This is a genomic window from Vibrio sp. 10N.286.48.F5, from assembly GCF_041469785.1.
In the GTDB taxonomy this organism is placed as follows: Bacteria; Pseudomonadota; Gammaproteobacteria; order Enterobacterales; family Vibrionaceae; genus Vibrio; species Vibrio crassostreae_C.
The window spans coordinates 1-57,671 of sequence record NZ_JBFRLG010000006.1; the positions used below are offsets into that span (position 1 = coordinate 1).

At 44.4% G+C, this 57,671-nt stretch carries 52 protein-coding genes and 2 pseudogenes; 23 read left to right on the forward strand and 31 right to left on the reverse strand.

Features of this window, described 5'->3' with window-relative positions:
• The first annotated feature begins 110 nt into the window (after window positions 1–110).
• Entirely contained in the window at window positions 111–344 is a 234-nt protein-coding gene (locus AB4185_RS05950; RefSeq protein WP_010428389.1) for a phosphonate metabolism protein, read from the forward strand.
• Window positions 345–452: 108 nt separating this feature from the next.
• Here AB4185_RS05950 and AB4185_RS05955 read toward each other — a convergent pair whose 3' ends face one another.
• Window positions 453–1,787: an MATE family efflux transporter gene (locus tag AB4185_RS05955; protein ID WP_017069196.1), complete on the reverse strand. Its 1,335-nt coding sequence runs from the start codon at window positions 1,785–1,787 to the stop codon at window positions 453–455.
• 262 nt (window positions 1,788–2,049) lie between these two features.
• Window positions 2,050–3,024 carry an AraC family transcriptional regulator gene (locus AB4185_RS05960; protein WP_017060555.1) on the reverse strand — a complete coding sequence of 325 codons (975 nt, stop codon included), beginning with the start codon at window positions 3,022–3,024 and terminating at the stop codon, window positions 2,050–2,052.
• 92 nt (window positions 3,025–3,116) lie between these two features.
• Here AB4185_RS05960 and AB4185_RS05965 point away from each other — a divergent pair, with 92 nt between their 5' ends.
• Both AB4185_RS05965 and AB4185_RS05970 read left to right on the forward strand, forming a co-directional pair.
• Window positions 3,117–4,472 (forward strand): serine hydrolase, encoded by a 1,356-nt coding sequence (locus AB4185_RS05965; RefSeq protein WP_017060556.1) that lies wholly within the window; start codon window positions 3,117–3,119, stop codon window positions 4,470–4,472.
• Window positions 4,473–4,538: 66 nt separating this feature from the next.
• Complete coding sequence (locus tag AB4185_RS05970) at window positions 4,539–5,330, forward strand: hypothetical protein (protein WP_017060557.1); 792 nt, start codon at window positions 4,539–4,541, stop codon at window positions 5,328–5,330.
• Between the two features lie 103 nt (window positions 5,331–5,433).
• Here AB4185_RS05970 and ppsA read toward each other — a convergent pair whose 3' ends face one another.
• A complete protein-coding gene (gene ppsA / locus AB4185_RS05975; RefSeq protein WP_050645846.1) occupies window positions 5,434–7,806 on the reverse strand; it encodes a phosphoenolpyruvate synthase in 2,373 nt (790 codons plus the stop codon).
• A 178-nt stretch (window positions 7,807–7,984) separates the two neighbouring features.
• Between ppsA and AB4185_RS05980 the strand changes: the two genes are divergently transcribed.
• Window positions 7,985–8,818: a pyruvate, water dikinase regulatory protein gene (locus tag AB4185_RS05980; RefSeq protein ID WP_017060559.1), complete on the forward strand. Its 834-nt coding sequence runs from the start codon at window positions 7,985–7,987 to the stop codon at window positions 8,816–8,818.
• Between the two features lie 140 nt (window positions 8,819–8,958).
• Here AB4185_RS05980 and grxB read toward each other — a convergent pair whose 3' ends face one another.
• The 3 genes from grxB to AB4185_RS05995 all read right to left on the reverse strand — a co-directional run bounded on the left by grxB (window position 8,959) and on the right by AB4185_RS05995 (window position 11,242).
• Entirely contained in the window at window positions 8,959–9,591 is a 633-nt protein-coding gene (gene grxB / locus AB4185_RS05985; protein WP_372135113.1) for a glutaredoxin 2, read from the reverse strand.
• Window positions 9,592–9,938: 347 nt separating this feature from the next.
• Window positions 9,939–10,097 carry a hypothetical protein gene (locus AB4185_RS05990; protein ID WP_004733064.1) on the reverse strand — a complete coding sequence of 53 codons (159 nt, stop codon included), beginning with the start codon at window positions 10,095–10,097 and terminating at the stop codon, window positions 9,939–9,941.
• 164 nt (window positions 10,098–10,261) lie between these two features.
• Window positions 10,262–11,242, reverse strand: coding sequence for a Gfo/Idh/MocA family protein (locus tag AB4185_RS05995; protein WP_017060561.1), 981 nt, complete (start codon window positions 11,240–11,242; stop codon window positions 10,262–10,264).
• 219 nt (window positions 11,243–11,461) lie between these two features.
• Here AB4185_RS05995 and AB4185_RS06000 point away from each other — a divergent pair, with 219 nt between their 5' ends.
• Both AB4185_RS06000 and AB4185_RS06005 read left to right on the forward strand, forming a co-directional pair.
• Window positions 11,462–11,944 carry a GNAT family N-acetyltransferase gene (locus AB4185_RS06000; protein ID WP_017064907.1) on the forward strand — a complete coding sequence of 161 codons (483 nt, stop codon included), beginning with the start codon at window positions 11,462–11,464 and terminating at the stop codon, window positions 11,942–11,944.
• A 2-nt stretch (window positions 11,945–11,946) separates the two neighbouring features.
• On the forward strand, window positions 11,947–12,720 hold the full coding sequence (locus AB4185_RS06005; RefSeq protein WP_017067270.1) for a murein L,D-transpeptidase family protein: 774 nt from the start codon (window positions 11,947–11,949) through the stop codon (window positions 12,718–12,720).
• Window positions 12,721–12,825: 105 nt separating this feature from the next.
• Here the strand turns inward: AB4185_RS06005 and AB4185_RS06010 are convergent, their stop codons facing one another.
• From AB4185_RS06010 to AB4185_RS06040, 7 genes are all read right to left on the reverse strand, one after another.
• Window positions 12,826–13,563, reverse strand: a complete 738-nt coding sequence (locus tag AB4185_RS06010) for a sulfite exporter TauE/SafE family protein (protein WP_372135115.1) — start codon at window positions 13,561–13,563, stop codon at window positions 12,826–12,828.
• Between the two features lie 160 nt (window positions 13,564–13,723).
• Window positions 13,724–14,443, reverse strand: coding sequence for a glycerophosphodiester phosphodiesterase family protein (locus AB4185_RS06015; protein WP_372135117.1), 720 nt, complete (start codon window positions 14,441–14,443; stop codon window positions 13,724–13,726).
• A gap of 56 nt (window positions 14,444–14,499) precedes the next feature.
• The gene (locus AB4185_RS06020) at window positions 14,500–15,810 is read right to left on the reverse strand and encodes a sn-glycerol-3-phosphate import ATP-binding protein UgpC (protein WP_372135119.1); all 1,311 of its coding nucleotides are present in this window, start codon (window positions 15,808–15,810) and stop codon (window positions 14,500–14,502) included.
• Window positions 15,800–16,642 carry a sn-glycerol-3-phosphate ABC transporter permease UgpE gene (gene ugpE, locus AB4185_RS06025; RefSeq protein ID WP_017071585.1) on the reverse strand — a complete coding sequence of 281 codons (843 nt, stop codon included), beginning with the start codon at window positions 16,640–16,642 and terminating at the stop codon, window positions 15,800–15,802. The genes AB4185_RS06020 and ugpE overlap by 11 nt, the downstream gene beginning before the upstream one ends.
• A gap of 38 nt (window positions 16,643–16,680) precedes the next feature.
• Window positions 16,681–17,562: an ABC transporter permease subunit gene (locus AB4185_RS06030; RefSeq protein WP_102321062.1), complete on the reverse strand. Its 882-nt coding sequence runs from the start codon at window positions 17,560–17,562 to the stop codon at window positions 16,681–16,683.
• Between the two features lie 242 nt (window positions 17,563–17,804).
• Window positions 17,805–19,097, reverse strand: coding sequence for an extracellular solute-binding protein (locus AB4185_RS06035; RefSeq protein ID WP_048612845.1), 1,293 nt, complete (start codon window positions 19,095–19,097; stop codon window positions 17,805–17,807).
• 305 nt (window positions 19,098–19,402) lie between these two features.
• A complete protein-coding gene (locus AB4185_RS06040) occupies window positions 19,403–20,005 on the reverse strand; it encodes a 2OG-Fe(II) oxygenase (protein WP_017071587.1) in 603 nt (200 codons plus the stop codon).
• A gap of 202 nt (window positions 20,006–20,207) precedes the next feature.
• Between AB4185_RS06040 and AB4185_RS06045 the strand changes: the two genes are divergently transcribed.
• Window positions 20,208–20,996 (forward strand): MBL fold metallo-hydrolase, encoded by a 789-nt coding sequence (locus AB4185_RS06045; RefSeq protein WP_372103369.1) that lies wholly within the window; start codon window positions 20,208–20,210, stop codon window positions 20,994–20,996.
• A gap of 146 nt (window positions 20,997–21,142) precedes the next feature.
• Here AB4185_RS06045 and AB4185_RS06050 read toward each other — a convergent pair whose 3' ends face one another.
• Together AB4185_RS06050 and rimK are read right to left on the reverse strand one after the other, a co-directional pair.
• Window positions 21,143–21,571 (reverse strand): RimK/LysX family protein, encoded by a 429-nt coding sequence (locus AB4185_RS06050; protein WP_004740039.1) that lies wholly within the window; start codon window positions 21,569–21,571, stop codon window positions 21,143–21,145.
• A gap of 32 nt (window positions 21,572–21,603) precedes the next feature.
• On the reverse strand, window positions 21,604–22,509 hold the full coding sequence (gene rimK / locus AB4185_RS06055) for a 30S ribosomal protein S6--L-glutamate ligase (RefSeq protein ID WP_372135121.1): 906 nt from the start codon (window positions 22,507–22,509) through the stop codon (window positions 21,604–21,606).
• Window positions 22,510–23,111: 602 nt separating this feature from the next.
• Between rimK and AB4185_RS06060 the strand changes: the two genes are divergently transcribed.
• Together AB4185_RS06060 and AB4185_RS06065 are read left to right on the forward strand one after the other, a co-directional pair.
• Window positions 23,112–24,896 (forward strand): SgrR family transcriptional regulator, encoded by a 1,785-nt coding sequence (locus AB4185_RS06060; protein WP_372135123.1) that lies wholly within the window; start codon window positions 23,112–23,114, stop codon window positions 24,894–24,896.
• A 187-nt stretch (window positions 24,897–25,083) separates the two neighbouring features.
• Entirely contained in the window at window positions 25,084–26,145 is a 1,062-nt protein-coding gene (locus AB4185_RS06065) for an MBL fold metallo-hydrolase (RefSeq protein WP_372135125.1), read from the forward strand.
• A 111-nt stretch (window positions 26,146–26,256) separates the two neighbouring features.
• On the opposite strand, the gene AB4185_RS06070 is transcribed toward AB4185_RS06065, so the two are convergent.
• Complete coding sequence (locus AB4185_RS06070) at window positions 26,257–26,682, reverse strand: MarR family winged helix-turn-helix transcriptional regulator (protein ID WP_372135127.1); 426 nt, start codon at window positions 26,680–26,682, stop codon at window positions 26,257–26,259.
• A gap of 97 nt (window positions 26,683–26,779) precedes the next feature.
• Between AB4185_RS06070 and AB4185_RS06075 the strand changes: the two genes are divergently transcribed.
• The 4 genes from AB4185_RS06075 to AB4185_RS06090 all read left to right on the forward strand — a co-directional run bounded on the left by AB4185_RS06075 (window position 26,780) and on the right by AB4185_RS06090 (window position 30,129).
• Window positions 26,780–27,271, forward strand: a complete 492-nt coding sequence (locus tag AB4185_RS06075; RefSeq protein ID WP_017069211.1) for a DUF2798 domain-containing protein — start codon at window positions 26,780–26,782, stop codon at window positions 27,269–27,271.
• 34 nt (window positions 27,272–27,305) lie between these two features.
• Window positions 27,306–27,611, forward strand: a complete 306-nt coding sequence (locus AB4185_RS06080) for a DUF3861 domain-containing protein (RefSeq protein ID WP_229648250.1) — start codon at window positions 27,306–27,308, stop codon at window positions 27,609–27,611.
• 205 nt (window positions 27,612–27,816) lie between these two features.
• Window positions 27,817–28,581, forward strand: coding sequence for a hydratase (locus AB4185_RS06085; protein ID WP_017060576.1), 765 nt, complete (start codon window positions 27,817–27,819; stop codon window positions 28,579–28,581).
• Window positions 28,582–28,770: 189 nt separating this feature from the next.
• Window positions 28,771–30,129: a Na+/H+ antiporter NhaC family protein gene (locus AB4185_RS06090; RefSeq protein ID WP_372135129.1), complete on the forward strand. Its 1,359-nt coding sequence runs from the start codon at window positions 28,771–28,773 to the stop codon at window positions 30,127–30,129.
• A gap of 201 nt (window positions 30,130–30,330) precedes the next feature.
• On the opposite strand, the gene AB4185_RS06095 is transcribed toward AB4185_RS06090, so the two are convergent.
• The 3 genes from AB4185_RS06095 to AB4185_RS06105 form a co-directional block, all read right to left on the reverse strand.
• Window positions 30,331–31,491: a multidrug effflux MFS transporter gene (locus AB4185_RS06095; RefSeq protein WP_102428768.1), complete on the reverse strand. Its 1,161-nt coding sequence runs from the start codon at window positions 31,489–31,491 to the stop codon at window positions 30,331–30,333.
• Between the two features lie 310 nt (window positions 31,492–31,801).
• Complete coding sequence (locus tag AB4185_RS06100; protein WP_017064884.1) at window positions 31,802–32,182, reverse strand: hypothetical protein; 381 nt, start codon at window positions 32,180–32,182, stop codon at window positions 31,802–31,804.
• A gap of 155 nt (window positions 32,183–32,337) precedes the next feature.
• Window positions 32,338–34,050 carry a pseudouridine synthase gene (locus AB4185_RS06105; protein WP_372135131.1) on the reverse strand — a complete coding sequence of 571 codons (1,713 nt, stop codon included), beginning with the start codon at window positions 34,048–34,050 and terminating at the stop codon, window positions 32,338–32,340.
• 291 nt (window positions 34,051–34,341) lie between these two features.
• On the opposite strand from AB4185_RS06105, the gene AB4185_RS06110 reads away from it, so the two are divergent.
• Window positions 34,342–34,794 (forward strand): NUDIX pyrophosphatase, encoded by a 453-nt coding sequence (locus AB4185_RS06110; RefSeq protein ID WP_372135133.1) that lies wholly within the window; start codon window positions 34,342–34,344, stop codon window positions 34,792–34,794.
• Between the two features lie 17 nt (window positions 34,795–34,811).
• On the opposite strand, the gene AB4185_RS06115 is transcribed toward AB4185_RS06110, so the two are convergent.
• From AB4185_RS06115 to AB4185_RS06155, 9 genes and pseudogenes are all read right to left on the reverse strand, one after another.
• Window positions 34,812–35,249: a bifunctional diaminohydroxyphosphoribosylaminopyrimidine deaminase/5-amino-6-(5-phosphoribosylamino)uracil reductase RibD gene (locus AB4185_RS06115; protein WP_372135135.1), complete on the reverse strand. Its 438-nt coding sequence runs from the start codon at window positions 35,247–35,249 to the stop codon at window positions 34,812–34,814.
• Between the two features lie 155 nt (window positions 35,250–35,404).
• Window positions 35,405–35,959 carry a nucleotidyltransferase family protein gene (locus AB4185_RS06120; protein WP_108207690.1) on the reverse strand — a complete coding sequence of 185 codons (555 nt, stop codon included), beginning with the start codon at window positions 35,957–35,959 and terminating at the stop codon, window positions 35,405–35,407.
• Window positions 35,959–36,246 (reverse strand): putative quinol monooxygenase, encoded by a 288-nt coding sequence (locus tag AB4185_RS06125; protein WP_017060584.1) that lies wholly within the window; start codon window positions 36,244–36,246, stop codon window positions 35,959–35,961. Before AB4185_RS06125 ends, AB4185_RS06120 begins: the two co-directional genes overlap by 1 nt.
• A gap of 983 nt (window positions 36,247–37,229) precedes the next feature.
• On the reverse strand, window positions 37,230–38,087 hold the full coding sequence (locus AB4185_RS06130; protein ID WP_017083226.1) for a hypothetical protein: 858 nt from the start codon (window positions 38,085–38,087) through the stop codon (window positions 37,230–37,232).
• Window positions 38,087–38,941, reverse strand: coding sequence for an ABC transporter ATP-binding protein (locus AB4185_RS06135; RefSeq protein ID WP_102331994.1), 855 nt, complete (start codon window positions 38,939–38,941; stop codon window positions 38,087–38,089). The genes AB4185_RS06130 and AB4185_RS06135 overlap by 1 nt, the downstream gene beginning before the upstream one ends.
• Window positions 38,938–39,309 carry a GntR family transcriptional regulator gene (locus AB4185_RS06140; RefSeq protein ID WP_102331995.1) on the reverse strand — a complete coding sequence of 124 codons (372 nt, stop codon included), beginning with the start codon at window positions 39,307–39,309 and terminating at the stop codon, window positions 38,938–38,940. Before AB4185_RS06140 ends, AB4185_RS06135 begins: the two co-directional genes overlap by 4 nt.
• Before the next feature lie 223 nt (window positions 39,310–39,532).
• Window positions 39,533–41,278: an EAL domain-containing protein gene (locus AB4185_RS06145; protein WP_017066680.1), complete on the reverse strand. Its 1,746-nt coding sequence runs from the start codon at window positions 41,276–41,278 to the stop codon at window positions 39,533–39,535.
• Window positions 41,279–42,127: 849 nt separating this feature from the next.
• Window positions 42,128–42,607 (reverse strand): type II secretion system protein, encoded by a 480-nt coding sequence (locus AB4185_RS06150; RefSeq protein ID WP_102331996.1) that lies wholly within the window; start codon window positions 42,605–42,607, stop codon window positions 42,128–42,130.
• Window positions 42,608–42,857: 250 nt separating this feature from the next.
• A pseudogene (locus AB4185_RS06155) lies at window positions 42,858–44,246 on the reverse strand (putative bifunctional diguanylate cyclase/phosphodiesterase); the annotation flags it as partial.
• A 182-nt stretch (window positions 44,247–44,428) separates the two neighbouring features.
• Here AB4185_RS06155 and AB4185_RS06160 point away from each other — a divergent pair.
• Window positions 44,429–45,118 (forward strand): response regulator transcription factor, encoded by a 690-nt coding sequence (locus tag AB4185_RS06160; protein ID WP_017060591.1) that lies wholly within the window; start codon window positions 44,429–44,431, stop codon window positions 45,116–45,118.
• Complete coding sequence (locus AB4185_RS06165; RefSeq protein ID WP_102331998.1) at window positions 45,111–46,460, forward strand: sensor histidine kinase KdpD; 1,350 nt, start codon at window positions 45,111–45,113, stop codon at window positions 46,458–46,460. Before AB4185_RS06160 ends, AB4185_RS06165 begins: the two co-directional genes overlap by 8 nt.
• Window positions 46,461–46,626: 166 nt before the next feature.
• Here the strand turns inward: AB4185_RS06165 and AB4185_RS06170 are convergent, their stop codons facing one another.
• Window positions 46,627–47,163 (reverse strand): GNAT family N-acetyltransferase, encoded by a 537-nt coding sequence (locus AB4185_RS06170; RefSeq protein WP_102331999.1) that lies wholly within the window; start codon window positions 47,161–47,163, stop codon window positions 46,627–46,629.
• A gap of 227 nt (window positions 47,164–47,390) precedes the next feature.
• Between AB4185_RS06170 and AB4185_RS06175 the strand changes: the two genes are divergently transcribed.
• Window positions 47,391–48,656 (forward strand): HD-GYP domain-containing protein, encoded by a 1,266-nt coding sequence (locus tag AB4185_RS06175; RefSeq protein WP_372135137.1) that lies wholly within the window; start codon window positions 47,391–47,393, stop codon window positions 48,654–48,656.
• A 134-nt stretch (window positions 48,657–48,790) separates the two neighbouring features.
• On the opposite strand, the pseudogene AB4185_RS06180 reads toward AB4185_RS06175, so the two are convergent.
• A pseudogene (locus tag AB4185_RS06180) lies at window positions 48,791–49,114 on the reverse strand (PTS sugar transporter subunit IIA); the annotation flags it as partial.
• 187 nt (window positions 49,115–49,301) lie between these two features.
• Between AB4185_RS06180 and AB4185_RS06185 the strand changes: the two are divergent.
• From AB4185_RS06185 to AB4185_RS06200, 4 genes are all read left to right on the forward strand, one after another.
• Window positions 49,302–49,922 carry a hypothetical protein gene (locus tag AB4185_RS06185; RefSeq protein WP_017060596.1) on the forward strand — a complete coding sequence of 207 codons (621 nt, stop codon included), beginning with the start codon at window positions 49,302–49,304 and terminating at the stop codon, window positions 49,920–49,922.
• Window positions 49,923–50,367: 445 nt separating this feature from the next.
• Complete coding sequence (locus AB4185_RS06190; RefSeq protein WP_102320600.1) at window positions 50,368–51,576, forward strand: NupC/NupG family nucleoside CNT transporter; 1,209 nt, start codon at window positions 50,368–50,370, stop codon at window positions 51,574–51,576.
• Between the two features lie 321 nt (window positions 51,577–51,897).
• Entirely contained in the window at window positions 51,898–52,167 is a 270-nt protein-coding gene (locus AB4185_RS06195) for a hypothetical protein (protein ID WP_372125956.1), read from the forward strand.
• Window positions 52,168–52,212: 45 nt separating this feature from the next.
• A complete protein-coding gene (locus tag AB4185_RS06200; protein WP_372135139.1) occupies window positions 52,213–52,830 on the forward strand; it encodes a class I SAM-dependent methyltransferase in 618 nt (205 codons plus the stop codon).
• A gap of 144 nt (window positions 52,831–52,974) precedes the next feature.
• Here the strand turns inward: AB4185_RS06200 and AB4185_RS06205 are convergent, their stop codons facing one another.
• Window positions 52,975–54,117 carry a DUF3541 domain-containing protein gene (locus AB4185_RS06205; protein WP_372135141.1) on the reverse strand — a complete coding sequence of 381 codons (1,143 nt, stop codon included), beginning with the start codon at window positions 54,115–54,117 and terminating at the stop codon, window positions 52,975–52,977.
• 283 nt (window positions 54,118–54,400) lie between these two features.
• Between AB4185_RS06205 and AB4185_RS06210 the strand changes: the two genes are divergently transcribed.
• Window positions 54,401–55,756 (forward strand): diguanylate cyclase, encoded by a 1,356-nt coding sequence (locus AB4185_RS06210; RefSeq protein WP_017066497.1) that lies wholly within the window; start codon window positions 54,401–54,403, stop codon window positions 55,754–55,756.
• 163 nt (window positions 55,757–55,919) lie between these two features.
• A complete protein-coding gene (locus AB4185_RS06215; RefSeq protein WP_372107142.1) occupies window positions 55,920–57,569 on the forward strand; it encodes a DEAD/DEAH box helicase in 1,650 nt (549 codons plus the stop codon).
• The last annotated feature ends 102 nt before the right edge of the window (window positions 57,570–57,671 follow it).

Below are 57,671 nucleotides of genomic sequence, written 5' to 3' on the forward strand. Positions count from 1 at the left end.
TTTTACTTTAATTGGTATAACTTCCTTTTAAAATGGTCCCGAATGAAACTGAAGTACTGCAGTTTTAGGCTGGTGAAGTACTTTGATACAATGGAATGATTAACTCATTTATGTTGATGCAGGGCCTGAACTGCTTGATTGTTTTCGTTGGCAACCGCTGCTTAAGGCGTACCGCCATACTCGATTGCGTTTGGCAACTGCGTCCTCGGTTTGATGCTCCTAGCTATGCCGAGCGATTAGAAAGCTTTGAATGGTGGCATTGGGATGATGAAACACTAGCAGAAATATTGCCACCATTCCAAAAAGATTGCGGTGAGTTTTTGGCTTACTTTGAGCAAGTCTAACCCCAATATATTTTAAGTCTGAAACTAAAAAAGCAGCCTAAGTGGCTGCTTTTTCGTTTAATAACTTTATAGCGGTTTAGCTGGCAAGCCGTTTAGTTCGCTAACTGATTAATTAGAAAGCTTAGCCTCGACTTGCCCAAGTGCGCGTTGGTACATAAACCAAGCACATGTACCGGCAAGCACATTACCCACCATGGCACCCCAGAACAGGCCTTCAATACCAGCAAGCTGCGAACCAATCCACAAGCAAGGCAAGAAGAAGGCGAACAGGCGCAGTGCTGATATCGTTAAGGCAGTATAAGACTTACCAAGCGCATTCGAGATAGAAACCATCAGCATACAGATACCCAACGGCCCTAAACTGATAGGAACGATAAGTAAGTGGTAGTTCAAAATGGTCGAGACTTCGTCTTCGCTGGTCATGAGATTTGCCAACCCGCCAGAGAACATCCAAGTTACCAGTGCGATCACCAATTGGAATCCTAATACAAACATCACGGCAATCTTCACAAGACTACGTATGTTCCCTAGGTTCTTTTCTCCCAACATTCGGCCAATCATAGGTGGCATCGACATAGTCAGAGCAAGCACTGCAACAATCGAAAAGAACTCAAAACGTGAACCTAGCGCCCAAGCTGCAACGGCTGCTGTGCCGTAGCCTGCAAGCAGTTTGGTGGCGAGCATCGAAGAGACTGGTGGCAGTAGCTGACTGATCATCGCAGGCCCCATGATGTTTCCTATAGAACGAATACTCTTGCCGATATCAAGATCGTGCCAGTCGAATGTCATCCAATGCTTCTTAGTTACCTTAGGAGCAACGATAAAGATACCCGCACCGAACGCCAAGATGGTCGCAATCGCGGCTCCGTTGATGCCCATGTCGAGCGTGAATATGAAAATCGGGTCCAATATCAAGTTGATGATGCTGGTCGCGATCATCATCGAACCGGGCAGCATGGTATTACCATTGGCACGACACACACTGTAGAAAAAGTAGAGCAGTGCGCCTGTCCAAGAGCTTACCAGCCAATAGATCCAGTAATAATCAATGATCGGCAGTACCGTCGGTGGTGCATCGAGGAGTTGTAAAATAGGACCACGCAACAGATAGATGATGACCGAGAACAGCGCGACACTCACACTGCCCATCGCAACGACTAATCCGCCGAGCTGTTTGGCATAGCGTATCTCGTTAGCCCCAATAGCTCTCGCGATCACAGCCGTTGTCGCGATGCCTAGTCCGACTTGAATCCCGATAATGATCATTTGAATTGGTAGCGTGAAGCCTTGAACCGCGAGCGGCAGTACGCCTAACTGGCCAATAAAAGCACTGTCTACAAGTTGGAAGCTCATCAGGGAGAGCACCCCAAACAGCATTGGCCATGTCATTGTATAGAGTTGTCGGCCAAGAGAAGGCGAGGGAGTTGCGGTCGTAGAATTCATAACACTCTTATCAGTCTTGAAGGTAGGTTTGTCGTAGTGACAATCCACTCAATGAAGAATTGCGTAAAGGATAACGTAACGTTAGCTCGATACCAATAAATGTCATTAAATCTATCGATATTACCTTTGCACAGTTTCATCGGTATGTGAGCATTGTGCAATGCAACTTTATGCGTTCGCTTATTGAAATTTAAGGTGTCGTATCTTGTTTCTGAGTTTTATATTAGCGGATTGGGTCTAAAGGTTTTCCATTCGACTATTTCTAATGTTTCGCTTTATCCCGATAACTTGGTGGCGTGACTCCAACCCAACCTTTGAATGCACGATTGAAATTACTCAAGTCGCTGTAACCCACTTGCCAACTGATGTCTTGAACAGAAAGGTTGGTCTCTTCAAGTAGCTGTTTTGCTTTAGCTTCCCGAACTTGTTCTTTGGCTTGTTTAAAGAGAATGTTTTTGCTCTTCAGGTTTCTCTGCAGCGTTCGTTTTGTCATGCCGAGCATGGTCGCAAACCACTCAATATTGAACCAAGGTAGAGTCGCATAGGTGTCTATTAATATCTCGACAGCGTGATGCCAATCTTGGGTACTATTTCGTTCTGAAATGGCACGATAATCATCGGGCAGCGGAATCGAGAACGCACCGTATTGCTCTTCAAACTGAATATCAGAATCAAAGAAATGCTTAGGTAATTTACGTGCGCTGTTGTGCTTAGAGACCAACTTGGCGTGTGATGGTTGCCAGTGACTGTCAATGAACTTACGGCATAGGCTAATCACGGTCAGGGCGCGAAACCATTCTGCTTGTTCAAAACCTGAGGTCGATGGGTGATAGCAACTTCGATGACACAGCCACCACAATCCATCGCTTTTTTCCGTCCATATGGTGACGTGATTACTTAAGGTCGATATTTCAGTAATCAAGCAGCGTACCGCTTGCTCGAGAGAAGTGCATTGTTCAATTTTTCGGTCTAGCTCAGGTGACAATTGCTCTAGAGAGGCCTTACGTCCAACCTCAATCCCTATCGAATAGCCAAACTTACGCTCAAGGCCATGAATGAAGCGAATCACGTCTTGTGTAGGAAGCCATTGATTGGATTGTGTCAGTTCAATGGGTAAACCGCACGCAACGGCGACGGTGCGCCAATCCAGTCTATGTTTGTCACAATACTGAATATATGGAGCAATGTTACTGGTCGAAGTGAGCAGTATGCTGGTGGTGTTCGATGATGCTTTCATTGTTTTGTGCCTACCATTAAATGTCATCAAGTGACCTAATTAAGTGTAGCGCATCTCCCTATACTTTTCCTAACCCAAACAGGAGAACAATTATGAAACTTAAACACATTGCCGTTCTAGTATCGTTAGCGACCCCATCATCATTTGCTCTTGCAGCAAACCCAGTTGAAGAAGCTCTGAAAGTTGAAGGTGCTCAAGTTACCTTGACCGTGAAAGAGGCGAGCACAGCATTTACCCCAAGTTTTACTGACTCAGCTCGTGAGTTATTCAATAACTTTCATTGGCAGATGGGCGGCGACCACAGCGTTTACTACAACATGCACATGAGTGAGTTTCTACCAACGGCACTGGCGGCTCCAAACGAAGAGTACAAGCCTTTAGTCAAAAATATCGACCCACGACTCGCTGCACTGAAAGTTGATACTGAAAGCAAAGGTCAGTTGACAATGGATGAGTACTTGGCGGATGAACAGTTCCGTACCCAAGGCTTTATGTTGATTCACAAAGGGGAGATCGTTTACGAAGCTTACCCAGGTATGAAGCCGACAGATACGCACGTTTGGGCATCTACAGCAAAAACGACGGTTGGCACAGTGATCGCAATGTTAGTGGAAGAGGGCAAAGTCGACCCTGAAAAAGAGATCGCTGAGTATGTTTCTGAATTGAAAGGAACGAACTGGGATGGCATCACAGTACACCAAGTTCTGAACATGTCGACCGCGCTAGACAATGAAGAGACATTAGAGTCTATCTTGAACCCAGACTCTGATGTGGTGCGTTTCTTTGCGGCATCGTTTAACTCACCTCGTGCAAAAACGGGTGAAATGGAAACTTGGATGGAAGTGGCTCAAGGTGCACAGAAACTGGAAGGTGAAAAAGCCGGTGACCATTTCCGTTACGCATCTATCAACACCATGGTGCTGACTAAGTTAGTTGAAAACGTTGAGAACAAAACTTGGACTCAAGTATTCGAAGATCGTGTTTGGTCAAAAGTGCACGCACGTCAACCAATGCAATTCAACTTGACGCCAGATGGCATGGCGATCGCGGTTGGCTTGGTTTCATCAACGGTAGAAGACATGGCTCGCTGGGGAACACTATTTACACCTAGCTGGAAAGCGGTGGCTGATGAGCCAGTGGTGTCACAAGCTGTGATTGATCGTATCCGCAACGGCGGTGATCCAAAAGCATTCGTAGGTACTAGCAAAGAGAGCAGTTCACTGCACGCATACAACGAAAAAGCAGACTACAACGCATACCAATTTGATTTCATTTTCAATGACGGTGCAATGTCGAAAAGTGGCAACCTAGGCCAATTTATTTACATCGATCCTGCACGTGACTTTGTGGGTGTGATGTTCTCAACCAACCCATACCACTCAGGTTTTGGTGAGAATAAAGGCCCTGCACTAATGCGTTCGGCAGCAAAACTACTTGCTGACAAGTAATCTATTTATTACCTAACAGGATGTTCCAGGCTTCAAGGAGGAAGCAAACGACTTTCGAGAGATATAATGAAAAAGTTTGCTCTATTAATCCCGTTGAGTTTAGGTCTAGCCCTTCCTGCACATGCCGATTCAGATTCCGAACGTGTTATCGATCCTGCTGATGTCACTAAAGTTTATACTCAAGCTGCATTGATGCTGAATGGTAGTTCAGATATCCAATTTCAAGGGCAAGTTTCTGGCGGTTTAGAAAACGGTCAGCAGTTTGCCCTACTGGCCGAAGGGACGTTTGTCGATGAAAGCAACACAGCGCTTCGCGATCCAGACAAATTCGGTACAGAGTACAGCAACTCTAGAATTCAGTACTTCCACGTCTTTGAAACAGGGACGAAAGCTACGCCTAAAGTGGGTCTTTCATTAGATTATATTAATACGCGCAACAGTATTAAAAATGACTTATTGTCGGTTGGCGGTGTTGTTGCGATTAATCCAGCTTATACCGGTGGATTCCTGGTATTTCCAAGAGCAGGACTGATGACTGGTAGTATGGAGATCCCTGGCGTCACTTCATCTAAAGATGATTTAACGGGATACTCGCTTGGTTTGATTACCGCGAAGCATCTCGGTGACTCTGGCGCTTATGTGTCTTTGGTTCCTGAGTGGCAAGATCTTTCTGGTGATGATATCGACATGCAAAACTTCTCATTTAAAACATCGTTAAATGTGCCGATGAACACTGCAAGAACTTGGTGGTTGAATACGCGCTATGACATTACCAAAGCGGATGTTGATGTGAAAGGTGTGCCAATGCCGAATGGTTGGCAAACCGAAGCTTGGGTTGGTGTGAGATACTACTTCTAGCGCTCTAGCCAGCTAATTTGGAAAGAACCTAAAAAAGCCAGTCAACGTGACTGGCTTTTGTCGTTAAGGTACCGCGTGAAGCGTTACTTATTTACTTATTTACTTATTTATTAGCAACGTTACCTAGCTTCAACCACGTATCGATAACCGTATCCGGGTTTAGTGAAACAGAGCTGATGCCTTGCTCCATTAACCACTCTGCTAGGTCGTCATGGTCAGATGGGCCTTGGCCACAAATACCCACGTATTTACCCGCTTTGGTTGCCGCATCGATCGCCATTTTCAGCATTGCTTTCACGGCTGGGTTACGCTCATCGAAGAGGTGTGCCACATCGCCTGAATCTCGGTCGAGGCCAAGTGTCAGTTGCGTCATGTCGTTTGAGCCGATAGAGAAGCCATCGAAGTACTTCAAGAACTCATCAGCCAAGATTGCGTTCGATGGTAGCTCACACATCATGATCACTTTCAGACCTTGGTCGCCACGGCGAAGGTCGAATTTAGCCAGAATGTCGATAACCGATGCCGCTTCGCTTGGAGTACGAACGAATGGGATCATGATTTCAACGTTCTTAAGGCCCATTTCGTTGCGAACGCGTTTGATCGCTTGAGTTTCTAGCTCGAAACAGTCTTCGAATACTGGTGAGATGTAACGAGATGCACCACGGAAGCCCAGCATTGGGTTCTCTTCATGCGGTTCAAACGTTTTACCGCCGACTAGGTTGCTGTACTCGTTCGACTTAAAGTCAGACATACGTACGATCACACGCTTAGGCCAGAATGCAGAAGCGATAGTCGCGATGCCTTCTGTTAATTTGCTTACGTAGAAATCGATAGGATCTTTGTAGCCACGAATACGTTCGTTGATTTCCGCTTTTAGCTCATCCGTTTGTGCATCGAAGTTAAGCAGCGCTTTAGGGTGAATACCGATCATCTTGTTGATGATGAATTCTAGACGAGCAAGGCCAACACCTTCGTTCGGGATTTGTGCAAAGTCGAAGGCACGATCTGGGTTACCCACGTTCATCATTACTTTGGTTGGTAGCATTGGTAGCTCATCAACCTCAGAACGTTTGATTTCAAAATCGAGTTCGCCGTTGTAAACGTAGCCTGTTTCGCCTTCTGAACATGACACTGTCACGGTATCGCCATCGTTTAGGCTGCTTGTTGCTGTACCACAACCAACAATCGCTGGGATACCAAGCTCGCGAGCAATGATCGCAGCGTGACAAGTACGGCCACCACGGTTAGTCACAATCGCAGACGCTTTCTTCATCACAGGTTCCCAGTCTGGGTCTGTCATGTCAGTTACCAGCACGTCGCCTTCTTGAACCAGTGACATTTGGTCTAGAGAATCAACCAAGCGAACAGGGCCAGAGCCGATACGCTGACCGATAGCGCGGCCTTCAACCAAGACATCCGCCTTATTGTTTAGCTCGTAACGCTCGATAACGTTTTGATCGCTTTGAGAACATACGGTTTCTGGGCGAGCCTGAACGATGTAAAGCTTGCCGTCGATGCCATCTTTCGCCCACTCAATGTCCATTGGACGTTGGTAGTGCTTCTCGATGATCATCGCTTGTTTTGCTAGCTCTTTGATCTCTTCATCGTTGAGTGAGAACTCGTTACGCTCTTGAGTGTCGGTGTCGATGATATCGACTTGCTTGCCGATTTCTTGATTGGTCGAGTAGATCATCTTGATCAACTTAGAACCAAACGTCTTTTTAACGATTGGGTAGTGACCCGCTTCTAACATTGGCTTGTGAACGTAGAATTCGTCTGGGTTCACTGCGCCCTGTACAACCATTTCACCCAAGCCCCAAGAAGAGGTGATGAATACCACTTGGTCGAAGCCAGACTCAGTATCAAGCGTGAACATCACACCTGAAGAGGCTTTGTCTGAGCGAACCATGCGCTGGATACCCGCAGACAATGAAATGCCACGGTGGTCAAAGCCTTGGTGTACACGGTAAGAGATAGCGCGGTCGTTAAACAGTGACGCGTAAACGTGCTTGGTTGCTTCGAGTACCGCGTCGATGCCTTTCACGTTAAGGAAGGTTTCTTGCTGGCCTGCGAATGAAGCATCTGGAAGGTCTTCTGCGGTTGCAGATGAACGCACAGCTACAGACAATTCTTCGTTGTCTTCGATTAGCTCGCGGTAGTTATCACGGATGTCTTGCTCTAGTGATTCTGGGAAGGGTGCGTCTAGAACCCATTGTCGAATCGTTGCACCTGTCTTACGCAGTGCGTCAACGTCTTCAACATCAAGTTCATCAAGTAGTTGGTGGATGCGCTCATCAAGACCTTTGTAGTCAAGAAAGTCGTTAAACGCATAAGAGGTGGTAGCAAAACCATTAGGTACAGAAACACCAGCATTGGACAGGTTAGAAACCATCTCGCCCAGTGAGGCGTTCTTACCGCCGACTTTGTCGACATCTTCCATGGATAGGCCATTGAACCATAGGGTATTATTTTGCATTTATTTCTCCAGAAACATAGCAAGCATTGTAGGGATTTAAAGGCAAACGATTACGTGTCAGTTTAAAAAAATGTAAATTATTTTCTAAAGCTGTGGGGGACGTAATAGTCAGCAGGGTTTTATTATCTATATTATGGTTACCATCCTACTCAAAATAATTTTAAACATTAAATAAAAAATGCAAATTGATATTCAAAGTCGTGATGTATTCTATGTTTCTGATGGAACGGCCATAACATGTGAGACTTTAGGGCATGTTGTTCTAGGTCAATTCCCTTTTAAAGCCAATGAAAAAACCTTTCCGTTTGTGGAAAGTGAGGACAAACTTTCTGATTTATTAAAAGAGATTGAAATTTCGTATCGTGATACCGGATTAGAACCGCTAGTGTTCTTTTCGATTGTGATACCTGATATCAAAACCAAATTGCTAGAAGCGCCCGCGCACTGTTATGACGTGTTAGAGAGCATCGTGCAGAAAGTACAGGATGACATTCAGATGGCGCCTGTTCCTAAGTTGCAGCGCTCACGTAGTGTAAACAAGGACTCGGTGAAGTATTTCGACCGTATTGCTGCGATTGAGTACACGCTCGCGCATGATGATGGCATCACGCTAAAAGGGCTGGAAGAAGCCGACATCATCTTGTTGGGTGTTTCTCGAAGTGGCAAAACACCAACAAGTTTGTATATGGCGATGCAGTTTGGCTTACGCGTAGCAAACTACCCATTTATCCACGATGACTTGGCACGCTTAAAGCTGTTGCCAGAGTTTGAGATTTACCGACATAAGCTGTTTGGTTTGACCATTGATGCAGAAAGGCTCACTGAAATTCGTGAGAACCGCTTAGCAGGCAGCGAATACGCCAGTGACTCACAATGTTTGTATGAATTGCAAACGGTAGAGGCGATGTTCCGTCGAGAAGCGATACCTTACATCAACACCTCTTCACTATCGGTTGAAGAAATTTCGACACGAATCTTGGAGCGAACAGGTTTGAGAAGGCGTCTGCTGTAAGACAAAGCCTTAGAGAAATAGAATGGCCAGATAAAAGAAAATCGAAGCTCGCAGTTTACACCTGAGAGCTTCGATTTTTTGTTTGTGCTCGTTGTAGTCGCTTGCGAGTCAGAGCTTGTTTTCTTAATCGAGATAGCTTTCTAGCGAAGTAAAGACAGCTTTAGCGTTTCACTTTTCTTTTCTAACCAGCGTTCAAGTGCTGGTGGCCATGTGATGCTTGGTTCTACGCAAAAGCCACGAAGCATCGAGAAATACACCGCTTGATCGACTAGAGGCAGTGATGACTCACCATTCTCTAGATCCAGTAAGAGTTCGGCATCTTTCAGTAATGGGTTAATCAGTTGAACGAACTGAGGCGTCTTTTCTAACAGTTCTTCAAAGTTAAAACCTTCGGTCTCTTTACTGGCACGCCAAGCTTCTTTGGCTCCAGCAGAGCGATATTCAGCCAAGTCGAGGTTCCACCAACGTGGGCGTCCAATCTGTTGAGTAAGAGGGAATGCGCGAGTTTGGAACACAGTCACTTGCTCAGATGGCACACGCTGCTCATCGCTTGATTTCAAGTCCATGAAGTACGCGATGATATCTAGGCTCTCTGCCATGATAGAGCCATCGTCTTTTTGTAAGACGGGCACCATCTTTTTACCGATCAGATCGATAAGGGTTTGGGCATCATCATAATCGACAGAAACAAGCTCAATGTTCAAGCCTAGCGATTGAGCAATGTAGGAGACTCTTGCACAGAAAGGGCAGTGGCCGTAAATGTAAAGCTTCATAGCTTCCCTCATTCGGGTCTTTCTTAGTATAAGATGATGCTAATGTACCAGAAACTTTCGCAGACAATAAGCCTTTGTTAACAAGAACTATTCACTGCGATTAAGTGCTCGGGGATATCAAGAGAACGATGGGAATAAGCACTTAGTGTAGAAACTCGTTGCCTAATTCTATTGTCAGTTGAGTGCGGTTTTATTGTAACGAGTAAGCGAATGAGAAAGCTAGTGGGTAAATTACAGGCATAAAAAAGGCTCTGGCTGCTTACTCTAATGCAGAAGAGTGAAGTCAGCCAAAGCCTCAATTTTGTTACCTTTAGTAGAGTGACTACTAAAAGGGCAGAGTGGTTAAACTATGCTTTTTTAAGATCTTGCGCTGGGTAAGTAAGCGTCATTGCGCCTTCTACCGTTGTAACGTGAACGTAGCCGCCACCAGCACTTAGGCCAGTTACTACCATTTCACCTAGTTCAACACCTTTTGTTGCTACAACGCGATCATCAACTGAAAACACTTTACACACCTTCAATAAATTAAATAAATACGATAGATATCGAACGCGGATTTAAACAGATGGGACCTCAATCAACTAATCCGGTTATTTGTCGTAAAGATTAAATTCAGTTATGTATAAATAATTATGTATTAAAAATCAGTTTGTTAACTTACGCTGTGACGTTATTTATCCGCTGGATACACTACACCAACTTGTTGGCGCATCTCTGTAATTAACTTCGCAACCGTTAAAGCGCGCAGTTGGGCCTGCGCTTGTGTTGCGTTGTCGCCAGCAATGCAGCTAGCAAAGGCCTGCGCTTCGTAACTCATGGAGTTTTCGCTTTGTGCTTGAGTAAGGTTTTCTACCGTGCCATCGCGGTAGCGGATCTTAACGTCAGTACATTCAGCGATGTGATCGATGATGATCGCCCCTAATTCACCTTGGATCTCGCTTGGCGCATAAGAGTCGCTGACTTTGGAGTGCGCAAGGGTCACATCAAACTCAGGGTATTGGAAGATCGCACAGCCATGAGCATCGACACCTGAATCAAGTAGCTTTGCAGAAGCCTGTGCGTTTTCAGGTTTGCCAAATAGCGCGACTGTCGCGGCAACACAGTAAAAGCCAATATCGACCAATGAGCCGTTAGAAAAAGCTGGGTTGAAGGTATTTGGGTTCTCGCCGTTTAGGTATTTTTGGTAGCGCGATGAATACTGGCAGTAGTTGATGTGTGCTTTATGTACCTTGCCAATCTTTTCTAACCCAAGTTGAACTTGCTTAAAGTTCGGTAGGAATTGAGATTTATACGCCTCAAACAGCACCACACCGTTTTTCTCAGCGACTTCGAACATGCGTGTTGCTTCATCAATATTTGATGCAACCGGCTTTTCACAGATAACATGCTTGCCGTGTTCCATCATGAAGATAGATTGCTCGCAATGCAGTGAGTTAGGGGAAGCGATGTACACGGCTTCTACAGTGTTGTCATTGGCCAATGCGTCGAGTGAGTCATACGTGGTTTCAACGTCAAATTCTTGGGCGAACTGTGCCGCGCTGTCTAGATTTCGAGAGTAAACCGCAGCAAGTTGCATCGATTGAGATTCGTGCGCAGCTTGAACAAACTTTTGTGTAATCCAATTGGTTCCAATTACAGCAAACTTAATCATATAGGTATCCAGTCGTTAGTCGTCGTTAGTATATTGATTCTGCAGAGATAGTAGCACTCAACGGCTGGCAATGTGCCTGAGATTTACGGAACAATTTCCCTAAACATAGTGCCTAATATTAATGTTCAGCCTTCACAGAGCGTCTGAGTTGACCAGTGTAACGGTGCACAACTAAGCCATTTTTGCTAAGGTGTTATTGAATTCAAACAAGGTGATGATATGCAAATCCGGACGGCCAAGGTAACTGATATTAACGCGATCTTAGCGCTCTCTGAGCAGATAAACCGTCAACATCATCTTGGTGCGCCTATGGTATTTGCACCAGCGTCACAAGGCTTGGCCGACAGTGAAGAGTATTGGTTAGGTTTGATGCTTGACCCACTTGGCGCTTTCTTGGTTGCAGTAGACGACAAGCAAGTCGTTGGCTTTTTAGCGGGTAAGGTAACGCAGAACAAAGGCGTCAGTTTTATTCAGCCGCACAAGGTGGCAAGGGTCAATACGATTGTGGTGAACGATCAGGTTCAGAGCAAAGGTGCTGGTCGAGCGTTAATGAAGTCTTTTAATCAATGGGCGCAGGCGAGAGGAGCGATAGAACTTAGGTTGGAGGTAATGGAGTTTAACCAACAAGCTCAGGGTTTCTATGAGTCGTTAGGAATGGAAACTCAGTCACGAACCATGTCCATGCGTTTTGAGGAGATCTAAAGGTGCGTCTGTTTCTGCCTTTATCACTGTGTTTACTGTTTGTGGCTTCGAACGCGAATGCTGAGCAAGTCGTGGTCGAGAAAATAGTCTCTGACGCGACCGCTATCGAAACCATCGTATTCGAGTCTGCACCGGCTCATTCTCAACGTGTCTCAACGTCTTCATCTAACTCAACCTCTTCCACGAGCTCAAACTCCGAGCATGTGATTATTGTGGATGATGTTCTTAACAGTAGCCCTGATGAAAAGGTAGCTCAGCTTTCTCAAGGGTCATCAAAACGTCCACCTCAAAGTTCCTCTCGACAGTTTTACAACGTACCGGATAGCGCATCTGAGATAGATTCGCTGTCGCAAGTGGTTACGTTAGTTAAAGTCGATAAATCGAAACGTAGGATGTATCTGCTAAAAGGTGAAGAGGTGATTCAGGAGTTTCGTATTGCGCTAGGCAAACAACCGAAAGGGCATAAACGCTTTGAAGGGGACAACCGAACGCCGGAAGGGGAATACCAGCTCGATTATGTGATGGAAGAGTCAGACTTTTATCGTTCAGTACACATTAACTACCCGCAACCTTCGGATATGCAATGGGCGGAGCAAAATGATGTAGACCCTGGAGGGAACATCAAAATCCATGGCATCAAAAACGGCGAGCGTCGTTCGCCGAGCTTTATTCAAAGCTTTGATTGGACGGATGGCTGTATCGCGTTAACCAATCAAGATATGGATGAGTTTCTCCAACTTGTAAAAATGGGTACCCCTATCCATATTGAATGGTAGTCATAGGTACCCAGTTTTCTTAATCATTTTCCGCAGTCAATTAGCGCAATCAATTCGCGAAACCAATTCGTAAAAGCAACTTCCAAACTTAACCGCTAAAGCCAGTTACAGTATGACTCGACCTGCACTGAATATTGCAATCACAATCAGCAATGCAATGGTGACTGGCTTGAACTTCGCTCCACCAAATCTCTCGAACAGTTTAGAACCCACATAACCGCCAAGCATGCTGCTTGGTAAGAGTGCGAGAGTCAGCCAGACCACATCACGGTCGACTAACCCAGCGATAGATGCCGAAACAAATGCAGTGGAATCTGCCAATACAAAGAAGGCAATCAGGCCTGCTCTAGCAATGTGCGGAGCGACTGGGCTTGCCAATGCATGAGTGCCAATTGGAGGCCCTGACATCGAAGCCGCGCCGTTCATTACACCCGCAAGGCTTCCTAGAATATAGGGAGTAAATCTAGGTTCGCTTTTGTACTGGAAACCTTTGTAGATCATAAGTGCAGACGCAAAAATGAAGGCACTGATGATCAAGATGATCGTGTCTTGGCTAACGGATTTAAGCAGAAGTAAGCCGACTGGTGTGAAGGCAAAACAAGGGATAAATATCTTTAAAACCCAGCGCCAATTTACGTGATGTTTAACCTTAGGCAGTAATTGAACATTGCCTAGGAGATCGATCAACATGAAGACGGGAACCAGTTCGATAACAGGCTCGAATAACGCACTTAATGGCAATGCCACTAAGGTGAAACCGAAACCTGAGAAGCCACGAACAATAGCGGCGAAAATGAAGATTGCACCCAAAATTGGGAAGGTTGGACTAAAAATGAGATCCATAAATTAAGTAACCAATGAAGCTGTCTAAATAGAGCGAGCTAATGAAACCAAGTGAGTAGCGGAATGTACTCCTACTCACTTGTGTTTGCTACCTAATTTTAAGGTTTCCCGAGAGTTAATTTTAAAGTCTCTCGGGGTTGTTTTTGCAGTATTCGCTTGGTCAATTTATAGAGGTAAATTGATTCGGAAGATCAGTGAATACGGCATCTACTTTTGAGATGAATTTGAAGTGAGAGGGATCGTTTACTGTGTAGCACCAAGTTTGAATATTTGCTTCACTGAGTGTATCAAGATCGCTCTGATTCACATGCTCGTAGTTCATGTGACAGCTGAACGCTTTAACCTCGTCAATCAACATCAAGTCGGCTTGAGTCAGCTGCTCTGTGATCACACCTACGCGGTATCTCGGCAGGTGAAGAGCCATTTCAGAAACCACTTGATGGCTGAAACTTGAAAGCAGCACTCTGTCGGTGTCTAGATTTGAACGAATCAACTCGGTATGCAGCAAATCAACGACATGAGGCGCTTGATGTCGACTGTCGACTTTGATCTCTAAGTTCACGCTGAGATCATGCTGCTCAACAAGCGCGAGCAACTCTTCCAACGTCAATATTCTTTCACCAGCGAACTGCTCAGACTTCCAACTGCCAAAATCGAGCTGACGCAGCTCAGCAAGGGTGTGTTCATCAACTCGACCCTTGCCATCGCTGCAGCGCTCAAGGGTGTGGTCGTGACAAACCACAAGTTGATCATCCTGAGTTGGCTGAATATCTACTTCAATCCATTTCAAGCCGAGTTTAGCGGCTTGTTCAATGCTTGCTTTGGTATTTTCTGGGTGAGTACCTGCTACACCCCGATGACCTACGATGATAGACGACATAATTAATCCTTCTTAAAGACGCACCGTAAAAACGCATTAAATATCAGTGTACTCGATTAAGCGAGAGCCGTCGTTATGCTTGTCGTCTCTTCGCGTGACTCTTGTGAAGTAAAGTTATTCGGCTGAATACGCTTCCCACGACTGTCAAAAATATGCAGGTTGGATTTATCGATGCTTAGCCCGAGAGGGACGGCTTGGCACAGCGTCGTTTCGGGTGTCACTGCAATAAAGGGTTGTTCGTTCACAAGGCCATGAACCAATTGATTTGGCCCTAAAGGCTCAACCACACTGATGCGTAATTCAAGTGGCAGCGCGTTCATGACTAAATCGGCACAAACCTCAGAGTGTTCTGGGCGAATACCAAGTGTGATGGCTGTATTTTTTACGTGGGCGAATTCGGGCAAGTACATTTGTTGGTCGCCAATCTCAAGGTAGCCGTCGTCGAGTGTTGCTGGTAAGAAATTCATCGCTGGGCTGCCAATGAAGCTTGCCACAAAGGTACTGGCTGGCTGGTGGTAGACCTCTCTTGGTGTCCCGACTTGCTCTATTTGACCGTTGTTGAGTACCACAATTCTGTCAGCCAGTGTCATGGCTTCAACTTGATCATGAGTGACGTAAACACTGGTCACGCCAAGCTCGCGTTGCAGCTTTTTGATTTCTAATCTCATGTGGGCACGCAGTGAGGCATCTAGGTTAGACAAAGGTTCGTCAAACAAGAACAGCTGTGGGTCGCGAACGATCGCTCGCCCCATAGCAACACGTTGACGTTGACCACCAGAAAGTTTGGCTGGCTTGCGGTCTAGATATTCTTCGATCTTCAGTGTTTTGGCGACTTTCTCAATTTTATCTTCAATAAGGTGCTGACTGACACCTCGGTTCTTTAAGCCATAAGCGAGGTTCTTATACACCGTCATGTGAGGGTAGAGCGCGTAATTCTGGAAGACCATCGCGATATCACGCAGGGCAGGTTTCTCTGTATCAACCCGACGACCACCTATATGTATCTCACCGCCAGAGATGCTTTCTAAACCCGCAATGGAACGCAAGATAGAAGACTTACCACAACCAGAAGGCCCCACTAAAACAAGGAACTCACCCTCATCGATATCAAGAGAGACTCCTTTGACGGCTTGATGGCCGTTTTCGTACGTCTTGACCAAGTTTTTGATGCCTAACATGGTAGGTGCTTTGTGCGTATGGTTGTGAGTGGCTTGGGTGTGCCCTAACGTTTGTTTTAACTTTGGCATCGGTGTGTCCTCTGTATTTTTGTGGATAGCTTGGTGAGAAGGCAGGTGAGACATCTTGTACTCAGCGAGTGATTGAATGCGGTTATCGTTCATTTGATTTTTGTCGTTATTATTTTTCACTTTCTACTAGCCCTTTTACAAACCAACGCTGAAATACAACCACCACTAAAACGGGTGGCAACATAGCTAAAATCACCATGGCAAAAACATAGTCGTAGCGCGGTAAACTGGTTTCATTGATGTTGTTGAGTACTTGTTTGATGCCCATCACGATGGTGTTGTAGCCTTCGTCCGTGGTCATCATGATTGGCCACAGATATTGGTTCCAACCCACCACAAACATGATGATGAAGATTGCGGCAATCATGGTTTTAGACAGTGGCAATAAGATGTCGACAAAGAATCGAAATGGACCTGCGTTATCTAGCTGAGCGGCTTCTAACAATTCATCGGGGATGGTTTTGAAGAACTGCCTAAAAAAGAACGTCGCGGTGGCTGAGGCGATCAAAGGCAGAATTAAACCTGTGTAGCTATTAAGAAGCCCAAGCCCAGCGACAACCTCATAGGAAGGGATAATGCGCACTTCTAATGGCAGCAAAAGCGTCACGAAGATCAACCAGAACCAAGCTGTAGCATAAGGCAGTCTGAAGTAGACCAAAGCATACGCAGCCATCATCGAAATGATGATCTTACCGATCGCAAAACCTAGCCCCATGATCATCGAGTTGGCGATCATTTTGCTGGCGGTGACTTCGCCACTGAAGCCCATGCTTTTGTTCCAAGCTTCGCTATAAATGGCCGTAAAGTTATCGCCTGGTACCCATTGCAGGCCTTCGCTGACAATGGTGTTCGGGTTATGCGTCGAGCTGGCGAAGATTAGCCAGATAGGGACCAACATGAACAGCATCCCAGCAATTAGAATTAGGTGGTCATAGACCTTATTACTTTTCATAAATAACTCCTGTCGCGTTAAATCCTAGCGGGGATGGGCTAGTAATGGACACGCTTTTCAACAACGCGAAACTGGATAAATGTAAGAGTGAGGACCAGCAGTAACAGCACAACAGATTGTGCGGAGCTGCCGCCTAAATCTGCGCCAACAAAACCATCTCGATACACCTTGTACACCAACGACGTTGTGCCGCCCCCCGGGCCTCCATTGGTCATGGTGTCGATTACGCCAAAGGTTTCAAAGAACGAGTAGGTGAGGTTGATGACCAGTAGGAAAAATCCAGTTGGCGCGAGTAGTGGGAAAGTGATGGTCCAGAAACGTTTCGAGTCACTGATACAATCCAGCATCGCTGCTTCTTTTACGGCGTAAGAGATCGATTGAAGCCCAGCCAGAAAGTAGATGAAATTCACCGAAACCTGTTTCCAAACCGAAACCAAAATCAGAGCAAACGTGGCATCTAAAGGGTCGGTTTGGAAGCTAAAGTCCCAGCCTATAACCGCAAATATCTCGGTAAACACGCCAATGTGTGGGTTAAACAAGAAAGCACCGATTACGCCTGCAATCGCAGGAGCAACCGCGTAAACCCAAGTAAGAGTGACCTTGTAAGCGCCTTGTCCGTGAATGATGTTGTCGGCTTTAACCGCGAGCAGCAGCGCTAAGGCAAGCGATAAGAAAGAGACCACGATTGCGAACATTAATGTGAAGCCAATCGAGTTCAGATACTCGCTCGATTCGAATAGCATCTGATAGTTTTCGAACCACACGAAGATGGAAGAGGTGCCCCAAGGGTCTTCTAGCATGAAGGACAGGTAAACTGCCTTTGCCGCTGGGTAGATAAAGAAAACCGCAATGATGAGTATCTGAGGCGCCAAAAATAGGTAAGGCAGCGGAGAGTGAAAGAATTGCTGACGTCGTTCCACAGGGTAATCCCCAAAAATTAGTGACTGTTATCACTGTTAGTTACGGTGAGCACTAGCGCTATAGCAAAGGAATGCATCCAGTTGAGTTGTAGTTTTTGGAGCAAGAAATGGCGCTAGTGAAGAATCTCCTCACACCTTGCCATTACGTTTTTAATGACGCAGTGACAAGTGGTGAGGAGCAATGAACGGCTTTGGTTTATTAAGCCTTTAGCTCAGTAATCTGCTTTGGTTAAAAAGCCAAATTAGTTCATCGTACGAGCGAAGCGTTTCAGCAGTTTGCTGCTCTCATCTTCGACTTTATCTAGGCTGTTCTCGACGCTAGAGCGGTCAGCGAAGATATTGTCGAATTCACGATGCATCACTTCACGAATTTGAGGGTAGTAACCTAAGCGGTAACCTTTAGTCCATTCGCCCGATTTTAGGCTTAGCTGCTTAACGCCCACTTCTGCATCTGGTTGTTCGTTGTAGTAGCCAGACTCTTTCGCTAGCTCATAGGCAGCCGTTGTTACAGGTACATAACCAGTGGTTTTGTGCCAGTAGACTTGAGTTTCAGGCTTCGTCAGGTAATCAAAGAACGCTGCGACACCTTTGTCTTGTTGTTGGTCATGGCCATTGAGTGCAAACAGAGCTGCGCCGCCAATGAAGGTTAAGCCTGCGTCTGGGTTAACCGATTTCCAGTATGGAAGGTATGTGGTGCCGAGTTCGAAAGGTACGCGGTTACGTAAGCCACCGAATGAGCCTGAAGAACCCATCCACATTGCCACTTCTTGGCGCTCGAAAGGGGTTTGGTTTGCATCCCAGTCGCTGCCGTAATACTTGTAGTAACCGAGATCTGACCACTCTTTCATCTTGCTAACGTGCATCATCATGTCTTTGGTGTTGAACATGATCTTAGTGGACAAGCCATCGTAGCCGTTGTTTTGATCTGCGACCGGCAGGTTGTGGCGAGACTTAAAGTTCTCAAACATGATCCACGGCGTCAGAGATTGAGAAAACGCGATGTGTCCTTCTGCCTTCAGCTTCTTAGCAACGACTTCTAGTTCTTCATAAGTTTTAGGCGCGTCTGCACCCACTTCCGCGAGAAGATCTTTGTTGTAGTAAAGAACCGGTGTCGAACTGTTGAAAGGCATACCAACCATCTTGCCTTGGTTGTCGGCATAGAAGTTACGAACGCCCGCTAGGTAATCGTTTGAATTAAAGTTGTAGCCCGACTCAACCAGAATATCCTGTACCGGTTTCGCGACGCCTTTCGCGTTCATGATGGTTGCTGCGCCTGCATCGAAGACTTGCAGAATATTAGGTGCTTCACCTGCTCGGTATGCCGCGATACCGGCTGTTAAGGTCTCTGTATATGAACCCTTGTAGATTGGCGTGATCTGGTAATCATCTTGTGACGCATTAAAGTCGGTCGCAATTTTGTTTACTGTTTCTCCAAGCTGGCCGCCCATTGCGTGCCACCAAGTGACTTGAGTCGTTGCGAACGCTGGCATTGCCGCTGTCGCAGAAAGAACGCCTGCCAAAATTAGCTTATTCATCTTAGTTTCCTTTTGGATGAAATCGATGTCGAGGTATTGGATTAGAGTGTTAACGAGACGGTAGGGGTGTCGTTTGAAGCTATCTTGAACAGGGCGTATTTCACTTAAGTGGCTAAACCGTTTCACTGATATGAAAGATTCATTTCGATTTGGTTTAAGAGAAAAGTTATTGATGATTTTGATATTTATTACGTGCGGTTTTTGAGAGGTTTGTTGTTGAATGCTTGCTTAATATTTGTTCAATAAAAAAGCCTCTCGAAGGAGAGGCTTTGAATAAGCTAGAGCTTGTTATAATCGGCTTTGTTCTAGTGTGCGATATCGAGTTGGTTGTCTTTCACGCCGTTAATACGGAACCAACCTGCAATACTGAATCGCTCTGTGTTTGTCGGCAGTACCTCGTGTGGGAACTGTTCAGATAAGAACACAAATAAGCGGCCTGACTTTGGTGGAATGGTCGCGATGTGGTTGTCTTTTAGGTCGTAAACCACAAGTTCACCAGCGTCTTCTTCTGTCCACTCATCATTCATATAGAACACAGTGGTCAGGCGGCGGTTTTCATTGCCCTTGAAACAGTCTAAGTGCTTCTGGTAGAAGTCGCCTTTTTCGTATTTAGCAAAGTGCGCTTCGTACTCGAACAGACCCAAAAAGAACGCTTGGTTTGCCGCTAAACGAATTTGTTCCATTTTGTCTAGGAACAGAGATGCTGGCTGACCCATATCGCGGCGCACCCATTGAATCTTGTCACTACGAATGGTCGACTCTCGCGTTACTTCATCGTTACGGCCAATCCTAGCCTTTTTCCAGTTCTCTGGAATGCAATCCCTCAATGCCACCACTTCTTCTTGAGTTAAGAAGTCATCCCAAACGAAATAACCTTGGGTAGAAAGAGCATCGATTAGTTGGTTCATGTATAGCACTCAGACAATAAATTAGAGGCGCATATATAGTCCTAATAACTTAGGTCAACAAATCACGTATTTTGTCGTCACGATAAAAGAGCGGAAGAGCATGGTACTTTGATGTGATTTTATAGTTAACAAATTTGTTACAAATAAATGTGAGTTTGCTATGGTGTAGGTCTGACCAGTTGAATTATCACAAGGAGTGGGTTTGCAGCTGCATACCATTAAAGGTTACATCCAAGACATGTATCTCGTAGAGTACCCAGATAGGTTGCTGTTACTTGATGGTGCGTGCCGTGCGGATATTCCTCATCTTAGGGCTTTCATTGAAGATGAGCTTGGCCGTGAATTTAGCGACCTACACACTGTAGTTGTGACGCACATGCATCCCGATCATGCAGGCGCTGCGCATACGCTCAGAAAGCTGACGAACTGTAACTTGGTGGCAGCAAACAGAGACAAGGATTGGTATCACGGCATCGATGGCATTTTGATGCACCTGACCGACTTAGCGCTTGCTAGGTGGATGGCGAACCGCTTAGGCAAGCCTAAAGCAAACCTATGGTATTCAAGAAAGTTAAAGCCGGATTACAAGCTGTCTGATGGGGATAGCATTCCGGGATTTGATGATTGGTTGGTTCTAGAAACCCCGGGCCATACCGACCGTGATCTTTCTGTCTATTGCCCATCACACAGCGTGGCTTATGTAGCCGATTTAATGGTCGAGGTTAAGAAGAAGCTGATTCCGCCATTTCCTATCTTTCACCCTAATAAGTATCGAGCGTCTGTATCGCGTATTTACGACATGCAGCTTGATACCTTGCTGGTGGCACATGGCGGGCGAGTCGATTTCAGTCAGAAGGCTTTTGAACATCTGCTGATGAGTGCCCCAAGAAGGCCTGTTACACATTGGCGAGTGACGAAAATCAAAACCAAGAAATTACTGTTATCGATTTGGCGATTTGGTTTTCAATCTCATGGTAAATCGAAGAAATAGATCAGAAGTCTGAATGCAAAGTCGTGTATTCAGAGCTGAAAGTAGAAATAGAAAAATAGATAGCAATAAGGCCAGTCATGAGACTGGCCTTATATCGTTGTGAGTAGCTTTAGTTATAACCTGTGGAGCGGTTACGATGACTCGGATTAGTGAGTCAGCAGGAATTCACCCGCAGGGTCAACAATCACTTTGTCACTCATGCCTTGACGTCCAAGCAACATCATGTAAGTCATGTCTTGACGGTTGCTTAGCGTGATATCGATCGGCCATTGTTGGCCACCGATTCTTAGCATGGTTTCAATCACGCAACGGTGTTCAACTTCGCCGTTAGATGATTTAATTTTCTTACTTGTTTTCAGTTTCGCCTTGCAGCGCACCGTCTCTTCTAGGTGATAAACGTCTGGGTGAAGGTCGAACTCTACGAATTTCTCACCATTTGATTTAACACATAGTAGATTGTCTACGTGTAGAGAAGAGGTTTTAGCCCCTGTATCAACACGTGTATGTAGTCCAGTTATCCCTAACTCTGGTAAGCAAAGTGCTTCGGTATTCCCTATGATCATTTTATTGTTCATTTTCTTTCCAATCATGAGTTATCGGTATTCAATCAGCCCTTGCCACGAGTACGGTTAGCGTTTGGTCTTGCATTCTTCTCGATGAATTCGAAAATCATGTCTGCTACATCTTTACCCGTTGCTTTCTCGATGCCTTCTAGGCCTGGAGAAGAGTTTACTTCCATTATTACTGGGCCGTTCTTAGATTGTAGGATATCTACACCACATAGGTTTAATCCCATGATTTTCGCTGCATTGATTGCTGTTGCGCGCTCTTCTTTGGTTAGTTTAACCAGCTGAGCAGTGCCGCCACGGTGCAGGTTAGAGCGGAATTCACCTTCACCAGCTTGACGCTTCATTGCAGCAATTACTTTGTTGCCAACAACAAAACAACGGATGTCTGCGCCATTTGCTTCTTCAATGAACTCTTGAACCAAGATGTTCGCTTTTAGGCCCATGAACGCTTCGATAACGCTTTCTGCTGCTTTGTTTGTTTCTGCTAGTACAACGCCGATACCTTGAGTGCCTTCAAGAAGCTTGATCACAAGTGGCGCGCCGCCTACGTTTTTGATCAGGTCTTGAATCTTGTCTGGGCGGCTAGCGAAACCTGTTTTTGGTAAGCCAATACCTTTACGAGACAACAGTTGTAGTGAGCGCAGTTTGTCGCGAGAGCGACTGATTGCTACTGACTCATTGATACAAAAAGTGCCCATCATTTCAAATTGGCGAACAACCGCAGTTCCGTAAAAGGTAATGGAAGCGCCAATACGTGGAATAACAGCATCGTATTGAGGTAGCTCTTCACCCATGTAGCGAATCTTCGGATTGTTACTCGCGATATCTATATCACAGTGCAACGTGTCGATAACATCGACCTGATGACCACGTGCTTCTCCAGCCTGCTTTAGACGAGCGGTAGAGTATAGATTTTCGTTGCGAGAAAGAATTGCGATACGCATGGCGTTTCCTTAGTTAATACCTGATTGGTAACTGCAAATAAATTAGTTGTTAGCTGAGCTTTCAGTTTTTTCTGAGGCTCCTTGCTTGCTTCGGGGCGAACCTTAAGGCTTTTCGTTCAACTAAGAAAACGAATTAAATTTGTCGAGTCGACAACGGAAATTTATCGATTGTGTGAGCTATTGGTACAGCAGGCTTGAGAGGGGAATTGGAATGGAAAAGCGAGTTGAGACCTAACTCATATTGGGGGTAGGAGCATATTAGGTTGTACCCAACTCGCGTTTACTCGGTGCTAAAAAGTGTACTAATAACGCCAGTTACATAGATCTAAAAGTGTTCGTAGTGCTTCTCTTTCGAGCTTACTGCAGGTGCTTTTTAGCTTGTTAAGATAGTATTTTCTTATGGTCATTACTCTCTCTGGTTAGGCTTTATTTACAACCTATGGTTTGTTGCTGACCCGTTCATTATGGATAATTAAGAGGAACTAAAAAACAGATGGTATTTTTATTGGTTGTTCCTGTTTTGGTCGCATTACACTACTTTTTGATGAATGTGTTTTATAATGAGCTTAATTAGGAAGAGCTATCTTTAAAAGGTTCACTATTTGTCTGATCTAAACATGATGCGTTACTACACGCGGCTAGAATCGTTCGAGCCAAACATTTCTCATTCAGTCACCCTAGCCGAAGTAGCGGATATGCTGTTTACAAGCTTGCGTCACGCTCGAACTTTACTTGGTAAGATGCATCAAGCTGAATGGGTGGTGTGGGAGCCAAAAGTTGGCAGGAATCAACGCTCTAACTTAACACTGCGTTTTAGCAATTCAGAGTTGGCGCAGCATGTTGCAATTAAACTGATAGAGCAGGGCAAGTACGAAAAAGCACTTTCCATATTGGATAATGACCGCGCTGTGTTTGGTTCTTTACTGCAAGAAACTTCCGGCGCGACCATGCGTGAAGGGCTGCTGCACGTTCAATTAACCTATAAGCGTAAGTTTGAGGATTTGTTTCCGCACCATATACACCGCAGTAGCGAACGATTTTTGATCAGACAGGTGTTTAGCTGCCTAGTGACGTGTAATGGTAAAGGTGAGTTAAAGCCTGAACTAGCTCACCATTGGGAATATGACACTGAGCAACTGGTTTGGACTTTCTATCTGCGCCCGGGACTTACTTTCCATGACGGGCAACCTGTGGATGCTAAGCAATTAGTTTCGATGTTTTCTGCGTTGCAAACCTTACCTTTCTATCAGACAGAGCTAGCCCATGTCGCTTCAGTTTACAGTGAGCAGCCATTGAGGATCAGCTTTCAACTCACCAAAGCAGATACCGGCTTTGCTGGTTTACTTGCTGGCGTTAAATATTCGATTCAACCCGCAGCGCAAGTCACCCGTGAACCGTCGCCATTAAGTACCGTGTCCCATGCTGTTATTGGAACCGGCCCATTTAAAGTGGTTGATGCCAACAACGAACGAATCAAGCTCGCCGCATTTGAGCATTATTATGGTTGTCGCTCGTTAACCGATGAGGTGACCATCTGGCAGTTTGAGGAATCAATGACGGGCACTGCTCGTTTCGATGATAGCCAAATGCACGTATCGCCTTATGAAGATTCTTCTTGCTTCCATCAATTAGGGAAAAGCGATGCGGACCTTGTTTCAGCAGACACAGACGGCCTTCGTAGCCGAGTCGAGGATGGATGCTTGTTTATCCTGTTCAATCAGAACTCAGCGGCTAGCCCACTAAGTAATGAGCAGCGCAAATACCTTTCACAACTGACCAACCCACAAGCGATTTTGTCTCAGCTGGAACACAACAAGGGTTTGTTTAGTGTCTCTTTAGCTCAAAATATACTGCCAAGTTGGCAGAAATTGTATCGAACGCCTTCGAAAGAGGCACAACTGCCGAAAAAGATGAGTATAGCGGTTTACGATTATTATGCGTTGTATCGATGTGCGATTTGCGTATCTGACATACTCAAACGATATGGTGTGGAAGTTGAGGTGAACACCTACAGTTTTCGAGAATTGGATCAGTTATCTCAGAGTGGCGAGTTAAAGGAGGACTTGGTGCTGTGTAACTTGAACCTCGATGACAATGCTCCGTCTTCGCTGTTCTCGTGGATGATGAACGATCCTGTTTTGCACTCTGCTTTAGGAGAGATGAACAGCGATTGGCTCAAGCAGCGCTTGGATAGTCATAAAGCATCCGTGGAACTGCCTAATTACTTGGCAGAGCTAGAACCTATCGCGTCTACTCTGATCTCAGATTATTGGTTAGTGCCTATGTTCCATCACTTACAGACCGTTCGTTTCCAAGGGATTCTTAAAAACGTAGCCATCACCAACTGGGGATGGCCAGATTTCAAGAATGTATGGTCTGCTGATTAACCTTTCTGACTAGCTGAATAACTAAGTTAACTCGTTGCCAAAGTTGGTTTTTCCAAAATCGACTTTGACACGCTTACGTCTAGATAAATTAAAAATTACACTCTGTGGTTTACTTTTTGGTTTTGGTATGTAAACTAGTCAGTGTAGTTTTTGAGTTGGGTCTTTCCCAACGGTTGAAGAGATACCAATGAAAAAATATCTATTACCGATTTTAGGAGTACTTGCCGTGGTCGCTATCGTAAGCACAGGTTCACAATCAAATGACAATCTAGATAAGCTTCCAAAGAAGTTTGCTAACAGTGAGTTAGAGTACAAATCGGGCATGTCTGATATTTTTTCAATCTTGAAAGCGTATGTAACCGTGGAAAGGAATGAGCCAGTGCCGCGCACAGCATTGCCTTTGATTCCAATGACAGCTAAGCAATTGATCGAAGAGCAAGATGATGTTGCTTATCGCTTGGGTCATTCCAGTGTGATGATGAAGCTGGATGGCAAGTTAGTGATGACTGACCCTGTGTTCAGTGATCGAGCATCACCAGTGCAATGGATGGGGCCAAAGCGCTTTCACCCAACCCCAATCTCACTGCAAGATCTACCTGACATCGATGTGGTAGTGATCAGCCATGATCACTACGACCATTTAGACAAAGGTGCCGTGAAGGTATTAGCCGACAAAGTAGGGACGTTCTTAGTGCCATTAAGAGTGGGCGCACTGTTGGAAAAGTGGGGCGTGGATAAAGAGAAGATCATCGAATTAAATTGGTGGGAATCGGCAACGGCCTCAGACATTGAGTTCACGTTAACGCCGACACAGCATTTCTCTGGACGTGGCTTGCTTGATCGTGACCAAACACTGTGGGGTAGCTGGGTTATTAACGCTTCAGACAAGAAAGTCTTCTTTAGCGGTGATTCTGGTTACTTCAGCGGCTTTAAAGAGATTGGTGAGCGCTATGGGCCGTTTGATTTAACCATGGTTGAAACGGGCGCGTATAATTCTCTTTGGGCGGATATTCATATGTTCCCAGAGCAGAGTGTTCAGGCGCACATTGATCTGCAAGGTAAGGTGATGATGCCAATCCACAACAGTACCTTCGACCTTTCTATGCACGATTGGCAAGATCCAATGGAACAAGCTCTGGCGATTAGCAAAGAGCGAGATGTGCAAATGGTAAGCCCGGTGATGGGTGAACGTTTGGTGATTTCAGAGCCGGTACCTGTTCAGGCATGGTGGAAACTGGCATCGAATTAGAGTTGTCATCCAAATAGACATAGCTAAACCACTAAGCTGTACAACCCAACTTATACACAAAACGCCACCGATCTTACGATTCGGTGGCGTTTTTTCGTTTTATTTTTAAGATCAGCTTTCTAAGTTCTGCGCCATTTTCTTCGCAATTTTTCTGAATTGTTCTAATTCGTCTTCGGCCATGCCTTTGGTCATTCTCTTCAGCATGTCTCGATCGATATCCGAGACCTTACTCATGATCTCTTGACCCTTATCAGTCAGAACCAATAACTGGCTGCGCTTGTCTTCCGGGTTCGGAGACTTTTTCACAAGTTCCTGATTGATCAAGGCATTAATAAGCCGAGTGACCTGTGCTTTATCACGATCTAGGAAGTGTGCGATATCGACAGCGGTACATGGAGACTTCTTAGTAATGATCTTCATGACACGAATGTTCATAGGTGCGATCTCTGAGTCTAAGCTCTCAATCTGTTCGCTCATTTGACGTTTCAAAGAGTGCACTAGACGAAAGATTGATTCTAGCGATGTGTTATCAGACATAAACGATCCTTAGAAATATAGTTGACATTATCAACTACTTTATTTATAGTTGACATTATCAACTTAATTGTTCGTAAATTCAAGACAGGAAATAGATATGACGATTCAAGCAACTCTAACGCCAACTCTTCCTGAGCAAAAAGGCACACCGGTTTTATACAAAGTTTTGGTCATGATGAGCTTAATGCTGACGATTGGCGGCAGTTTAACGGCTGTGATGACTTACATGAATGTCGGATTCGGCGAGGAATTTATTGGCAACTGGCTTTCTTCGTTAGCCCTTGTTGTCGTGATCATGATGCCAATGGGCACGGTGATGATGGCTTTAGTCACCAAAGCCGTTGCTAGAGTGTTCACAACTTATAGCGAGAAAGTTCGCAACCTGATCGTAGGACTGATCATGGCATTCATAATGGAGTCCATGATGGCATTTGTAACAGCGGCAAATAACATTGGATTTTCGGATACATCGGCGTTTACCAGTGGATGGTTTAATGGATTTATTGCCGCGCTTCCTGTTGGCCTTACGATCATGGTCGTAATGTCGATGACGGTTAAACCTAAGCTCGAACGATTCATGAAGAGCTAACCAAAACACTTTTTAAGCATTTTAGGAGGTCCAAATGAAAGCATTCACAGGCAAACACAATAACTACCGTATCACTATCGAAGAAGTGAACATCAAAGAAGATCGTGAACTTCAAACCATGCAGTTTGAAATTGAAGACAGAGAAGATATGTTCGCGATTGTTGAGAAGATCAAACATGACAGCGGCTTAGATGAGCAATCAGCAGCGCGACTAGGAGTGAGCATTCGCTTGTTAGGCCCATTGATGATGCAAGATAGAAAACACCCTCTGTTTGTTGATTTTATGCCTCACTTCAGAAACTTCATGCAGAATTTGAAGAATACGTTGAAAGGGCAGTAAAGCCTAACCATCAGCAACACATCGAAAAGCCAGTAACGAACTTACTGGCTTTTTTACATTTAAATCAAAATAGTTTCAGTTGTTTGCGTCTAGAATATGCGAAAATTGATGGCTGAATTTTCGGTGTAGCACCGTTGTTGAATTGTCTATTCAAGCTTTAAGAAATCCGATATTATACTGGTCATAAAACTAAAGGTGGTATTATATGACAAATGTATTTAAACAAGCAGCCGAAGAACTGTTGAGTCGTCGTGTTGCTGGCACCAAAGCACCAAGATTGGACGAACAGTACCGTCCGAATAACTTGGAAGATGCGCTAAAGATCCAATCTTCAATGATCGATTTGAAAAGCGATAAAGTCGGCGGTTGGAAGTGCTTACTTCCTCTGGCTGAAGACAAGTTTGTTGTTGCGCCAATCTTCTCGGGCAGCGTTCAACAAGGCGAAGTTTGTGAACTGTTTGCTGACAACGGCGTAGTACGCGTTGAGCCTGAAATCGCATTTACGCTTGCTAAGAGCCTGCCTGCAAGCCAAGAAGGCTACAGCGAAGAGCAAATCAACGAAGCGATTGGTTCTTGCCACATGGCACTTGAGTTAATGCAGTCTCGTTTTGCGGATGACAGCGGCGCTGAGTTCTATGAAAAGCTGGCCGATGGCCTAGTAAACCAAGGTCTATTTATTGGCTCTGAGATTGATCGCGAAAAAGCGTTCACTTCTGCAGAGATCAGTATTGAAGTGACTCAAGGCGAGCAAGTTCAAGCATTCGACGGTAAGCACCCGAATACACTGCCACCAAGCCCAATTTACTGGCTGATTAACTACATGACACGTCGTGGTGTTGATTTCCAAGCGGGTGAAGCCATTATCACGGGCTCTTACTGCGGTATCGTGGAAATGGAATTCGATAAACCAACGACCTTCCACTACGAAGGCATTGGTGAATACCAAGTAACGTTCAAGCAGAAACGCTAACTTCTAGCGGCGCACTATCTGTTATCGAAAGGCTGTTTACTGATGAGTAAATAGCCTTTTTTATTACGTGATGCTTAATAGGGTTCTTATTACTTTGCATTAAATTAGGCGTTTAGACGTCTAGACGTTGACAAGTTCTAAGTGTGACATTAGTCTGCTCACCTTCCTGTTCTATTGTGTTGTCGTTCCATGTCCAATTCAAAAAATTCTAACGCGGTAATTGCCCCTTCTGCAGTGGCGCTTATCCCTCTGATCGTTTTCCTTGCGCTGTTTATTGGCGTGGGTACATACCTGTCGCTACAAGGCGTCGATTTTGCTTTCTATCAGCTTCCAGCTCCGGTTGCGGCTCTGCCTGCCGTGATGTTAGCGTTGCTATTGAGCAAAGATAAATTGAACCGTGCGATCGAGCAGTTCTTAGGTGGTGTGGGTCACAAAGACATTATTGCAATGTGTATGATCTACCTATTGGCGGGTGCTTTTGCTGCTGTGGCTAAAGCTTCTGGTGGCGTGGACGCGACGGTAAATCTTGGTCTATCTGCTATCCCAACGAGCATGATCCTACCGGGCATCTTCCTTATTTCGGCGTTCATTGCGACGGCAATGGGTACTTCTATGGGTACTATCGCTGCGGTTGCTCCTGTTGCACTAGGCATTGCTGACTCAGCTGGCATGAGTATTCCTCTAACCGCTGGCGTAGTGCTAAGTGGCGCTATGTTTGGTGACAACCTTTCTATCATCTCTGATACCACGATTGCCGCGACACGCTCGCAAGGCTGTGAGATGAGAGATAAGTTTAAAGAGAACATCCGCATTGCACTTCCTGCTGCACTTATCGCGATTGTTATCTTTGCTTTCAACAGCACGGCAACTCAGGTTCCTGAAACAGGTCCAATCGAGTGGCTAAAAGTCCTTCCGTACATCACTATCTTGATTCTTGCGGTATCGGGCATGAATGTCTTTGTCGTGTTGGCGATTGGTATCTTGCTGGCGGGTGGCGTGAGCCTAGGTTCTGTTGAGAACTACGGTATGACTGATTACGCTCAAGATATCTATGCAGGCTTCGGCAACATGCAGGAGATTTTCTTATTGTCGATGCTAATTGGCGGTTTGAGTGAGCTAATGCGTCGTCAAGGTGGATTGGCGTTCCTGACTAACTTAGTAAGTGGTGTGATTCGTGCGTTTGGCTCTTCACACTCTAAGCAAGCGAATGGTCGTGCGAGTGAGCTAGGCATTGCTGGCTTGGTATCTATGGTGAACCTATGTACTGCAAACAACACGGTAGCGATTATTGTGTCTGGTAGTGTGGCTCGTCAATTGGCGGAAGAGAACAATGTGTCTCCACGTCGTTCTGCAAGCTTGTTGGATATCTTCTCTTGTGTGATTCAAGGCGTGTTGCCTTACGGTGCGCAGGTATTGCTGTTAGGTTCGGTATTTAACCTATCGCCTTTGGATATTGTAGCTAACTCTTACTACTGTTTTGCTCTTGCAATCGTGGCTGTGGTTGCTGTGTTTATTAAACACCCAGCACGTCAAGTGGCTAACGCTTAGTAGTAATTGACCAAACTGAGTGATCACTGATTTTGATAAGAAGGCTCCTTAATAGGAGCTTTTTTGTGCGTGAAACTCATGGCTTGAAAATTCAATGTACGTCTTCAAATACAAGAAAACCGCCTATGTAGACGGTTTCTAATTTCGTTATAGCGGTTTTCAAGTTTATTGTAGTGTGAATGACAATTAGGCTTGAGAGCTTTAATTCAGCTTATTAGTCACGAACTCTTTGTTTCTGACCATTAGCCACATCAGGCCGCCTAGCGTACCGATGGATAATTGGATAAAGCCTAGGTTTTCAATCAGTGACTCTGGGCGGATTGAAACTAATACCATGCCAAGCGAGCCACAAATCATGCTGAAGAACTGTATCAGTGCGACGGCAGAGCCCGTGTCATGATCTTGTTGATTCAACATCAAGTTGGTCCCCGGTACTCGCATGATGATCGCCATTAATGTCGCTGGTGCAGCGATGAACATGAAGAACCAAGGGGACAGGTCGCCAATGGTTAGGGTGAAGATTCCCGCAAGCGCTAATAAAGCAAAACATCCTGAGATGACCTTTTGAACCGGCATTCGGTAGGACAACTTCATGTAAATTGTTGGACCAAATGAGGCGCACAGTGCATTGAATGCGAACGCGTAACTAAACTGTTGTTCGGTCAATCCAAAGTGATCGATGTAGATATAAGAACCCGCCGCAAGAAAGCCCATCAACGCCATCGGTATGATAGAGAAAATGACCAGCAGCTTGACGAACGAGCGGTTTTTCATGACCACGCCCATTCTTCCCCATGATCGGAATATAGAACCTTGGTATTTGTTTTCGAGTGTTTCTCGGTAGCAGCAAGCTAATACTGACGCAAATGCACCAAAAATGGCGAGCGTGACAAACATCATTCGCCAAGAAGCAATTTTCAGTAGAAAGGCACCAAATACAGGCGCAACCATTGGCGCGATGATCACCAGTGACATGATAGTCGCCATGATCTTTTCACGTTCTCGGCCGTCATAAAGATCTTTGACAATGGCGGTAGCGATAACGGTGATAGCACTGCCAGCAAAGGCTTGGAATACACGAGCACTAATCAACTGTTCGATGCTATTGGTCATCGCGCACAATATGCTCGCGACCATATAGCTCGCTAATCCAATTAATAGGATCGGCTTACGACCAAATTTTTCGCTGAGCGGCCCCCAGAACAAAAGACCGATGGCGTAAGTAACGAAGTAGCTGCTCAGGGTTAGGTTGACCATTGATCGGTCAGTATTAAACACCTCGACCATCTGCGGAAGCGCAGGTAAGTAAAGGTCGATGGTCAATGGAGGGAAAGCACTTATTATGACGAGAAAAAATAGCATACCGGTCTTTCCCAGTACTGGTTGTGGTCTCTTCAAGGTCGCTCTCCGTTGTCCAAGGTAGGTTTCTAATTGATGTGATATTGATATACAGAAGGTTAAGGCACGTCAGACAAGAAGGATAGAGTTGTTCAAGAATATGGTGAAAGTATCGATGAACTTATCTCTATGAGTCCGAATCTACGAAGTCGGTCTGTATACTGAATTGTATTACAAAACATTATTACTTTTATAGCTAACGAGTTCAATCAGTTAGTAGCAGTGTAGCTTGTAATCGCCAGCGACACATTGTAATGATTATCGAGTTGGCTTGTTATCTTTTCTTTGGGCGCTTTTCGACTAAACCGTTACGCTCTAAACCGCGTCTAACACTGCTGCATAGCTTACCAAAGCGGCGCAGTTCCTCGAAGTTGGGGCCTTGGCCAATGGAAATACTGTGCTCCCAATACATTAACTCACTGTCGACCATCTCTAGTAGTTTCTTAGAGCAACCCGAGCAATTTCCTTTTGGACCACAGATAAACGTCTCTGACTCGTAAAGTGGGAGTTCGTTTTTAACTTCTTCAATTAAGTTAAGCATTGCCGAGTTTAAGTCTGGCTTTTTGGATGTAAGTGGCTTCAAGCTCGGTGCTTGAGTCGCAATTAATGGGGAAGTCAGTTTGTTAGGTTGTAAATTCAAAGCAGCTGATGACATATCAAAGGCCTCAAGGAGAGAAGAAGGTGGGCATGCTACTCTTCACAACAAAGTGAATCTTGATGTAGTGCAATAAGCGTGGATATATACCCAAAAGAGGTAGGAGCCACAAGCGGTTGTGACTCCTTATCAAAGCTCGGTACTAATGAGAGATTTTAGAATTCGGCGTCGAACTGGAATTCCATCCACTCTTTGGTGACTGGGTGGTGCAGCGCAAGTCTTTCTGCGTGTAAGTGCAATCGGTCGGCTTTATTGCCATACAAGCCGTCACCGACGATAGGCATGTTAAGGCCTTCTTGGTGTGAACAGTGAACACGCAACTGGTGTGTACGCCCTGTTTTAGGATGCAGGTAAACCTTAGTGGTTTGCCCGTTTCGCTCAATCACTTCCCATTTGGTTTCTGCTGGCTTGCCGTGTTCGAAGCAAACAATCTGACGAGGGCGGTCATACAAGTCGCCACGCAATGGCAGTCGAATATAGCCTTCATCTTGGTCTAGCACACCTTCAATCATTGCGACATATCGCTTCTCAACTTCACGAGTAATGAACTGCTTCTGTAAGCTTTTGTTCGCACGTCGTGTTAAAGCAAATATCAGAATGCCAGAGGTCGCCATATCCAAACGGTGGATAACAAATGGCCCTTCAACATCTTGGTGCATTTCTTGAACACGAGTGTAAGCTGAATCTTTGATGGTTTTACCCGGTACGGATAGAAAACCTGCTGGTTTGTGTACCACAACGATGTGATCGTCTTGGAACAGGATATCGAGGTCTTTGCCTTCAGCTGGGTTTTCTAGCAATGGGTTGGGATCGACTTCTAAGCCTTTCATCATGTGACCTAAAATCGGTACACACTTACTTTGGCAAGACGCGTAGTATTTCTTGTGTTTACGGATTTCCGATTTCGGTGATCGACCCCACCAAAATTCGGCCAGTGCCAATGGTGTGTAACCGTTTAAATACGCGTATTGCAAAAGCTTGGGTGCGGCACACTCGCCAGAACCTGCTGGTGGTATCTTGTTTGGCGTGTCTTCAAAGATTTGGTTCAGATCCTCAATGTTTCCTTCCGCATTCTGGAAAGCGTATTGTGAAAACAGTTTGTGCTGAAGCTGATGAGAAAGGAGTGCTCTTTGCTCTTTGAGTTCAGCTAATTGATTAGTGAACACATCAACTTTGATTTGTAACTCGTTTAGGATCTGTTCCCAGTTGAGCTTTAGGTACTTCTGCTGGTTCTTGTCAGCAACACTGGCCTTGTTAAGCTCATTATTCAGTTGTTCGAAGGCTTGTTCATCAAGGTTTTTTTTACCTTGTTCGCGTTGTTCTTTACGTGTTTTTCGGCCTTCTATAATCAACAAACGTTGCGCTTCGATCTCCTGTTCTGCCTGTGTTTTCTGTTGTGCTAACTGTTCACACAATTCAAGGTATTCAGCGTTTGCTTGCAGCGCTTTAAATTTCGCATTTACAGCCATCATGTCGGCTGTGTCTTGATGGAAAAAGCTATCGCTGCTTAACATGTCGAATACGGGCGGCACAAAGTGAGGCAGTAGGTTTTGGTCTGCGATTTTTCCAGAGAAAGCAGAGAAGTAACCCAATTCACCTTCTGGGCTTTTCACCAGTAACACACCAAACATTTTGCCGCGACCAGCGTCAGAATCTAGTCCGAAGTCATGCTGCCAGTCGGTTTGTGTTTCTAGATATCGTTGAAGCTGATGAGAGGCTATTTCACACAGTGGGTGCGGTTCGTAGTAGAACGGGAATGTGAAACGCTCAGGCAACGAATATGACTCGATCGGCTGTTGAAAACGAGTGAAGCAATGCTCAGGAGTATGGCTGTTTTCTGAGTCGTGCGTTGGTTTTGATGAGTGCATAGTCGTATTAATACTTATATCGTGGTGATAAATGGTTGTGAGTCTACTGTGTATGTTTAAAGGCTTTAAACACAGTACAAGGCGGCGATTCTACTCTTTATCGAAATACGCCTCAAATAAGAAATGGTTCTATTACAGGATAGCTAAGCGAGATGGTTAACACTGAACCCATGAGTTATGGCTTGAATGCCATTAATTGATGAGTAACTTCTCGTTTTTAATCATAGAAGACAATTTAACAAACCAAGGGTGGTAGCCTTGCCGCCCTCTTATTAAAACTAAGGTAACGTTATGATTCCACTCAATACTTCGATTGTTTCCGGTGTCGCTATTTCAGAGAGCGACGGACAAATGAAAATGCTATTAATGAAGCGTGTTAAAGGTGAGTTTTGGTGTCACGTCGCAGGCTCGATTGAAGCGGGTGAAACAGGCTGGCAGGCTATCGTGCGCGAGTTTGAAGAAGAGGCCCAAATTAAAGTGGAAGCTTTGTATAACGCGCAGTTTCTGGAGCAGTTTTATGAGGCGCACGTGAATGTGATTCAGCTAATCCCTGTGTTTGCGGTGCTATGCCCACCCAACCAAGCGATTGAACTGAATGACGAACACACCGAGTACCGCTGGTGTAATTTAGAAGAAGCAAAAGCGTTAGCGCCGTTCCCCAACCAACATGCCGTCTACGATCATATTTGGTCGTATTTTGTCGATAAGCCAGTCAATCCGCTTTATCGAGTGAAATTGAACTAATACTGGCTGTTTAAGATCTAGGACTTACCAAGGTAAGGGGTTAAAAAGGCGCTCACTTGTTCTTGGCATAGTCCTACATCCACTTTCACTCCGTGTGATTCAAGTATCGCCACACCACGACCATTATTGCGAGGGTCTGGGTCTAGCATCGCCATTACTACGTGTTTTACACCTGCTTTAACCAATGTATTGGCACAAGCGGGTGTTCTGCCAACAAATGAACATGGCTCTAAAGTTACGTAAGCGGTAACGCCTTCCATTTCTCCGCCCGTTTCGCTGTCATAGCTATTCAGTGCTTCAACCTCGGCGTGGTTTCCACCGACCTTTTGCGTATATCCAACAGACACCACCTTATCGTTCTTCACCAAAATACAACCCACAGGCGGGTTTGGTTGGCAATCGGGTAGGGCTTGGCGCGAAGCTTCGAGTGCTTGCAGCATGTATTGTTGGTTCATGGTCGTTACTCAGTATGACGAGAGAGCGTAGCAGCTAGTCGCCACGCGTGGTTGATGAGTTGGTTAATTACTAACTTAATAAGCTAATAAGTGGGGCATGTTCGATCTGATTGGACTTTTAGTCAATGGTTTTAGCGTTTGAATTCGACTGCTAGTTAACTGTGACTCATCGTTAACTTGGGCCACTGGGTTAGCCAACCTTTGGATTGCACTCTTTGATCAAAGATATCTCGGCTACGCTTTGGATTGGGTGTGATTTGCAAATCAAACAAACTCTCTAAGCCAAAGGCAGAAATACACTCGATGTTTCCATGGAGGCTTTGTTTCACGGCGACGGCGGTTTCTTTCTCTGGCCAATAACTCATCGCATCCAATGAGCCTTGGTAAGGTTCATCCCCATTTCTAGTGTGCATGTAGGCTTGATTGCGAACTTGCCAATTCAGTTCGGGTAACCGTTGTTTAAGCTGAGCCTCGTATCTAAGATCCGATTCGTAAGAGGTATCAATGGGATCAAAGTAGATCACATCAATATCATTGAATGGAGTCGGGGAGGCATAACCATGCTGGTGATCCCAAACGAGGTTTCTCACAAAGCCCGCAGCGACATAACACTGCGGCAAATCCAACTGAGCGACACAGTCTAAAACCTTCATTCGTAAGGGATCTTGTTTGATCAACGTGACGATGCGTTTGGCTAGCGGATGTATCATTATGATGTCGGAACATCAGTGACTTGGTAATGACGTGTCACGTTCTGGGAGATTTCACCCCATTCAGAGGCTTTTACTCGCTGTTGGTGCATTTCGAATGCTTCTCGGCTAGTGAATTCTTCATACACTTCAAAGCGATTAGGTTGAAGCGTGCTTTGACTGACTCGAAACACAATACAACCAGGTTCTTCTAGTGTCAGTTCTTTGTGCACAACCAAGGCATGTGTCACTGCTTCTAGGTCGTTGTCTGGCACTAGAATATGCCCTTGCAGAATTACTTTACTCATAATTACGTCCATTTAATTACGTCTATTTAATTTTGTCCACTACGGCTTTTTTCTATAAAAAGCTTTACCCGTTACAAACATAATCCCATTTTGATGTTGTGACGTATAGGCTAATGTGGCGATTAATTGTTCACATTGAATACATCTTTGGTTACAGCGTAACTTTAGGGGCGATGTGAGCAATAAAAAATAAGACGTTGGAACTAAATCCGCGTTGGTCCGGTCTATTAAATTAGTATCATTGAACTGTATTGATACTGAAATGAATTTGTCATCTGAGAGAACTAACCTTAATTTTGAAGAGCGGCTCATAGGATTGAATTGAGCCATAGTTGATATCTAGGTCATACTTTGATGTAAATGGTACTCAAAACTCTATAAATTTTGTGATTTGTATCATTGATCTGGACATCAAACACCGTTAGATTCGAATGGTTGGCAATAAAAATAGCTCATGAAGAGCAGTTAAAGAAAAGGAAATATCCCTTATGAAAAAAATGAGAAGAGCACAGCTTCATCGCGTTCGTATCCAATACTGGAAAGACACGTCAAAAGAAGCATCAAAGAAATAAGCTTTAATCGTAGAGCTTTAAAAGCTGAAAAGCTTAATCAAATGTAAAACGCAACAAACTGATTTCATTAGCACTCTCAAGGACCTTCATCTGGTCGGCGACTAACGAAATCATCCCCAAAGAGCTGGCAGGCATTAACAACAATGCAATTCAATGTCAGCTCATTAATACCTCCTCTAAGTTTATCTTCGTTTGTTAAACCTGTTACCCCAAACTAAAGCTTGTTCCTTGTTCCTTGTTCCTTGTTCCTTGTTCCTTGTTCCTTGTTCCTTGTTCCTTGTTCCTTGTTATCGCATCCCTGTACTCGTTAACGTCTTGATAATAAAAAAGCTCCCGATTTCTCAGAAGCTTTGATTTAGATTTTGATATCTGATGTGACTGCCCGATAAAGGCTCGTGCTTAGGATAGACTCTAACGTTGGAACAGCGTCTTTAAGCTCACATCGTCCGTTCTATTTAGCTTTAGGCTCAGTAGATAGCCACCAACACCGATCAGTGCGTAAATACCTAAAGATAAAATCGGCGCTTCTGCAATCGCACTTAATGGGTTGCTTGCTATGAGCACATTCATTGGCAATGACGCGATGAGAGATAGGAAGTCATTGATGCCATAGAACCCAAACACGGCGACAGAGAGGAACTTAATCGCATAGCTTGAGATGAAAATGACAAGCAGTGGAGAGTTTACCAGCTGCGAAATCGCTAGAGTGACGGTTGCCAGTGGCAATAAAACCAGTGCAACTAACATCATTCGTCCAAAAAACACGACCCAGTTGCTCAGCACATAAAACAGAGATTGCTGCTCAACTAATAGCGCCAGTTGTTGTTCACTTGAGACGTTCAATATCCAGAATAGAAAATCTGCGAACAGTACTAACAATGCACAGATAGCCGGAATAACCACTAAACCGAAGCCGAGTTTCACGCCGTGAGTCATTGCGTTAGATACCGGCATACTTCTCCAAAACATCGAACTGCCTTCTTGGCGCTCTTTACGCAGCGTTTTAGGGATATATAGCGTCGACAGGATCAGTGAAATAAGGCCCGCGCCAAAGTAGATCACTGAGTTGAGATCTTGTGCGAACTCTCTGTGGATGTCGCTCACGTCACCGTTCACTTGCATTTCAAAGAAAAACTCATGTTGTGCTGCGCCATTAAAGAACAGACCAACGAACAGTAAGAAACCACATAACGCGACAAACAGAGGCAATCGAGTGTTAACTTTGTGCTCGATGAGTTCTTTTTCTAGCATGTAAAAACTTGGATGCATTATGCCTTCTCCGTCTGTGTTGCAAGGAATAGATCTGCGAGACCAACGTTATAGATGTTACCCTGTGATTCAACCTGCGCTTTGTATTGACCTTCCAATAACCACTTAGTCGTTCCTAGCCCTGATTGTGAGGTCAGTGGGTTGAGTTTCTGAATCTCGCTTGAATGGTTGTTTGCGACTTCAATAATGAAATAGTCGCTCTCGATGTCTTCCATGCTTTTTTGCAGTACACAATGACCTTGCTTCAAAATCAGTACATCCGTTAATAGGTGTTCAATTTCTGAAACCTCATGGCTTGCAATGATCATGGCGCGTTCGCCGTCGTGGAACCATTCTAGTAGGTGGCGATAAAAAGTATCGCGATACAGCAAATCTAAGCCCAGTGTAGGCTCATCTAAGATCAACACTTGAGTGTCAGTCGCGATGATGATCGCAAGGTGAAGTTGTACTTTCATCCCTTTAGAAAGCTGCTTGATAGTAGAAGACAACTTAATATTGGTGCTGCTTAACGTCTGTTCTGCTTTTTGCTTGTTGAAGCTAGGGTGCACACCTTGTGTGTATCGAAGCAGTTGTTTAACCGTCATCCACTCTGGTAACACGTTAACATCTGAGATGTACGACAAGTGCTGCATGAGCTCTGCGTGCTGGTGGATAGGGTGGTAGCCGTTTACTTCAATCTCACCTTGATAGTTGTGTCCACCAAGCAGTGATTTGATCAGAGTCGATTTACCCGCGCCATTGTGGCCAAGCAGACCAAGTACTTGCCCTGGCTTTAACTCAAAGCTGATGTTTTCGACACCCACTTGATTTGAATAGGTTTTGGTTACGTTTTTCACGGAAAGTAAAGTACTCATGACTTGTCCTTTATATGTTGTGCTAGCTGTTTCACGAGTTCTTCGACACTCATATCAATGATGCCTAGCGTCTCAGCGATGGCTGGGATCTGTGTGTTGATGAATGATTGGTGTGCAGACTCTTTCAATTTTTGAAGTGCCCCTTCGGCCACATACATGCCTTGGCCGCGTTTTTTCTCTACCAAGCCTTCATCCACCAGTAACTGGTAGCTTTTCATGACAGTAAGGTGGTTGATCTTGAGATCGGCGGCAACCGCACGCACAGAGGGCAATGCTTGTAGCTCTAGCCAAACACCCTGAAGAATTTGGTCACTGATCTTGGCGGCAAGCTGCCTAAAGATCGGCTGGTCGTCTTTCCATTCGGTCATAATTAAAACTGCATGGTGATATACATGTGTATAACACTAACCTATTTATTCGAGTTGGCAAGGATTTTATGAAAGTGCATCGGGTATTTTTATGTTTAGATAAAGCACGTTTGGTGGGGAGGGCACTTGAAGCCTACATCCTTGTGGGCTCTCAAGCAGCTGTATAAGCGATGATTATTTGAATAGGGAATGGTTGCTGATCAAGATTTCTATTAGGCTGGGCCTATTGCTCCTTTGAGTCATTAGGCCGGCTATATAGGTAACCTTGATGTAAGTTGTAGCCTAACTGACACAAGATATATTGCTGCCTACGCGTCTCGACACCTTCATAAATCATTGTGATATTTGATAGGCGTCCAATCTCCGAGATATTGAGCAATACACCCTGATGATGCTCTCCTGACTCGATATCCTTAACAAAGCAACGATCCAGTTTTAGATAGGCCGGAGAGATAACATTGATGATTTCGATGTTGTTATTGCCCGTACCAAAGTCATCCAGAGCGATAGTGATACCAAGCTTTTTGATATCCTTAATGTTATCGATAACCTCACACCCATAGCCAATGTTCGAATATTCAGTAATCTCTACGACAAACTCATTCGCTTCCATCGCGGCTAAATGCTCTCTGAGCCTTGCGAAGTTCGACCCTACCAAAGCACTCGGACACACGTTGACACCATAGATCTCATGGCTGTTGTTTAACTTCGCTTTTCTGACTGTCTCGATGAGTAAAATAGTATGAAAGGTGAGTAAATTGGTGCGTCTCATGGTGTTGATGAAGCTTAAAACGCCAACGTTACGCACACGAGATAACAACTCGTAGTAGAGAACGCAGTTGTCTTCGGTGTTGATGATCGGCTCTTCTTCAAAGGAGATGTGTTTCCAACGAAACAGGTAGATCACGAAACCCAGAATATAGGAGCGATAAAGCAGGGTGGCGAGTATCAGAGAAAGCGCAATCCATAGTGCAACAATGTCGTCACTGTAGAAGGTGATGGTTGCACCCGTTGGTAGGGAGGTTTGATAGATAGATTTACTCTCTTCGCCAAGGTTTAAGATGTGGTAACCATTCTTCTGGATGGAAATCGAATCGACTAATAGAGGCAATAGTGAGTTCTTGTATCGAGCTTCGATAGATCGTTTAGATATTCGAGCAACCATCTCAATGTCGTGCTCGGTATCCATGAAGCGTGAATAGGCAAAGTCAGCACTATCGTAGAAGTCGTCTAATTGATTGAGCTCTATCATCTTAGAACGTGTTTTAGAGATATAGCAGGAGTCATAAGGTGTGGTCATGACGACAGAATCAAGGTTGAGCGAGTGCCTTAGCGAGTGCACAGCCCCGTGGCTATCGCAACCGTAGTCCATGACTTCTGCGGCAATGTGTTTGGTGTTCTCACTGTATTCATTCGCAATCTTCGTCGTATAAAGGATTTGGGAAAAGTAGACAACGAATAGGAAAAAGGAAGAGATGGTGAACACGGCTATCAGAGCCTTAATCAGCTCTCGATGATAGGTGTTGAACATCAGTTTCAACATCTCGAACTGGCTGGGCTTGAACTGGTTGATGTCGTACTTAGGTGCGATACGGTTGGTTGAGCTTTTATCGAGATCGATAAAGTAACCTACCTTATAAAGGTTAGAGATAAGTTCGCTATTATTATCTACCTTCGCTTTCTTACATAAGCTTCGATATTTCTTTCTTATAGAAGCAATAATATTTTTTAACGCGTATAAGCTAAACTCTTCGTCAAAGTGTAATTTAAAAGATTCTTCAACATCTCGTGCAGATTGAGGGTTTGATATTGACGAGTGTTCAATAAGGTATTTGAAAACAAAACTCTCTTTACTATTAAGAGTTTCCTCTGATATCTTATTACTGTCTCTTTTTATGTATATTTTTTCTTCATTGTAGATTAGTTGCAAGCTCTCATTATTGTTATTTATATTGAAAGAACAGTGCATAGCTTAACTCCTAAGCGATAGTTATTATATTTGTGTGATGGATATGTGATGGCTGGGATTTTCATTCAACACAAGAGTTCGATCTAAATAATATAACCAAAATGTCACCATTTTATCTCAAGATGTTGATACTAATCGCAGAATTTGGGCTTTAATGAAAGGTTATGGAGATGTTCACCCAAAAGTTGAATTTATAAATGAAAGCCAATGATTTACAAGGGGTAAGGGGGATTTATCCATTTGTTTTGGTATTTATCCATTTCACAGCTTCTACGCGGTAGGTTTAGCGACTGGATTTAGAGGTTTCTAATGTAGCTTCTGATGGTATTTATTCGGTTTATCGATGTGTGAGATTTATCAGAATTTTTCATGATAAAATTAAATTATGTCATTTTATGTGATATTAATATAATTTAATTGAGACATGATTTTAGTAATTGAATTATATGGCTAGATGATGGCATTGATAATATTGTATTTTGAGTTTTCTTTATTTGTATTATTACGTCTTATTAAATAATGAAATTTTTAGGTGGGAAGTTTTAGATAGCACGAGGATGCTATTTTATTTATATATTTATACCTATCTATTTACGAAAGGTGTTTAACCAAAATACTGTTGATATCTATATCAGACATGCACCTATGTAGATCTTTACAGTCCAATTATAAAAAATAAGATATGAATTAAGTTCATGTTATAACGTAAACAGCACTTAAAGATGTAAGTAGCAACAACTTAACCCTATTCGTATTATTTTTGAACAAATTTATCGTAACCACATGATATTCAAAGAACTGTCTCGATGGCTTAGCTCTAACTTCTGAATGAGTAAAATCGTTGAATATTTAACATGCGCCATCAAGTACGACGATTTGAGGTTCTTTTTCTGGTTGATAGAGTACCTGACAAAAGTCACCTTCAGGTGAATAGGTGTAGTTATCTGCGTCAAAAGAGATAGCAGCTACTCTTTCGGCATTGCTGCCAGGATCGACTTCTTTGTTGATCACGTGAAGCTCTGTTCTGTCGATATTGAGCAGTCTTCTTAGTGAATCCACATAAGCTATTGGGTAACCATGACAGACGTAGTAGGTTTCAATTTCCGTTTTTTCTACATAGTTGCACTCTCCCTCAACGCCAGCAATCGCAGACTTGGCGTAGATCATATCGATACCGGTACGTAGGTTACCAGCCACATCATGTATTTTACTCGCCCGAGCACTTCCTTGAACGTCTAAGAACTTGACCATAGCTGTCGCCGAAACGATCGCTAAAATTAATACAGAGATGATGAGTTCTAAAAGAGTGAAGCCGTTTTGTCTGTTCATGGTTACCGATTATTTGCTCTGCTAAAGGGACGGAATGAGGGTAATCTAAATACCAAAGTCATTACAGTTAGTGGGTATAATGGTTTGGTGTTTTATTGTGTGAATTTCTAAGTAATTTTCTTTATAAACAATAGCTTAATTATTTCCTCTTACTGTTAAACGCTATGTAAGCATACGTAAGCGTACACACCCACAGCAGCCGATTGTTTAGGAAGCATTCAAACGACTTAATTTATTGATAAATAAGTCTTTAATTGTAGGATTGTCGACCATTCAAAAACTGACTTTCGACTTCATTTGAGGGAATTGGTTTACTAAATAAAAATCCCTGAAGATACTGGTATCCACAATCGATTAAGAACGCTTTTTGCGTTTCGGTTTCGACACCTTCAGCAACCACTTTTAGCCCCAATTTTTCACAGATAGCATGGGTGGCTTGGACAATCGCTTTGCTCCCTTTGTGTGAACCGTGGACGAAGCTTTTATCGAGTTTCACGGTGCTAATCGGTAAGTCATGCAACATCGACAGTGACGAGTAGCCTGTGCCAAAGTCATCAAGGTGAAGCTCTACGCCCAATTTAGAAATATCGCTTAACGCTTGCCTGACTTCACCATGCTTGAAGATCATGGAAGATTCGGTGATCTCAAGGGCGATGCTTTGAGGTTGGATATTGTAGAAGTTCAACATTGCTAATAGCTGCTCGGCAAAGGTCGCGTGCATCTGAATACTCGAAATATTGATACTCATCATCAACTCACTATCAAACTCACGTTGCCATATCGATAGCTGTTTGAGTGCAGAGTTCAGAACCCATTTCCCGAGCGGTACAATCTGCCCCGTCTCCTCCGCTAAGCTAATAAACTCATCAGGGCCTATGTTACCTAGCTCTTTGTCTGACCATCGAAGCAAGGCTTCAAACCCTTTCACCTTGTCGCTGTTGGTGTTCATGATCGGTTGGTAGTGAAGGTTGAGATCGTCGTTTTCTATGGCGCGTGCCAGTCGATGGCGGATCTCTACTTTGCGATGCAGGGTTTGTGCTAAGTCTGGGGTAAACGTTTGGAAGCGGTTTCGACCATTCGCTTTTGCAAGATGCATCGCCATACCCGCTTGCTTTAGCAATGTTTCTTGGTCAACCGCGTTATCAGGGAAATGCGCGGTACCTATGCTGCAACCGACAGATAAACTGCCGATGCCTCTGATATGGAAACTTCGGTTTAAGGCATCAATGATGCGAGAGCAAAGTAGTGGGATATTTTGATTTCGGCAGGTGTGGGCAATCACAATGAATTCGTCGCCACCAAATCGCCCTATCATGCATTTCTCATCAACCAACTGTTTAAGGCGTTCACCAACCCGTTTGAGTAGTTGGTCTCCGACAGTGTGCCCATAAGTGTCATTAACTAATTTGAAGCCATCAAGGTCGACAAACATCAATTCAAACGGTGAGCGATAGGCAATGCTGGTTTCTAGAAGGTTGCTGATCCCACGGCGATTATAAAGCTCCGTTAAACAGTCGTGTTCTGCGTTGTATCTGGCTTTTATCAGCTTCTCTTTTTGCTTTGTTGTACAGGCTAGGTTTAGCAGCAGTTCGCTTTTATCAAAGAGCCACTTTCCTTGCACATCAAAATGGTGTGCTCTGAAGGAGGAAACCTTGATAAACCAAGGCGCACCGGTTGTTGGTTCTCTATTCTGTAAACGTGTATGTACAAAAGTGATTACTATGTTTTGCGTACGGTAAATGTAGGGCTCTGATTCCAATATTGATGATCTATGACCAGTATATATACTGCCTTCGCTTTTAATAAATACTGGTGATAGGAATGTCGAAAACCAAAGTGCTCATTGTTGAAGATGACCAAGAGATAGCTCGTCTAACGACGCTTTACCTCGAAGCTGAAGGTTACAATGTTAGCGTTGTTCATGAAGGGAACTTGGCACTTGAAGCGATCCGTAGTATTGAACCTGATTTAGTGCTGTTGGACTTGATGCTTCCAGGGATGAGCGGCGCGCAAATTTGCCGTCAAGCCCGTGAGTTTTACAATGGAATGATTTTAGTGCTAACGGCTTCCGCCGATGAAATGAGCGAGGTCAGCTTGTTTAAATTTGGTGCGGACGATTACGTTGCCAAACCGATTCGTGGCCATGCCTTGTTAGCGCGAATTGAAGCGTTATTGCGTCGAGCGACTCCCGTAAAAACTGCGCAAGAAACTACGGCTGAAAAACAGTGCGATATTGTAATCAACAGCTCTGCTCAAAGTGCCACGCTCTACGGCCAAAACCTCAAGCTTACTTCTGCTGAATTTGAAATCTTAAACCTTCTCGTTAATAACATCTGTCAGGTCGTGACTCGAGACCAGTGCTGTCAGTTATTTAGAGGGATAGATTACGCGTTCAACGACCGCTCGATTGATATGCGCGTGTCTGGGTTACGCCGAAAGCTGCGCATTCACGCAAAAGACAAACAGTTGATTCGTACGGTTCGCAACAAGGGGTACATGCTGGTTGCGTAAGTTCATTGCTACGAAGCTTCGCTCGGTTTCGATGTTTGCTCGCTTATACCTTGGGATTGTGACTGGGATGTCGGCAACGATATTTTTGTTCTTGAACCTTGGTGAGGGGCACATGCGACGCACCGAGATCGAAACCTTCCTCAATGATGGCATCTACTTTGCGGAGCAGTATGTTCGTCAACACAATCAAGAAAACTCACTCTATAAAGAGCTCGATAGAACAGGCTACCAACAATTTTATATCTTCAATTTACGCCTGTTGGAGAATTGGTCGGGCGAGGCGCCTTGCCAACAATGTGAGTTATACACAACCTTAAACGGTGTGCCGATATATCTAAGTGATGACAACCTCTATTCGACCGTGTTTCAGCTACCAAACTCTAAATTCAGTTTTGGGTTCAGTGAGGTAGGGGACTTTTTCTCTCCTGACATTGAATGGTACGAAGACTCAGAACGACACTTTTTGTTAGGGCTGTTGTTGGCTGTGATTGTGGCGATTGGAGTAAGTGTTTACTTACCTGTGAGGCGTTTTCAAGAAAGAATAGAGTTGCTCGTCGAGAAGCAGAAACAGTTTGGTAAGGGCAAGCTTAGTACTCGATCTGACATGGACGACATCCATCCTGTTTCTGATTTGGCCAGCAGTTTTAACTTCATGGCTGAAGAGATCGAAAGCAAAGTAAAACAAAGTCATATTTTCGCTCAAGCTATCCCACACGAAGTACGAACTCCGCTAAGTCGTATTCAACTGGCGACCGATATCCTAAGAAGGGGAGCCCCCGATAATCATCAGGTTCTTTTCGATGACATTGATACCTACATTGAGGATATCAACGAGCTCACGTCAGAAATCATCATGCTGTCGAAGTTGAATGTCATGGATAACTCTTTCTTTGAGCTCGTTAAAGTGACCTCCGATCTTCGTGAGTATTGCCTAGACAGAATTCGTTACTCGAAACTAGACAATGCCACCTTTGAATCTAAGGTACAGCTAGAGTGCAATATTAAGTGTGATTGCTCAATGGCACGCTTGGTGTTCGATAACGTTCTCAAGAATGCGGGTAATTACACACAAGACAAAGTGTGGATGACGCTGGATGAGAACTCAGAAAACTGGCTGGTGGTGATTGAAGACAATGGTTCTGGAATACCAGAGAATAGGCGTGATGAGGTATTCCTTCCGTTCTCTCGACTAGACTCAAGCAGAACGTCGACCAACGGTGGATTGGGGTTGGGCCTCGCGATTGCTCTATCGGCGGCTAAAAAACTTTCTTGGGATATCAAAATCGACGACAGCAACCATGGTGGTGCCAAGTTCAGTATCGTGATTCCTAAGATCGCATAAACTGTAGCTTTAAGAACTCTTCAGGCTCGTCAAATAACAAAGCCACCGACTAATACCGTGGCTTTTTCATATTCCGATTTACAAGCTAGTGACTTCTTAGTTACTACTGCCTAGAGCCTAGAGCCTAGAGCCTAGAGCCTAGAGCCTAGAGCCTAGAGCTTAGAGCTTAGAGCTTAGAGCGATGAAGGCCATAAATAGCGTGGTCAATGATGCGACCATTCAAGTTTTCGTTACGCGTGATGATACCTTCTAACGTGAAATGTAAGCGCTCACAAACCTTACGGCTGCTTTGGTTACCGGTTGCGGCTGATATCTCTACCTTTTCCATATCTAACTCATTGAAAGCAATATCAATCAGCTTCTGGACAACGCGCGTCACAATCCCCTTTCCTTGGTATGTCTCAGATAACCAATAACCTATCGTCACCTTTTGCTTATCATGATCAATAGTATTGAAACTGCAGTTACCGACGACCTTGTCTTGATACACGATCGCACAGGTCATGCTTTTCCCTTCCGCATAATCGTGTAGCGAGCGTTGGATGAAGATCCTAAAGTCTTGCTCGGTTTTACAATGTGGCGGCCACACGAGCCATTGGCTTAGGTACTCATTCTGGTTTTGTGAGATGTCCGCGTAGTGAGAAGCGAAGCTCTCTTCAACCAATGCGATGGAGAGTTCGTTGTCGATAACCGTTTTAAACATGTCTTTCCTTTTCTTATGGCTGCTTATTTAAGCGAATCTTAGTCGGCAGGCTATAATGTCGCATGATTTTTAATATGCAACCATTTGTAGCACGGATTTTTCGTGATACGTTGGTTCTATCACGAAACTCATTAAACCTTACAATAGTTGTGTATATAATCAATTAGCTATGCATTAGTATTAGCGGCCTAAATATATAAAAAATATAAAAATGCTAGGCTTAAATAATGAATCAACATTGCCAGGACGTGACCGTGGACTTAAGGAAGGCTCTATTCGGTATTGCTAAGGCGCTTGATAACGTCGGTTTCGAAAGTAAAAATCATGGACAGAGAGTGGGCTATATCGCGTATCGATGTGCTCTGAGTGTGGGGTGGGAAGAAGAGCAAGCGCAGCTCGCGTTTTCGTTAGGCTTGATTCACGACTGTGGTGTCTCGCAAATTAATGAACAGCTCAGTTTAACGTCTGGGTTTGTACCTGACTCAAGCTATCACCATTGTCAAAAGGGCTACCAAATCTTAAAAGAGTGCCCAGTTCTTTCTATATTTGCTAAGCCGGTTCTTTATCACCATACTCCGTGGTCTGAGCTAAGGGCTATTCATATCAGCGAGTTAGAAAGAGAACTAGCTGCCATCGTGATGCTTGCCGATAGAGTCGATTATCTATACGGCATAACCTCTTCTGATCGTTATGGAAACCTAACACCAGATGGCAAAGCGAGCATCATTGAACGTTTGACTGAACAAGCGGATGAGATGTTCGAAACCAACCTTGTGCAACACATGTGCGAGTTGGTTGATTTGGATGACTTCTGGTTTTCTATGGAGATTCCATACATCGAGAACATGAGGGATAACTTTGAACCTGTGCCATTTTTCTCCCAGCAAATGTCGCTGGATGAGACGGTGGCCTTTGCCGAGTTTATCGCCAATGTTGTTGATACCAAAAGTTCGTTTACCTTTAAGCACTCTTTAAAGGTTGGGCAGCTTTCAGAATACCTCGCCAAACAGCTGGGTTATTCCTACACCACTCAGCGCAAACTCTATCTGGCTGGGTTAGTCCATGATATCGGTAAACTGCAAACCCCTAATGACATTCTGCATAAGCCGGATTTACTCACTGAAGAAGAGTATTGCTGTATTAAACGCCATGCAACGGACACTCGATTCGCATTGCAGGAGTTGTTCAGTTCACCTCAGGTTTGTCAGTGGGCATCTAATCACCATGAAAGGTTAGATGGTTCGGGTTACCCAATGGGAAAAACGGCGGAAGAGTTGGATCAACCCAGTCGAATTGTTGCTGTGGTGGATGTGTTTCAAGCGCTAACTCAGTCTCGACCTTATCGTGGAGGCATGACGTTAGAAGAGACTCTCGCTATTTTGAGGGACCACGTTGATAACTTTAAGTTGGATCGAGAAGTGTTTGAGTGCCTTAATAAACACGCGCAATATTGCTTTGAATTATCGACAGACAAACGAATGTACGCGTTTTAACGCCACTGAATGCTTTCGAGGTGTGACGCCTAAACTCATACTCGGTCGAAATGACTAAACACCAGAAACAGAAAAGCGATAGCCGAGGCTATCGCTTTTTTTAATGGGGGCTTATCAGGATTTTTAGATCGAGATTAGTATCGCTTTAAGATCTCGATGATCGCTTGCTCAGTTTCCGCTGCGATGATGGCATCAATGTCATTATCATTTTGGAACAACTCTGATAGCGCCATAATCGTATGGATGTGGCTATCTGAGTCCATCGCTGCCAGAGTAATCGAAAGGTAAACGTCACCGTTGTCTTCTGACTCTAAATCAACACCCTTTTTGAATACCGTTACTTGCAGTGATGCTTCGTTCACACCATCTTCAGGGCGAGCATGAGGCATCGCAATTTTTGGTGCCAGAACATAGTACGCGCCGATGTCCTTGTGCTTTTGCTTGATAGCTTGAACATAATCTGTTCATTTCATAACGTTCCGTTACAAACCCTTGTTATTGACTGATGACTCAATAAATTTAACCCGATGTGTGAGCGAATTTATATAAATAACAATTATGTAAAATATTGATTTTATGAATGTTTACTCATTAAGTCGATTTTTGTTAGAACAGCCTATTCAAAACAATAAGATAGGTAAATCTATGAAAAAACTCGTCAGTTTACTGCTCGCTGCAGTATCGTTAGGGCTTTCTGGTTGTGCAACGGTATTAACAGCAGAACAAAGTGCGCCTCAACTCAATGAAGTTCCACAGGAAAAAGCGTTGACCGTCGCTGTAATCGATAAGAGACCATACGTTCTCGATCATGATAAAGAGCCAAAATTTGAGGGAATTATTCGCAGTTCGTTAGGTATTCCTTATACCTACAACACGGCGACACAGCAGCCAATGTCTCAATTTTTGACTGACAGATTGGTCGCAGGCTTGAAAAAACAGCAAGTAGCTGTTGAGTCGGTTGAGACGACGCCTGAAGAGGATATCACCAAGGTTGCTGAGCAGATGAAAGCATTCGACAACAAATCGATGATGTTTGTCTTGAATGAGTGGAAGTATGACTTCCACGCATTTACGGATAACTCTTGGTACAACGTTAATGTGATTATCTATGATGAAGCTGGTAATAAGCTACTCAGCAAAAATTTCCAAGGCGAGAATGATGTACCTGATGGTGGTGCAATCATCAATGAGATGCAACTGATCTACAAACAGCGTTTTGAAGAGATATTCCGAGATGCTGAAGTGAAAAGTGCCCTGCTAAACTAGTTATTCCCACTTTGATCTCATATTTTGAAAAAGCCACACTCTGTGGCTTTTTGTTTTAATGATGTTTTTTTTTGCATTATTTCTTGCTGGGAAAATGAATTATTGCGAGAAGTAGTTCGATTTGTACGCTTTATGACCGCGCGATCGTTTGCGTCAAAAAATGTGATGAAAGTCTCACTTAACTGTTTATACTTCTCTTCCGGTTTTAAGCCGGTGCTTAACCAATACAAGCCGTCACATGGATATGTGAATGACCCCACGGACCGGACCAGCTACGTTCCACTGCTTGTATAAGGTGATTTTTTACATGAACAACTCGTTGTTACATTCGCTAACCCTGTTAGCTCCTTCATCGCGTAGCGTTTTGCTTGCGGTTCTTTGTCCTGTTCCTTTGATGTCATTTGCTTGGCTCATGTTCACTCTTTAAGGATTACTAGGACACATTATGAATATTCTATTTGGTTTTGTCGGTGTTCTTGCACTGATTGCTTGCGCGTACCTGTTATCTGAAAGTCGTTCTTCAATTAACTGGAAAACGGTCTCTCGTGCACTATTACTTCAAATCGGTTTTGCAGCCTTAGTATTGTATTTCCCTTGGGGACAACTGGCGTTAACAAGCCTAAGCAATGGCGTTTCGAGTTTGCTTGGTTTTGCAGACGTTGGTATCGCTTTCCTATTTGGTGATCTGGCTACTGAAGGTTTCATTTTCGCGATTCGCGTACTTCCAATCATTATCTTCTTCAGTGCTTTGATCTCTGCGCTCTATTATTTAGGCGTTATGCAGAAAGTGATTCAAATCTTGGGCGGAGCGGTGCAAAAACTGCTGGGTACAAGTAAAGCTGAATCTCTGGTTGCTACAGGTAATATCTTCCTTTCTCAGGGTGAGTCTCCTCTTCTTATTCGTCCCTTTTTAAAGTCTATGACTCGTTCGGAACTGTTTGCTGTAATGGCAGGTGGTATGGCGTCGGTAGCGGGTAGTGTACTTGGTGGTTATGCTGGCCTTGGTGTTGAGCTTAAATACCTTATCGCTGCAAGCTTTATGGCGGCTCCGGGCAGTCTGTTAATGGCGAAGATCATTGTTCCTGAGCGCAGCACACCAAGTGATTACGACCATATCGAACTAGATAAAGCTGACCAAAGCAACGTGATTGATGCATTGGCAAGCGGCGCGATGAACGGTATGAAGGTTGCGGTAGCGGTTGGTACTATGTTGGTTGCATTCGTGAGTGTGATTGCGATGGTCAACACTGGCCTAGAAAGCCTAGGTGAAACGTTCGGTTTTGCGGGTATTACGCTACAAGCTATCTTTGGTTACCTGTTCTCGCCTCTTGCATGGCTGATCGGTATCCCAAGTGACGAAGTATTGATGGCGGGTTCTTACATCGGTCAGAAGATCGTTATGAACGAGTTTGTTGCTTTCATCGACTTCGTTGAGAACAAAGCTCTGTTATCTGAACACAGCCAAGTGATCGTGACTTTTGCTCTATGTGGCTTTGCTAACATTGGTTCTATCGCGATTCAGTTAGGTTCAATCGGTGTTATGGCACCAGAGCGCCGTGCTGAAGTTGCAAACTTAGGTTTGAAAGCTGTAGCTGCTGGTACGCTAGCAAACCTAATGAGTGCATGCTTAGCGGGTATTTTCATCCTGCTTTAAGCTAGATTCAGTTAAAGCGGACACCTTGCTTACGGAGTTAACGTAAGGAGGGTGTCCGCTTTTTTGTGCCTGTTAATCAGGCGAAATCGGGTTTTGGCCGTCGACTGTGATTTGTCTATAGTGAGTAAAAGCTCACTCGGAAGAGTAATAGAGCCAGTTCCTTTTATCCGATATACTTGAATATCATCAGGTTGCGATTAATAACATTCGGCTTCGATTAAGAACATTCGATTTCGATTGAGAATATTCGGTTCCGACTAAGCATATCCGCTTTCGATTAGGAACAATGGCAACCAAGCTAAATTAATCAAGGGTCTCTCCATGAACATTCGCGTTCTCATCGGTCTTATTGTTACCTTCATTGGCTTGTTTTCGATGGTTTACCTAATTGCTGGCGGCGCTCAGTTTCCTATCTACCAGTGGCCAAAAGAGGCTTATCTCGGTTTGGTGTTCAGCGTCGTGTGGGGGGCTGGTGTTGCAGCGTCTGTAGCGTATTTCTTCTCGGCATTGGTGTTTGTCACTGTCGCCGTGGTTTGCTATGCGATCGGTTATAAAATCGGTGGGCTCTTTTCTTCAAGTTCTAAAGTTTAATCTTATCAAGGTGTGCTGATGTTCATTGAAGTAGGACTGATTTGAATGCACTGGCGTGATCGTTTTAAGGTGTATTGGTATCACCGAAAACAGACTAACCGCTCGAATGGCGACAAGGCCAAAGCTCTCGGTTGGACTAGTGAAGAGAGTCAATTGTGTCGCTTTGAAGTAATCGCTCGTGCGGCGGACTTCGAAAAGAAGAGTGTTTTAGATTTGGGTTGCGGCTATGGCGAGCTGTTTGAACTGCTCGACAGCATCTATCGTATTCAATCTTATACCGGCGTTGACCAACACGCAGGCTTTCTTAAGAAGGCGAAGCAAAACTACACAGAAGATCGTTGTCAGTTTTTGGCGGGTGATATGAGCAAAATGAACCTTGAGGCGCACGACATTGTCATCGCTAGTGGTTCACTGAACTACATCTCTCGTGATTCTGATTATCTGACAAACATGATTACTCGCATGTATGAACTGGCGAATCAGACGGTGATTTTTAATCTTCTCAACTCAAGCCAGTATCCTTCGCGTAATACCTTGATGAGTTATCACCCTCAAGGTGTCTATCGTTTCTGTAAAACGCTCTGCGATGATGTCTCTTTAACGGAGGGCTACGCAGAAGGGGATTTTACGATAGTGATGAACAAAGCCGTGTCAGGAGCTTGATGTCGTCTTTGTTTTTATCTTTACGCAGGTTTTGATATTAACAACTTTTGATACGAGTACTGACGTAGTAAACAGCAAAAAGCCGCAGCCTTGAAAGGTATGCGGCTTTTTGGGTTCTATGACCAACCTAGGCTAGGTATGCTGCTAGTTCTTCGGTGGTTGGTTTTTAATAAGTCCGTAAGGGATGTTAGTAAATACCTTAGGGTTGCCTTCATAGGTCGGCGCTTCATTCACTTGCTGCCAATCGAGTAGCATGATTGCTAGCACATTGCGGTGTTCACCGTACTCAAGATCAAAATCACCAGTGATAGAAGGGATCATGCCTTGTTTCTCATCGATAGAAGCTTGAATCGCGAGTCGAGTTTTCTCTAGAACTGGGTCATCTTCTAAACCTGCCAGTAAGAAGGTCAATCCAACCTCAGCAATCACATCTTCTTTCGCACGCAACAGAATCGTATCGATGTTTTCTCTGAAGTAATCGTAGACCCATTGATGATCTTGCTCGCTCACTTGATGCTGATAGTACTCGGAATCGCCAAAGATGACGTGTGTCATGCCGTAGAGTTTGTTGCCAAATTGCTGACTTGAAAGCTTCTTATCTTCATCGTCTGGGTACGCTTTTTTGAAGGTTTCGACAAACTCATCAACGACATCTTGTTCACCCAGTTGGCGCAGCCAGTAGACTTGATTGGCGAGTTGAGCCGCCCACGCTTTCACCATGTCTTCATTGGTCACGTATCGTGAGAAGTCATAGCGACGAATGATTTCGCGTAGCTTGGCATCGTTCTTGTGTTCTAAACCGTATTCGTTAGCACGAGCCATAGAGCCTAGAAGGTCAACACCAAGGTAAAGGTATTCAGGCATGTGCTTGGTGATGTTGTAGCGTCGAATACTGCGCTCATCGTTATCACCAATATAAGATGCAACTCGCTTCTCTGAGTAGAGTGCGATTTGTTCCATGGTTTGAACGTCATTCGACAGGGTGCTGAGCTTGCTTGCCACTCGAGCCATGTCGCTCCACACCGCCGCTGAATACTTATCGTCTAATGTTTGACGATACATGCGCAGCCCGTAGTGACCTTCTTTGAATGCAGGCAGGGTGTAAAGCTGGCTTTCGTAGGTGGTGCGAATTAGGTCTGCAGATTGCTTGAAAGATTGTTCTTGAGAATTGAGCAAATCTGCTTGGGATTGAACGTTCACTGCGGTTGGCGCTTGAACGTTTTCTTGTGCGTGAACGGCAACCGAGGCTGATAGCAATGTACACAGTGTGATAGTTTTTAACTTCATGTCGTGAGGTACCAAGCTGATTATTAGTCTATGTAAAATAACATTGATGAATCCTTTAATGTAAGCGTTGAGTCAATACAATGTAAGCTTTATAAGGTTCACTAACCCTTTTTGATTAAACCATTCGTTTAGTAAAGAAGTTTGAAGTGATGGATCACTCAATATTTGATAGATAGTCGACGTCAGTATGGATTTTTAATGACTTAGCGGCATACTGGGGCAATAAGCCAGAAATGAGCCGTTATAAGGCAGTATATAGAACAATAGTGTTAGAGGTTCGTAAATGCCAAGTGGTTCTAGCAAGCAGTGGTCTGCCAGAGTAGTAGCTTTTCTTTTTTTTCTTGCGATAGTAAGCGCAATTGAGTTCTTTCATGCCAAGCAATTAACTTTTCTTAAAAACGAATCGTATTCAGAGGCAAAAAAGCAACTATCCATTATTCGTTCTCGGATTGAAGCCGCGATCGTGTCAGATATGTATATCCTCAATAATTTCTCGACCTTAGTGACCATCAACCCCGATGGAGAGGTAAAAAATTGGGATAAGATTGCAGAGAATATCATTCAAGATGGCTTCCATATTCGACTTATCGGACTCGCCAAAGACGACATTCTAAATTTTGTTTACCCGATGGAAGGTAATGAGCAGATTCTCGGTATTAATTATCGTGATCACCCAAATCAATGGGAGTCTGTTGAGATAGCCCGTAATTTTGGCAACACCTTTATTGCTGGTCCTTTTGAGCTGTTTCAAGGTGGGCAAGCCCTTATTACACGTACTCCGATCTTCCGAGATCCGCCTTTTAATCAAGATTATTGGGGTGTCTCCAGTGCTGTTATCGGTTTAGATGAGCTGTTTGAAGATGTTGGAATCGGCAAGATAGAGAACAAGTATGAATTAGCAATTCGTGGTGCAAACAGTTCAGGGAAAGATGGCGCTGTCTTTTATGGTACTCAGGATGTGTTCGATAATGCGTTTGCCACTGAACAGGTGAGTTTTCCATACGGGGGTTGGTACCTTGCTCTCTCCGGTAACGAACATGTATTGATGGATGAGCCTTGGTATCGCATCCAAGCGGTAAGGCTGGTGGGCTACTCCATAATATTAGTGCTGGCGTTTGCTTTCTTTACTATTTATCGCCTTTACCGCATTGCAGATAGCCGCTCTATGCATGATGAGTTAACGATGTTGCCGAATCGTCGATACTTCATGTATAGCCTCAAGCAGGCCTTCAAAACCACTCAAAAACAGAGAGCGAGAACCTTTGCTGTTGTAAATATCGACCTCGATGGGTTTAAAGCAATCAACGACACTTATGGTCACGCGGCAGGCGATCAGGTATTGATCGAGTGTGCTAACCGCATAAGAAGTGAGCTGCGTGTTTCAGATATCGTCGCAAGGATAGGCGGTGATGAGTTCTTGGTCTTGTTGCCACGCATTATCGATGATCAACACGTATCGTCGATCGTGACTAAACTACGAAAGGCGATATGCTCGGCACCAGTTGTGTACGACGCGCACTCTATTTATCTCAGAATCAGTGTGGGTTGGGTTATTCACAATAACAACTACAATGATGTCGATGCGCTCTTAAAAGCCGCTGATGAAAAAATGTACGAACAGAAGCGACAAGTTATCTAGGTTGAATTTTAGCTGCGATTAGAATTTAGTTGCTGAATGGGGGGAAAAGCCTCAGAATACCGCGCTTTGCTCCGTATCAATGTATTTGATGAGCAAAAGCTGAAGCAACGCACTTTTTAACGTGTTGCTCATACTAAATGTTATTCAACTGAGAAAATAATCTATGAGTTTTACCTCCCTTGGCCTTTCTGAACCGATCCTTAAAGCTATTGAAGCACAAGGTTACGATAAGCCATCACCAATACAAGAGAAAGCCGTGCCAGCTGTCCTAACGGGCAAAGATGTTATGGCCGCTGCTCAAACAGGTACAGGTAAAACTGCAGGCTTCACGCTACCTATTCTTGAAATGTTATCGAAAGGTACTCGCGTACGTCAGAACCAAGTTCGTGCGCTCGTGCTAACGCCAACTCGTGAGCTTGCTGCGCAAGTGAATGGCAGCGTAGTGAAGTACGGTATTAACTTACCGCTGACTTCGACGGTAGTGTTTGGTGGTGTGAAGATTAACCCTCAGATGCAAAAACTGCGTAAAGGTAGTGACGTGTTGGTGGCAACACCTGGTCGTCTACTTGACCTATACAACCAAAATGCAGTGCGTTTTGACCAACTAGAAATCCTAGTGCTAGATGAAGCGGACCGCATGCTAGACATGGGTTTCATCCGCGATATTCGTAAGATCTTAGCTTTCTTGCCTAAGAAGCGTCAGAACCTACTGTTCTCAGCGACGTTCTCTGATGATATCCGCAGTTTAGCGAAAGGCTTAGTGAACAATCCTGTTGAGATTTCAGTAAGCCCTGCAAACTCGACGGCAAAAACGGTTGAGCAAAGCATCTACCCAGTAGACAAAAAGAAAAAGAGCGCAATGCTAGCGAAGCTAATCAAAGATAACGATTGGCAACAAGTGTTGGTGTTCAGCAAGACGAAACACGGTGCGAACAAGCTTGCTCGCTTCCTTGAAGAGCAAGACATCACTGCTGCACCTATCCATGGTAACAAGAGCCAAGGTGCACGTACTAAAGCCTTAGAGAACTTTAAAACAGGTAAGGTACGAGTACTTGTTGCAACTGATATCGCCGCTCGTGGTATCGATATCCCGCAACTGCCTCAAGTAGTTAACTTCGATCTTCCTCATGTATCAGAAGACTATGTACACCGTATCGGTCGTACTGGCCGTGCAGGTGAAGTAGGTAAAGCGATTTCATTGGTTTGTGCTGATGAAGTGGGTGAGCTGTTCGGTATTGAACGCCTGATTCAACAAGTGCTAGAGCGTCGTGAACTGGAAGGTTTCTCTCCAGTAAATAAGTTACCTGAGTCTCGCTTGGATTCACGTCCAATCAAGCCTAAGAAACCGAAGAAAGCAAAACAGCCACGTGAACATGCTGATGGTCAACGCTCTGGTGATAACGCTCGCGGGCACAAGCCAGCAGGTAAGAACAAGCGTCATGTAGCTGGTAATGGTTCGGCTCCAAAGCGTAAGCCGACATCTGGTAAGAAACCTGCTGAAAACAACTCAGCTGCGACAACTGAAGATAAATCAGTAAGAAACAACGGCAGCAACTTTAAACGCGGTAGTGCGGGCAATAAACCTGCTGCAAATAACGCAGGTGCTCAGAACACTCTGAGCAAACCAAGCGGTGCGGGTAAATCTAACGGTACTGGTAAGCCAAACAACGCGGGTAAACCTGCAGGCAAACCTAAGAAGTCTGGTTACGGCGGTAGCTACGGCCCAAGCAAGTCGTCAAATAAGCCGACAAACAACAAACCTTCGACAAACAAACCGTCTCGAAGCCGTTCTAAGCCAGCTCCTCAGAAGTAATCTTTTCTGAGATATTGAAAGAGCAACGAACATGAGTCGCTTTATAAAAAGGCGTCTCGTGGGTTAAGTTCTTTCTGTCATTGAAATCGAATAAGCGCGAAT

Excerpts from the sequence above, each read along its gene's own strand:
- AB4185_RS05950 (WP_010428389.1), top strand. The coding sequence starts at position 111 with ATGTTGATGCAGGGCCTGAACTGCTTGATTGTTTTCGTTGGCAACCGC.
- AB4185_RS05955 (WP_017069196.1), bottom strand. The coding sequence starts at position 1,787 with ATGAATTCTACGACCGCAACTCCCTCGCCTTCTCTTGGCCGACAACTC.
- AB4185_RS05960 (WP_017060555.1), bottom strand. The coding sequence starts at position 3,024 with ATGAAAGCATCATCGAACACCACCAGCATACTGCTCACTTCGACCAGT.
- AB4185_RS05965 (WP_017060556.1), top strand. The coding sequence starts at position 3,117 with ATGAAACTTAAACACATTGCCGTTCTAGTATCGTTAGCGACCCCATCA.
- AB4185_RS05970 (WP_017060557.1), top strand. The coding sequence starts at position 4,539 with ATGAAAAAGTTTGCTCTATTAATCCCGTTGAGTTTAGGTCTAGCCCTT.
- ppsA (WP_050645846.1), bottom strand. The coding sequence starts at position 7,806 with ATGCAAAATAATACCCTATGGTTCAATGGCCTATCCATGGAAGATGTC.
- AB4185_RS05980 (WP_017060559.1), top strand. The coding sequence starts at position 7,985 with ATGCAAATTGATATTCAAAGTCGTGATGTATTCTATGTTTCTGATGGA.
- grxB (WP_372135113.1), bottom strand. The coding sequence starts at position 9,591 with ATGAAGCTTTACATTTACGGCCACTGCCCTTTCTGTGCAAGAGTCTCC.
- AB4185_RS05995 (WP_017060561.1), bottom strand. The coding sequence starts at position 11,242 with ATGATTAAGTTTGCTGTAATTGGAACCAATTGGATTACACAAAAGTTT.
- AB4185_RS06000 (WP_017064907.1), top strand. The coding sequence starts at position 11,462 with ATGCAAATCCGGACGGCCAAGGTAACTGATATTAACGCGATCTTAGCG.
- AB4185_RS06010 (WP_372135115.1), bottom strand. The coding sequence starts at position 13,563 with ATGGATCTCATTTTTAGTCCAACCTTCCCAATTTTGGGTGCAATCTTC.
- AB4185_RS06015 (WP_372135117.1), bottom strand. The coding sequence starts at position 14,443 with ATGTCGTCTATCATCGTAGGTCATCGGGGTGTAGCAGGTACTCACCCA.
- ugpE (WP_017071585.1), bottom strand. The coding sequence starts at position 16,642 with ATGAAAAGTAATAAGGTCTATGACCACCTAATTCTAATTGCTGGGATG.
- AB4185_RS06035 (WP_048612845.1), bottom strand. The coding sequence starts at position 19,097 with ATGAATAAGCTAATTTTGGCAGGCGTTCTTTCTGCGACAGCGGCAATG.
- AB4185_RS06040 (WP_017071587.1), bottom strand. The coding sequence starts at position 20,005 with ATGAACCAACTAATCGATGCTCTTTCTACCCAAGGTTATTTCGTTTGG.
- AB4185_RS06050 (WP_004740039.1), bottom strand. The coding sequence starts at position 21,571 with ATGAACAATAAAATGATCATAGGGAATACCGAAGCACTTTGCTTACCA.
- rimK (WP_372135121.1), bottom strand. The coding sequence starts at position 22,509 with ATGCGTATCGCAATTCTTTCTCGCAACGAAAATCTATACTCTACCGCT.
- AB4185_RS06065 (WP_372135125.1), top strand. The coding sequence starts at position 25,084 with ATGAAAAAATATCTATTACCGATTTTAGGAGTACTTGCCGTGGTCGCT.
- AB4185_RS06070 (WP_372135127.1), bottom strand. The coding sequence starts at position 26,682 with ATGTCTGATAACACATCGCTAGAATCAATCTTTCGTCTAGTGCACTCT.
- AB4185_RS06075 (WP_017069211.1), top strand. The coding sequence starts at position 26,780 with ATGACGATTCAAGCAACTCTAACGCCAACTCTTCCTGAGCAAAAAGGC.
- AB4185_RS06080 (WP_229648250.1), top strand. The coding sequence starts at position 27,306 with ATGAAAGCATTCACAGGCAAACACAATAACTACCGTATCACTATCGAA.
- AB4185_RS06085 (WP_017060576.1), top strand. The coding sequence starts at position 27,817 with ATGACAAATGTATTTAAACAAGCAGCCGAAGAACTGTTGAGTCGTCGT.
- AB4185_RS06090 (WP_372135129.1), top strand. The coding sequence starts at position 28,771 with ATGTCCAATTCAAAAAATTCTAACGCGGTAATTGCCCCTTCTGCAGTG.
- AB4185_RS06095 (WP_102428768.1), bottom strand. The coding sequence starts at position 31,491 with ATGCTATTTTTTCTCGTCATAATAAGTGCTTTCCCTCCATTGACCATC.
- AB4185_RS06100 (WP_017064884.1), bottom strand. The coding sequence starts at position 32,182 with ATGTCATCAGCTGCTTTGAATTTACAACCTAACAAACTGACTTCCCCA.
- AB4185_RS06105 (WP_372135131.1), bottom strand. The coding sequence starts at position 34,050 with ATGCACTCATCAAAACCAACGCACGACTCAGAAAACAGCCATACTCCT.
- AB4185_RS06110 (WP_372135133.1), top strand. The coding sequence starts at position 34,342 with ATGATTCCACTCAATACTTCGATTGTTTCCGGTGTCGCTATTTCAGAG.
- AB4185_RS06115 (WP_372135135.1), bottom strand. The coding sequence starts at position 35,249 with ATGAACCAACAATACATGCTGCAAGCACTCGAAGCTTCGCGCCAAGCC.
- AB4185_RS06120 (WP_108207690.1), bottom strand. The coding sequence starts at position 35,959 with ATGATACATCCGCTAGCCAAACGCATCGTCACGTTGATCAAACAAGAT.
- AB4185_RS06125 (WP_017060584.1), bottom strand. The coding sequence starts at position 36,246 with ATGAGTAAAGTAATTCTGCAAGGGCATATTCTAGTGCCAGACAACGAC.
- AB4185_RS06130 (WP_017083226.1), bottom strand. The coding sequence starts at position 38,087 with ATGCATCCAAGTTTTTACATGCTAGAAAAAGAACTCATCGAGCACAAA.
- AB4185_RS06135 (WP_102331994.1), bottom strand. The coding sequence starts at position 38,941 with ATGAGTACTTTACTTTCCGTGAAAAACGTAACCAAAACCTATTCAAAT.
- AB4185_RS06140 (WP_102331995.1), bottom strand. The coding sequence starts at position 39,309 with ATGACCGAATGGAAAGACGACCAGCCGATCTTTAGGCAGCTTGCCGCC.
- AB4185_RS06145 (WP_017066680.1), bottom strand. The coding sequence starts at position 41,278 with ATGCACTGTTCTTTCAATATAAATAACAATAATGAGAGCTTGCAACTA.
- AB4185_RS06150 (WP_102331996.1), bottom strand. The coding sequence starts at position 42,607 with ATGAACAGACAAAACGGCTTCACTCTTTTAGAACTCATCATCTCTGTA.
- AB4185_RS06160 (WP_017060591.1), top strand. The coding sequence starts at position 44,429 with ATGTCGAAAACCAAAGTGCTCATTGTTGAAGATGACCAAGAGATAGCT.
- AB4185_RS06170 (WP_102331999.1), bottom strand. The coding sequence starts at position 47,163 with ATGTTTAAAACGGTTATCGACAACGAACTCTCCATCGCATTGGTTGAA.
- AB4185_RS06175 (WP_372135137.1), top strand. The coding sequence starts at position 47,391 with ATGAATCAACATTGCCAGGACGTGACCGTGGACTTAAGGAAGGCTCTA.
- AB4185_RS06185 (WP_017060596.1), top strand. The coding sequence starts at position 49,302 with ATGAAAAAACTCGTCAGTTTACTGCTCGCTGCAGTATCGTTAGGGCTT.
- AB4185_RS06190 (WP_102320600.1), top strand. The coding sequence starts at position 50,368 with ATGAATATTCTATTTGGTTTTGTCGGTGTTCTTGCACTGATTGCTTGC.
- AB4185_RS06195 (WP_372125956.1), top strand. The coding sequence starts at position 51,898 with ATGAACATTCGCGTTCTCATCGGTCTTATTGTTACCTTCATTGGCTTG.
- AB4185_RS06200 (WP_372135139.1), top strand. The coding sequence starts at position 52,213 with ATGCACTGGCGTGATCGTTTTAAGGTGTATTGGTATCACCGAAAACAG.
- AB4185_RS06205 (WP_372135141.1), bottom strand. The coding sequence starts at position 54,117 with ATGAAGTTAAAAACTATCACACTGTGTACATTGCTATCAGCCTCGGTT.
- AB4185_RS06210 (WP_017066497.1), top strand. The coding sequence starts at position 54,401 with ATGCCAAGTGGTTCTAGCAAGCAGTGGTCTGCCAGAGTAGTAGCTTTT.
- AB4185_RS06215 (WP_372107142.1), top strand. The coding sequence starts at position 55,920 with ATGAGTTTTACCTCCCTTGGCCTTTCTGAACCGATCCTTAAAGCTATT.